We start from the raw sequence: 55,662 nt of genomic DNA on the forward strand, positions 1-55,662 counted from the left end.
CAGCCAGAACAGCCAGAACAGCCAGAACAGCCAGAACAGCCAGAACAGCCAGAACTAAAGAGTGAAGCTGATTCTGAAGAGCTGCCAGAGCAGGGCGATTCAACTCCAGAGGCTGTAGCTGAAGCTGCAGAAGACGGCCGCAAGCAAGACTGATCGAGAGGGATTGGCTTTGGATCGACACCGTACAGGTAGAATCAGCAACCTGTTAGCGATAATTGCCAGCGCGTTTTTTGCCGCGGTCGGTGTCGCAGGTTACGGGCGCACTGAAGATCTCCGTCAGCTTATGCTGTTTTTGGGGTTGGCGGTTTTGGCTTTTGGTATCGTCAAGCTTGCGTTTTACGGTATCAATCGCTTGCTTGACAGCATCGATGAACGCTAAGCGACGCGTGTCGCGGAGGAGTATATGAGCAGTACCGCAGTGGTAACTGTACTCGGAGGTGGTAGCTTCGGTACGGTAATCGCCAATATGGTTGCCGAGAAAGGGCATCGTGTCCGGTTGTGGGTGCGCGATGCTCAGGCTGCGGAAACGATTAACCGGGAGCATGAAAATAAGCGCTATGTGCCGGGTTATCGATTGGCTCCAGAGCTTGTCGCAACCGCCGATATGCAGTACGCGCTTGAAGGCGCTGAGATCGTGTTCGTGTCCGTTCCATCCAGTGCTGTTCGGGATGTGATTAAGCAAGCTCGCCCATGGCTTGGTTCCGGGCAGATGCTTGTCAGTACAACGAAAGGGATTGAGGCCGGTACGTTTTTCCTGATGAGCGAGGTTATCTCTCAAGAGCTTCCTGATGCGCGTATCGGAGTGCTTAGCGGGCCTAATCTGGCAAAAGAAGTGGCGCGTCGTGAGCTCACCGGTACAGTCATCGCGTCGAGTGATGAGGGTCTGCGTGACGCCATTCAGGGTTTGCTTCACAGTGCCTATTTTCGTGTGTACGCCAGCACAGACACCTTCGGTGTCGAATTGGGTGGTACGTTGAAAAATATCTATGCCATCGCCGCGGGCATGAGTGCTGCGTTCGGCATGGGCGAAAATACCAAGAGCATGTTACTCACGCGAAGTCTTGCTGAGATGAGCCGTTTTGCAGTGAGCATGGGCGCTAACCCGCTTACCTTCCTGGGGCTTGCGGGTGTTGGGGATTTGATTGTTACCTGTATGTCTCCACTGAGTCGAAACTATCGAGTCGGGTATGCGCTGGGGCAGGGTAAAACGTTGCAGGAAGCCGTTGAAGCGTTAGGTGAAGTCGCTGAGGGGGTCAACACCCTGCGTCAGGTGCGCGCCAAGGCGGCAGAGAAAGATGTCTATATGCCGCTTGTCGATGGGCTCTATCAGGTTGTGTTCAACGGTGCCCCTGTTCAGGAAGTGGCCAAGCGCATGATGCTGAACCAGCAGGCCAGCGATGTTGAGTTCGTGTTGCCGCGGAGCTAGCGCATGCGCTTGCTTCTGATGCGGCATTGTGAGGCTGAACCCGGAGCCGATAGTGACCCTGATCGGGGGCTGCTACCACGTGCGATAGAGCGGCTTAACGCGAATATCAACGTTGAACGACCGTTGCTGGATGACGTTGAGTATGTGTTTGCAAGCCCTTGGCTCAGGGCGCGAGAAACCGCTCAAGTGTTGGTCGACGGCATCGGACCTGCGTTCACCCCCGAAACTCTTCTCAGCGAAGCACTCCTGCCCACTGCGCCGGTCGAGGGCGTTTTGGAGATCCTGGAGCGCTGTGCTGCTATGGATCCTCAAGCGATGCTGGTGGTGGGGCACCAGCCGCTAATCGGGCGGCTGACCTCCTACTTGTGCGAAGGTTCATGCGAGGCTGCATTCAGCCCCGCTCCGGGTGAAATGGCTGTTATTGAGCTTGACTGGCCTGCAGCGGGGCTAGGTTCGCTGCGCCGCTGGTGCCAATTCTGAAGTTTCCGCTTTTTATATCTGTTGCTAGTTTGCTCATGCGTGTGTCATCTGGATAGATGGCCCGCGCGTGAGCCAGCGTTTTCAGTGCATCGTTTATATTGCCAAGGTGGAAGTACGCGATCGCAAGATCGTAGTAAACCTGCTTGTCGGGAATCTGCTGGGTGTAGCGGTTGCCCCAGTCGATAAATTGATCGGTGTGCTCGGTCAGGTTATTGCGTAGATCTCTGTAAAGCAGTGTACGCATCCAGAAGTACCCCCCCAACTCCCTGAAGTAGAAATCGTCCAGCGCAGGGATCAGGTGCTTGGGTTGTGTGCCTTTGCTGCGCATAAACTGGACAATGCCGGCGTTGGCCAGTAACGCGTGTGTAAGAAAAGCCACTAACAGCGGTGCGCATATGAGTGTGGTGATGGAGGTTGCATTCTTGGCAGGTGTGCTGAGTCGAAGTTGAGAGACGCGACGGCCGCTCTGAAAACAGATGAATAGCAGGATCAGCAGTATGATCCAGTGGATGTTCGAGATGTAGAAGGGCAGCTCCACCTGAGTGTGCAGTGCAATAGGGGCGAGCAGTGCAGCCATGGCACCGCCACGTTGCCATCCAAGTTGCGCAAGTTGCCAGACTACTGCTAGAGCGGCTGCCGCTATCGAGAGCAGGGCGAGTGCTCCGCCCTCAATCATCCAAAACAGCAGTTCGTTATGCGGGTGGCTAAAGCGTTTGTCATCGAGTTTGTAGTTAGGCACTTTTTCGTAGTATTGCGGCCTGTTCTCCTGAAAAACGTGCTGAAAACTGCCTATTCCGTGGCCGATTAGCGGAGCCTGCAAAAACGTCTGCCAGGCCAGTCGGTATATGTGCGGGCGGGAATCTCCGCTGACGCCCTCGTTGGCGGTCAGGCGTTCGATCTTGGTTATCGCTTTTATGGTTCCGGTTTTGCTCGACTTGAGGCCTAGCGAGACGCCTCCAATCATCGCGCTAATAAGCAAAAGGGTGATGATTTTGCGTCTTGCCAGTAGGCGGATACGGGAAATAACAATCAGCCCAACAGCGATCGCCACGCCAAGTAGTCCGACGCGAGAGCCGATGGTGACAAGGTTGGCCGATGCCAGCAGAAGGGTCATCAGTACCAGGCCTTTGAATGGCCAGCGCAAGCGGATAAATGCCGGGGTTGTTGCCTGATACAGTGCGAGTGCTATACCGGTGGCCATCATGGAGGCGTGGAGATTTGGCTGTTGGTAGATGCCGGCGGGTACTTTGCCGGATACCCAGGGAATCCAGCTTCTGAATGGGTTGTCGGGCAGAACCTGGCCAAGCCCGATAAGGCCCTGAATTGTGATGCTGGCCAATACCAGATAGGCGGCTGTGTCGACTTGCCGTCTTGTTAGCCGGAACTGGAAAAGTGAGAGCCAGAACAGCATGCCTCCTACGATGACGCCAAGTCGGATAAGCCATTCGGAAGGGCGCTCGATGCCCGTCAGGAAGCCGCCAAGCACCAAACCTGCCGGAAACAGCATCAGCAGCCCGATGTGGCGGGGTTTGACCCAGGTTTCCCGCTTGAGCATGGCAAGCAGTCCAGCACTCATCGTAAGAAGCACAGCTGCCCAAGTGCTTGCATTGTAAGGGAGCATCATCCCTTCACCGCCGAGGTTCGGTTGATAATAAAACGGAGCTATCAACACCAGTAGGGTGAAGGTTATGAAAAAGACTCGCTGCTCCCGCGTCAGGGCGGTCTGCTCCAGTAGAGGCATTCGTGGCTCCTTGCTTCAGTCTGTGTGAGATCGTAACGAATCGGTTATGCTTGTGAAAGGAAAAGCGGTGCAGGAACCTATGCATATCAAAGAGCTGAGTATCGATATTGGCGGGCGACATCTGGCCGCTGTGGATTTTGGCGGCAGGTCTGACGATCGAATTGTACTAGCCGTACATGGCTGGATGGACAATGCGGCCAGTTTCATGGAGTTGGCGCCGCGTCTGGCGAGGTGTCGCGTGATTGCGCTGGATCTTGCAGGACACGGGCGTTCTGACTGGCGCGATGAAAGCAGTTGGTATGCGATATGGGATTACGTCATGGATCTGCACTCGGTTGTTCAGGCTCTTGGGGTCGAGGAGATCCACCTGCTCGGGCACTCCTTGGGTGCGGGTGTTCTGTCGTTGTTGGCCGCGGTCTTGCCTGAGCAGGTCAGGAGTCTTGTGATGCTCGAAGGCTTGGGGCCATTGGTGATCGAACCGGAGGATGCCCCCGAGCAAATGATCAAGGGGCTTGCCTGGAATCGTGGTGACCGATCGGTTCCTGTTGTGTACACGGACAGGGAAAGAATGGTCTTAGCCAGAATACGAGGGCGTTTTCCTGTCAGTCGGGAAGCTGCACAGCACTTGCTGTCGCGCTCGATCAAGTCGGTGGCCGGCGGATACGGTTGGACGCATGATCCCAAATTGATGGCGCCGTCGTTGATAAGGCTATCCAGTGCGCAGGTTGAGGCTTTCTTTTCTCGCATAAGGGTGCCTGTTCTGGCTTGTTTAACCGATGGGGGGATTGCGACAGCAGACTCTCGGCGTCGGCTTTCACGGATTGAGGGGGTGCAGGTTGTCAATCTGAGGGGGGGGCACCACCCGCATTTGGAGTCTGAAAGTATAGGGCCAGTGGCTGAAGCGATTAACGCATTCTACCGCAGGGTTGACCAAAAACGGCTTTCGAGGGAGGTATTGGTTTGATGCTGCGGATCGCTTTTACTGCATGTTTGATGGTTTGGGGAGTACTGGGTTCCGGATACTCATTAGCGGGGACACCCGGTTTTCTTGAACCATTTCCGAGAAGTCGAGAGATCCAGAACCGTACCTTGGATGCTCAGGATTACCGGGTGATGCTTGGCCGAGTTTTGAAGATCAATGGTCTTATCAGGACCGACAGGGAGCTACGTCTAGCGGGAGCGCTATCGAGAATAACGTGGCAGATCCCGGTTGGGCATACACCGGAGGATGGTTTTCGTTATTTTCGTGATCAATTAAAGGATGCGGAGGCTGAGTTTCTTTTTGAGTGCAGTGGTCGGCAGTGTGGAGCCAGCAGTATTTGGGCGAATGATCTGTTCGATACCTCTCGACTTTACGGTGTTGATGAGAGTCAGCACTATTTGGTGGCGCGCAAGGGGGCCGGTTATTTCGTGTTGTATGCAATACGCAGGGGCAATGGACGAGTTTTCCTGCATTTGGACTGGGTTGTCGATACATCGGACGGCAGTCAGGATTGGGTGCAGGTGTTGTTAGAGCAAGGGTATGCCGTATTGCCGGACTGGCCTGAATCGCCGGAAACTGCTGTTCGATCAGTCGTGGCATTGCTAAATGACTATGAGAACAAGCATGTGGTAATTGTGTTGCACCAGCAGGGGCGGGATATCGAGTTGAGCATCCGGCAGTCACGTGAGTTGGCGCTTCGACTGCGTGACCAGGTCATCGCGGAGGGTATCTCTCAAAATAGAATTGAAGCCTACGGAGCAGGGGCGCTCTCGCCAAGTGTGCTTGGAGGGCGTCGACAATTGGCTGTGGTGATACTGACAGATCAGGAGTAGATATGACAAAAGTCTCTCTGGTTCTGGGGACCGGTGGTGCAAGGGGATACGCCCATATCGGCGTTATCGAAGAGCTTGAGTCTCGTGGGTACGAAATTGTCAGCATAGCAGGCAGTTCAATGGGGGCGCTGGTGGGGGGCTTATACGCCGCAGGCGCTCTGGCAGAGTATCGCCGGTGGGTTGAGGCGTTGGGGTGGATCGATGTGGTGCGCTTGCTTGACCTTAACTTTCGCAACACGCTGTTCAGTGGCGATAAGGTGTTCACGCGCCTGAGGGAGCTGATAGGCGACCCGGATATCGAAAGTCTTCCTATAGCCTATACCGCCGTTGCGACCGACCTGACCAATAACAAGGAGGTCTGGTTCCAGAGGGGGAGCCTGCTCAAGGCGATGAGGGCTTCTATCGCGATCCCCGGAATTGTGGCTCCCGTTATTCAGGGCGGGCGGGTATTGGTCGATGGTGGTGTGCTAAATCCGTTGCCGATCGTTGCGACAGTGGCTGCACATGCAGACCTCATTATTGCGGTGGATGTCAACGCGTCCCGCGACTCGGTTGCCATGCATCTGGCGCCGGGGGAGTTGGAGTTTCATGATGTGGCTTCAGCCGGGCGGATGGGGCGATTGTCTCTGTTGTTGAGTTCGACCGAGGTTATGCAGGGCGCGTTGACGCGCTATAAGATTGCGGGCTACAGCCCGGATCTTGTTATCAGGGTGCCAAAGGAAGCGGGTAGTTTTCACGAGTTTCATCGCGCGAAGGCGTTGATCGAGATAGGGCGGAAATTGGCTTGCCGCCAGCTCGATGTATTTGAAGGGCTAGCGGCAGGGAGTGAGAACGTCGCGCCTGCTGGCGGCGACGTTTCGGAGGATAGTCTCTTAGTTGACGAGTGACAGAAATTCGGCTCGGGTGGCCGGATTGGACCGGAATGTGCCGAGCATCATGGATGTCTTCATCTCAGCATTTTGCTTCTCGACACCGCGCATCATCATGCACATGTGCTGTGCCTCGATCACCACGCCAACGCCCAGTGCCCCCGTGACCTGTTGAATCGCTTCTGCAATCTCTTTGGTCATGTTTTCCTGAATCTGAAGTCGGCGGGCGTACATGTCGACGATGCGCGCAATTTTGGACAAACCGACAACCTGGCCATTGGGTATGTAGGCAACATGAGCCTTGCCAATAAAGGGCAGCAGGTGGTGTTCGCACATGGAGTAGAGCTCTATGTTTTTAACCAGCACCATTTCGCTGTTATCAGAAGGGAAAAGTGCGCCGTTGACGACCTCTTCAAGTGATTGCTCGTAGCCCCGGGTTAGAAATTTCATCGCCTTGGCCGCGCGTTTCGGCGTATCTTTCAAACCCTCGCGTTGCAGATCTTCACCGAGCGATTCGATGATTTGGGCGTAGGATTTTTCCATCTGTGGCTCCATCAGAGAGGTACATGTCCCGATTGGGTCTGAAAAAGGGACGTAAGTTACGCCATCGGTCGTGTCAGGTAAAGACAACCGACACTACCGCGACGCTTTTTGTTTAAGTAGCACATAAACGGCTCCAGTGCCGCCATCGGCTGGTTGGGCCGAGCAAAAAGCCAATACGGGCGGCAGTTGCCTTAGCCAGTCATTCACATGTGACTTTATCAGTGCCGGTTGGCCTGGTTGCGAGTATGACTTGCCGTGTATGACCAGCACGCAGCGCAGGCCGTTGGCCTCGCTGTCCCGAATAAAGCGAGAAAGCTCCTCGCGAGCCTGCTCCAGCGTATAGCCATGCAGATCAAGCCCCGCCTGCCATGGGATGTGGCCGCGACGAAGTCTCTTCATTTGTCTTATCTGTATGCCCTGACTTACGAATAGAAGGTCCTGCTCGGATTCGATGATTTCGACGGCCGTGGTGGAGAGTCCGTCTACAAAGGCTTCGCTTTCCTGTTCGGCGGCCTGTCGACGGTAGTGCTGCGCCTCGCTAACAGAGGGCTTGTGCGAACGACGCCTCTGGATCCTGTCTGTTTTCAGGGGGCTTACGTCGGCGACCGCGGTCTGAAAGTCGGACAGATCGCTTTGCGGGTCATCAGTCATGGCGTTTACTGTATGTTTTCTTTAACATGTGCGGCCTGTAAAGCCTCCCATTATCGGACCTGCGATGAATCTGGATCAAGCATCTCTGCTCGAAGAGTTGGAAACTCTGCGCGATTTCGTGCGATTTAGCCTGAGTGCCTTTCATGAGAATGGACTCTACTTCGGCCACGGGACTGACAATGCCTGGGATGAGGCTGTTCAGCTGGTGCTCAATGCGGTTCATCTGCCGTGGGATACGCGTCCCGAGGTGCTTGATGCGAAACTGACGCGCAGTGAGAAACGACGCGTGCTTGAGTATCTTCGTCAACGTGTGGAAGAGCGCAAGCCGCTGCCCTACATCACCGGCGAAGCCTGGTTTATGGGGCTGGCGTTTAATGTTGATGAGCGGGTGTTGATACCGCGCTCTCCCATAGCCGAGTTGATTGAAAACGAATATGAGCCATGGTTGCGCCCTGGGCCTGTCTCGCGCGTGCTTGACCTGTGTACTGGTAGTGGATGCATCGGTATTGCGACTGCGCTGGTGTTTCGGGAGGCGTGCGTCGACTTGGTCGATATATCCGAAGAAGCGTTGGCGGTGGCGGGTAGCAATATAAAGCGTCACCAACTGGCTGATCGCGTTGAGGCTGTAGAAAGCGACCTTTTCGAGGCTTTGGATCCGTCCCGGCCGTACGATCTGATCGTGAGTAATCCGCCCTATGTGGATGCTCAGGATCTCGCCAGTATGCCGCAAGAGTACCGGCATGAGCCTGATTTGGCTCTGGGCTCCGGCGCCGACGGCTTGGATATTACCCGACGTATCCTGCGGGAAGCCGGGCGCTATTTGACAGATGATGGACTGTTGGTTGTCGAGGTCGGTAACTCCGAAGTGCATTTGATGGAACAGTATCCCGATCTGCCGCTCGTATGGGTCGAGCTGGAGATGGGGGGCAACGGTGTGTTTTGTATAACGGCGCAGGAGTTGCGCCAGTATGCTGATAAAATTTGATTGTGCCCGATTGGCCGCAGTAAGGCAGGATTGACGCTATGTCCGGAAACAGTATTGGCAAACTCTTTACCCTGACTACCTTCGGTGAGAGCCATGGTCCAGCGCTTGGCTGTATTATCGATGGCTGTCCCCCAGGGATAGAGATAAACGAAGCGGAGATTCAGGTTGAACTGGATCGTCGCAAGCCAGGAACGTCGCGACATACGACTCAACGTCGTGAGGCTGACGAGGTGCGCATTCTTTCCGGTGTATTCGAAGGACGCACGACCGGTACTTCGATCGGAATGCTGATTGAGAATACTGATCAGAGGTCAAAGGATTACAGCGATATCAAGGACACCTTCCGTCCGGCTCACGCAGATTACACCTATAGCCAGAAGTACGGCATCCGGGACTACCGGGGAGGTGGTCGCTCCTCTGCCCGGGAAACGGCGATGCGTGTTGCGGCTGGGGCAGTTGCGAAAAAGGTCTTGGCCAAATTTGGTGTTCAGGTTCGAGGGTATCTGTCACAGTTGGGGCCAGTTAAAATCGAGCCTTCCCGTTTCGACTGGAATCAGGTCAATCAAAATCCCTTCTTCTCCCCGGATGTTCAGGCGGTAACCGAGATGGAGGCCTATATGGATGCCCTTCGTAAAGAGGGTAACTCCATTGGTGCACGTATCAACGTGGTGGCCTCAGGTGTCCCTGTGGGGCTGGGCGAGCCGATCTTTGATCGCCTCGATGCTGAGCTGGCTCACGCCCTTATGAGTATCAATGCGGTCAAAGGGGTCGAGATCGGCGATGGTTTCGCTGTTATTGAGCAGAAAGGCACTGAACATCGTGATGAAATGACGCCGCAGGGCTTTTTGTCGAACCATGCTGGCGGCATTCTGGGTGGAATATCCAGCGGTCAGGATATCGTCGCCAGCATCGCGCTCAAGCCGACATCCAGTTTGCGACTGCCTGGGCGTAGCATCAATAGCCAGGGGGAGGAGATCGAGGTTGTAACCAAAGGCCGGCATGATCCTTGTGTAGGTATACGCGCAACCCCGATCGCTGAAGCGATGGTGGCGATCGTTCTGCTGGACCATCTGCTGCGCGATCGCGCCCAGAATGCGGATGTCGAAGATAGAATACCGGTTCTGCGCTAAGGCTTGATGCTTGGCCTGCCGAGCGAACTGTGTTGAAAACCCCGGAGCAACGAGAATGGATGATCTGACAGACAAGCCCGATCAGCCGCTATCGAACGGTGATGGCGACTGGCCTGGATACGCCCGGGGTGATGACAGTGCGCGTAAGGACTATTTCATCGAGCGGGCCGGATATCGCTTTGCCGGTACGCACCTGATCATCGACCTTTTGGGTGCGTCCAACCTTGATGAACTCGAAAGGATGGAACATGCCTTGCGGGACTCGGTCCGTGCTGCTGGCGCTACATTACTTCACCTTCATCTACACCACTTCACGCCCAATGGCGGAATATCCGGTGTTGCAGTGCTTGCCGAGTCGCATATCAGTGTTCATACCTGGCCAGAGCGTGACTTTGCTGCGTTTGATGTGTTCATGTGTGGCAAAGCTAAGCCGGAACAGACAATCGCGGTGCTTGAGGCAGCGTTCGAGCCTCGCGAGACGCGAGTTCAGGAGATTCTTCGGGGACGGATAGCGATAGATGACGACGACCACCTTCGTTGAAAAGCTACATGATGGCTATGGGCAGAGTTTCAGTGTCGATGAGATGCTGTTCGAGCACCGGACCGAGCATCAGGAGCTGCTGATTTTTCGCAATGCCACCTTTGGGCGCGTTATGGCGCTTGACGGGATAGTTCAGACCACTGAGCGCGACGAATTCATCTATCACGAAATGATGACTCATGTGCCGCTGTTGGCCCATGGTCATGTCAAAAGTGTTTTGATTATCGGCGGTGGTGATGGCGGGATGCTTCGGGAGGTTCTTCGGCATCCGGGTGTAGAGTCGGTCACTCAGGTGGAGATCGATGGCGCGGTAATCGACATGTGTCGGCGATATCTTCCCGGTCACTCCGATGGCGCCTTCGATGACCCGCGCGCCAAGATTGTCATAGCCGATGGCGTCGATTATGTGCGTGACTGTGATCAGCAGTATGACCTGATCATCTCCGACTGCACCGACCCTGTTGGGCCGGGAGAGGTGTTGTTTACCAGCGCGTTTTACGAAGGCTGCAAGCGTTGTCTAAATGCAGGAGGTGTTTTTGTCGCCCAAAATGGCGTTGCATTTCTGCAGCTCGCAGAAGTGGTTACGACGCGTCAAAGGCTATCTCCTTTGTTCGCCGATCAGTCTTTTTACTGTGCAGCTGTTCCCACCTACGCCGGTGGTTTGATGACCTTCGCCTGGGCGAGTGACGACCCGTCTCTGCGCCAGATCAGCGTGGATGAGGTAATGCGGCGTTACGAGGCATCAGGCATTCGCACCCGGTATTACAACCCGCAGATTCACGCAGGGTGTTTTGCGCTGCCGCAGTATATTCTCGATGCTCTCTCTGATATCTGAGTGAGTATGTGACCGATGTGTTCGTCGGCAGTGATTCCCAAAATCCGGTTGTCCGGATTTTATCTTTTCTACTTTGCCTTTCTGGGTGCGCTGGTGCCTTACTGGAGTCTGTACCTCCAGTCGTTCGGCTTTGGGCCCGAGATGATCGGCATCCTGATGGGAATGCTGCATGCGACGCGTATTGTTGCGCCGTCACTCTGGGGCTGGTTGGCCGATCTGAGCGGTCGCAGAATGGCAATTGTACGCTTTGGGTCACTATCGGCCTGGTTGATGTTTACGCTGGTCTTCTGGGCTGACAAAGCCCTCTACATTGGTTTGGTAACGCTGGGCTTCAGCTTTTTCTGGAATGCGATTCTGCCTCAATTTGAGGTCATAACCCTGCGGTATTTGGGTGAAAATAAGCATGACTACAGCCAGATACGTGTTTGGGGCTCGGTCGGTTTTATAGCCTCAGTAGCCGGTACAGGGTATCTGATGGACCTGCTGCCAATTCGCATGCTTCCTTGGGTTTTGTTGGTTCTACTGGTCTTGATCTGGTTAAACACCCTGACGGTATCACAGAATAGGTCAACTGAAGATGGCGGTGTCAGGGAGGATGACGTGTCTTTTCTGCCGCTTGTGAGGCGCCCTCAGGTTGTGGCCTTTTTCGTGGTCTGCTTCTTGATTCAGTTTGGCCATGGTCCTTATTACAGCTTCTTCAGCCCGATGCTTGAGCAATTGGATTACAGCCGTGGCGTGATCGGTATGTTGTGGGCATTGGGTGTGTTGGCTGAAGTCGTCTTGTTTGTCTTCATGCGAAAGGTGCTTGAGAACTGGTCTTTGCGACATATCATGCTGGTCAGCCTATGGCTTAGCGTGTTGCGTTGGGTTGTGACTGCGTTATTCCCCGCCTATCTTGTGCCGCTTGCGTTGGCTCAGTTGCTGCACGCTGCCAGTTTTGGGGCGCTGCACATCGTAGGTATTGCGCTGGTGCAGCACTATTTTCCGCCCAGTACCCAGGGGCGCGGCCAGGCGCTTTTTTCGAGCCTGGGTTTTGGTGCGGGGGGGCTGATTGGGTCGGTTGTTGCGGGTTGGATATGGCAGCAGGGTGGTGGATTGCCGGCTTTCGCGACATCGGCACTGGCCTGTATTGTCGCTATAGTGTTGGCAACGATATGGATACACCCGGAAAATGTGCAGCAAAATTACGCTTGACGCTGTAAGCTGCCAAGGGTCTTATACTATTATTCAAATAGTTAGCTGATCAGTCTGTATTGGCTTCGGGTAAAGCGGAGTTTGGTATGAAATTCACGATCAATATCGACATGACCCCGGAGGAGTTGCGCAGAGCGTTGGGCCTGCCCGATGTTGCGGCTCTGCAGGATGAGATGATCAGCCGCATTCGTGAGCAGATGGATGCCGGTGCGGAAGGGTATGATCCACTGACGTTGCTAAAGCCTTACCTGAGCCAGAGTGTCGGTTCGATGGAGGCGTTTCAGAAAATGTTATTCACTATGATGAGTCAGTACGGTCGCAATGATGATCGCAAAGGCTGATCCAGTTTGAGGTAGAAAGCGAGCCAATGAAGGAGACAGACGTGCGTATCCTTAGGAAGTATACCAACCGCCGGCTGTATGATACCTCTCGCAGCTGTTACGTAACGCTTGAGGATGTTAAACAACTTGTCCTCAATGGTGAGCAGTTCCAGGTTCAGGACTCGAAAACCGGAAACGATCTAACCCGAAATATCCTGTTGCAGATTATCAGTGAGCAGGAAGCGGAAGGTCATGGCACGCTTCTGACCAATCAGGTGTTGCAGCAACTGATCCGTTTTTATGGTGACAGCATGCAGGGCATGATGAGCCAGTATCTCGAACAGAGCATCGCGGCTTTTCTGGAGCACCAGGATCGCATCCGCGAGCAGATGCAGACCATGATCGGGGCCGCCAATCCGCTGACGATGATGAACCGCATCGCTGATCAGAACATGGCGGTATGGAATATGTTCTCGCCGCGCGCAGAAGAATCCAAGGGTGAGTCGGATAAGGGCGATGATGTGTCGGGTGACGAGACTAAAAAGGGTTGAGGGCTAGTCGCGGGCTTTCAGCCAGTTAGCGATGCCGCTCGGTACCTGTTTCAAGCCTTTGCTGCTCACAAACACGCCTATATGGCCGGCCTGAACGCAAAGCTCTCTATAGTCTGGGCTCGTGGTTGCTTTTGCCAGAGCCCGTGACGAAGAGGGGGGGACCAAGTGGTCATGCGCGCCTATTATGTTCAGTATTGGCTGATTAATCGCTTTTAAATCAACGCGTTTTTCGCCAATCATTACGTCGCCCTTGAGCAATAGATTGCGCTGGAAAAATTGCTGGATGAAGTTGCGGAACGCCTCGCCGGCCTGATCTGGCCCATCATTGATCCACTGTTCCATTCTCAGAAAATTGAGCGCTTTGTCTCGATCGCTCAATTGAGCGGCCAGGCCAAGATTTTTCTGAACACCCAGGCGCATGGGCATTAGGGAATTGTATGTGTCGTTGAGCAGTTCGCCCGGTATGTTGCCATAGGTGCGTACTGCCAGGTCCGCATCCACCTTCATTGCAAGGTGGCTAAGTGTGAAATCCTGGGTGTGAAAGTCGACCGGCGTGACCATCGTTATTAGGTTGCGAATGCGTTCCGGATGCAGCGCCGTATAGCAGAGACTGAACGTTCCGCCCTGGCAGATTCCCAGCAGGTTAACGTGTTCGCTCCCCGCATGTTGGCTGCAGGCACTTACGCAGCTATCGATGTAGTCCTCGATGTAATCGTCAAGATCGAGATAACGATCGCCTTCGTCCGGATAGCCCCAGTCGATAAGGTAAACCGGAACGCCTTCCCGGGTGAGTGACGCAATAAGTGACCTGTCCGGTTGCAGGTCCGCTATATAGGGGCGGTTCACCAGAGCGTAGCAAATCAGTAATGGCGTTTTGAGCGGCTGCTCGGATTGCGGGGCATAATAGAAAAGCCGGGTTTTATCGTTTCTGAATATCTCTGTACGTGGGGTTACGCCCACCTCGACATCGCCAATGGTTTTCAGCGTTTCATAGCTTTGCTGCAGGTGCTCGTTAAAGCGTGCTACTTCTTCCCGGATCTGCGTCGGTTCCAGTTTCAAGCCTTTCATGCGCCGCCTTTTCGTCTGGTTTGCCGCGGTGCTCTCGCCGTCTTGAGTTGAGCGACCTCTTCGCGAAGTGCATTCAAGGCGCTTAGGTCTCGGCGCAGCTGCTTTATCTCGCGTCGTTGTTCGTTAAGGCGCTGGTAAATCAAATCCAGCTGCGAAGCATTGGGAATGCCAAATTGCTGCAGTTGGGTGTTGCGGAGATTCTGCAGGAAAAGCCTCAGTGCCATCACCGCATTACTGATGCGACCATGTGCGTTGCGGTATTCGTCAGTCGCTATCTGTTCGCCATAACTGCTTTCGTAGGCGTCCACCCAGAGATCGTGTAGTTGGCCGAGCGACGACACTGGCGGGTTTGACAGTTCGATCTGCTTGAGAAAGGCAGATGTTGCGCCTGAGTTGATCTCGGCATAATGCGCCGAATAGTCCCGCAACGCCTGTTCGTACTCGATCAGCATGTCGACGCCGTCCTTAAGCTGGCGCTGTAAGCTGTGCTGAAGCCCGAGCTGAGAGGGTGTGTTTAACAGGCTCTTCAGCCCGTGAATAAACGGGTTATCGAGTAGAAGATCATCCTGAAAACTGTGTGTGCGAAACAGTGCGCCAAGCTGTTCCGGCAGTTGCCAGCGTTTTAGCACCCACTCTTGTGTAAGCTGGCGCAGATGGCTTTGGAATTGATTCATCAATGCGCTGGCCTCGGTGTGAGAGCCGTTCTGTTCCATCTGGGCGATGAGTTGCTCGCCAAAGCGTGCGAACTCCAGCGATTGCTGGGTGAGCAGGGCCAGCAGCTCCGCGTGTTGCGGCGGGAGCTGGGTATCCGTCGGCGTATTCTCCTGCAGGAATGGCCACCAGGGCGGGTAGGGGGCGTTGTCTGAGGTCGTGCCGGTGCTGTTCTCCAGATGCGCAATCCACTGCTGCATCATCTTCAGCAGATCATCTGCCACAACCGTCTCCGTGTGCTGGGGTTTTATGTGGCGATATTAACGTGCCGTGCATGACGAATGCCAGCACGAAGCCACCAGGTTACTCTGTTGCGGTGGGCAATCAGGCGTGTTTTGGTCCTGTGTCGCGGCTTTTTCTCAGCATCGTCACCAGCTCGCGCGCGGCATTGGTCAGCGTGCGGTCCCGGTGATAAATCAAACCCAGTGGCCGGTGGATTGGATCGTTGGATATCGGCAGGCAGGTCAGTCCGCTGTCGATCATGGTCTCCGGAAGCAGGCTCCAGCCAAGTCCAATCTGCACCATCATTCGGATCGTATCGAGGTAGTTGGTGCTCATGCCGAGATTGAGTTCCAGTCCCTGTTTTGCAAGCTGTTCACGTACCAGTTGGTGGGTGAAGGTGTTGGGCGCCGGCAGAAGTGCAGGGTAGCGGCTCAGTGCATTCAAATCGGGCGCTGTCAGCTGGGCCAGGGGGTGATCGCAGGCAACCACGTATTGCAGGGAATCCACCCAGAGCGTCTCGCTGTGTATGCGTGAATCAGCCTCGGGAGCCAGTGTTATCAGCGCTAATTCGAGATCACCCTTGAGTACGCTGTCATATGCAATCTCCGATTCATCGAAGCGCAGGTCAAACTCTACCTGAGGGTAGCGCTGAGCATACAGGCGCAGTATCGGGGGAAGACGGTGAAGGCTTATATGATGACTGGCGGCCACCGAGAGTTTGCCGCTGACATTACCTTCGAGATTTTGCAGCGAACGCGCCGCATCTTCGAGGGCGTGGAGAATATTCCGCGCCTGAGGCAGCAGCGTGCGTCCCGCTTCGGTTGGTGTGATCTGGCGTCCAATGCGGTCGAACAGCCGGGTATCCAGTTGCATTTCAAGCTGTGCTACCCGCTTACTGATTGCCGACTGGGTTAGGTATAGCTGCTCTGCCGCCTGTGAGAAGGAACCGGTTTCCGATACGCGGACAAAGGCCAGCAGGCTGGCGGTATCCATTTGGGGGTGAATCATCTTTTGGGTCGTCCATGTATTCTTATATGGAATGCATTTTAGGAAAATAATGAATTTGTGTCTTTCGAGCAACTGCTCTAGGATCGCTTCATCCAACAGGTACTTAATACAAGCACGGGGACACGCTGATGGCTGGTAAAACCCTCTACGACAAACTCTGGGAAGCCCATTTGGTGCGCCAGAATGAAGATGGCAGTTCGCTGATCTACATCGATCGTCAGATTCTGCATGAAGTCACGTCGCCGCAGGCGTTTGAGGGGCTGCGTCTGGCGGGCCGAAAACCGTGGCGTATTGATGCCAACCTGGCGACTCCCGATCATAACGTGCCCACAACCGAGCGTGCCGGCGGTGTCGATGAGATCGTTGATCCGGTTTCCCGTATTCAGGTCAAGACACTCGATTCGAATTGCGATGACTTCGGCATTGTCGAGTTCAAAATGAACGACAACCGTCAGGGGATCGTTCACGTTGTGGGGCCGGAGCAGGGCATGACCTTGCCGGGCTCAACAGTGGTCTGCGGTGACTCTCATACATCCACTCACGGAGCCTTTGGTGCGCTGGCGCATGGTATCGGCACCTCGGAAGTTGAGCATGTGCTTGCCACCCAGTGTCTGATTGCAAAGAAAATGAAGAACATGCTCGTGAGTGTTGATGGCGAGCTGGGGGCCGGTGTGACCGCGAAAGACGTGGTGCTGCACATTATCGGTGTAATAGGCACCGCTGGCGGTACTGGTTGCGCGATCGAATTTGGCGGTTCCGCCATTCGCAGCCTCTCTGTCGAAGGTCGTATGACGATCTGCAACATGGCGATTGAAGCCGGTGCGCGAGTGGGGCTGGTCGCGGTTGATGACAAAACGATCGAATACTTCAAGGGGCGTCCGTTCTCGCCTCAGGGAGAGCTGTTCGACAAGGCCGCTCAGGCGTGGAAAGAGCTGGTTTCAGATGCTGACGCCCAGTTTGATCGCGTAGTCGAGATTCGTGCCGAAGATATCAAGCCTCAGGTCACTTGGGGAACGTCGCCGGAGATGGTGGTTGCAGTCGACGGTACTGTGCCGAATCCGGAAAAAGAGTCCGACGCGGTAAAGGCGGATGGTATCCGTCGTGCGCTGAAGTACATGGGCTTGAATGCAGATCAGAAGATCACCGATATCAAGCTAGATCGCGTGTTCATCGGTTCCTGCACCAACTCGCGTATCGAAGATCTGCGTGCTGCTGCTGAGGTGGTCAAGGGTCGCAAGGTGGCTTCTACCCTGAAGCAGGCGTTGGTCGTGCCGGGTTCTGGTTTGGTCAAGGCCCAGGCTGAGGCTGAGGGGCTTGATAAAATCTTTACTGAGGCGGGGCTTGAGTGGCGTGAGCCAGGTTGCTCCATGTGCCTGGCAATGAATCCTGACAAGCTTGGCCCAGGCGAACATTGTGCATCCACCTCTAACCGAAACTTTGAGGGGCGTCAGGGCTTCGGTGGGCGTACTCATCTGGTCAGCCCGGCGATGGCAGCCGCGGCGGCAATCGCCGGCCACTTTGTCGATGTGCGCGATATGATGAGCCAGTAACGAGGAGCAGAAGATGAAAAAGTTTACCCAGCATACCGGTATTGCTGCGCCTCTGGATCGCGCGAACGTCGATACTGACATGATTATCCCGAAACAGTTTTTGAAATCGATCAAGCGTGCCGGTTTTGGTCCCAACTTGTTTGATGAATTGCGCTATATGGATGAGGGACAGCCTGATCAAGATTGTGCAGGCCGTCCGCTAAATCCCGATTTTGTGCTCAATCAATCTCGCTATGCAGGTGCCAGCGTACTGTTGGCTCGAGAAAACTTCGGTTGCGGCTCAAGCCGTGAGCATGCGCCTTGGGCGCTGGATGACTATGGTTTCCGCGCCATCATCGCGCCAAGTTTTGCCGATATCTTTTACAACAACTGTTTCAAAAACGGCCTGCTGCCGATCATCCTGAGTGAAGAGCAGGTCGATCAGCTGTTTAAAGAGGTTGAGGCCTCTGAGGGTTATCAGATTGTCGTCGATCTTGAGCGTCAGGTTGTGATCACGCCAGCCGGCGATGAGTTCGCGTTCGAGGTGGATGCATTTCGCAAGCACTGTCTGCTGAACGGGCTCGATGATATTGGGCTGACGCTGCAACATGCCGACGATATCAAAGCATACGAGAGCCGTCGCCGTCATGAGGCTCCCTGGCTGTTTGACGCTATCCATAATTGATTGATACAGGATTCAGGACAACACAATGAGCAAGAACATACTGCTTCTACCCGGTGACGGTATCGGTCCAGAGATTGTTGCCGAAACGCGTAAGGTGCTTGAGGTCGTTAATGAAAAATACGACCTGGGCCTTGAGTTAAACGAGGCGCTTGTCGGTGGCTCTGCTATCGACGCGACCGGTAAGCCGCTGCCGGATGAGACGCTCGCGGCTGCGAAGGCCGCCGATGCCATTCTGCTGGGGGCCGTAGGCGGCCCGAAATGGGATACCAACCCGGATTTCCAGATCCGTCCGGAAAAAGGGTTGCTTGGGCTGCGCACGGAATTGGAGCTGTTTGGAAACCTGCGTCCGGCGATCCTCTATCCCCAGCTTGCACATGCCTCTACGTTGAAGGAGGAGGTCGTCTCAGGCCTCGATATTCTGATCGTGCGTGAGCTTACCGGCGGTATCTACTTCGGTAAGCCACGTGGCATCCGTGAAAAAGAGGGGGGCGTTCGCGAGGGTTACAATACCTATGTTTACGATGAAAACGAGATTCGCCGCATCGGCCGCGTCGCATTCGAAGCGGCACGGGCGCGCAATAAGAAACTCTGCTCTGTCGACAAGGCCAACGTTCTTGAAGTGACGGTGCTTTGGCGGGAGATCATGGAAGAGCTCAAGACCGAATACCCGGATGTCGAATTGAGCCACATGTATGTCGATAATGCGGCTATGCAGTTGGTTCGTGCGCCCAAGCAGTTCGACGTTATCGTAACCGGTAATATGTTCGGGGATATCCTCTCTGATGCGGCGGCAATGCTGACAGGTTCAATCGGTATGCTGCCGTCAGCGTCTCTGGATAAAAACGGCAAGGGTATGTACGAACCTTGCCACGGTTCTGCGCCGGATATTGCAGGTCAGGGCAAGGCGAACCCGTTGGCAACCATTCTCTCAGCAGCTATGATGTTGCGTTACTCGCTTGATCAGGGCCAAGCGGCCGATGCGATCGAAGCGGCTGTCAGCAAAGTGCTGGATCAGGGCCTGAGAACACCCGACATCCTCTCCGAGGGGATGCGTCAGGTGTCCACCGCCGAGATGGGCGATGCAGTTGTCGCGGCACTGAACAGTTGATCTGATATACTTGGCAGGTCACAGGCGGGATGAGCGGAAGCTCGTCCCGTTCGCGTATCTGTCGGTAACTCTGTTTAGAGCGAGTGAGTTTAAAAGAAATCCATATAGTGGGGGCACGAATGAAGCGTGTAGGTTTTGTAGGCTGGCGAGGAATGGTCGGATCTGTCCTGATGCAGCGTATGCTGGAAGAGAAGGACTTTGATCACATTGCTGAGCCGGTGTTTTTCACCACTTCTCAGGTAGGCGCTGCTGGACCTGCGATTGGCAAGGATATCCCGACACTGAAGGATGCTCGTAATATTGACGAGCTGAAACAGATGGACGCGATTATTTCCTGCCAGGGTGGTGACTACACGACCGAGGTTTTTGGCAAGTTGCGTGCCGCCGGCTGGGACGGCTACTGGATCGATGCCGCGTCTACCCTGCGTATGGCAGATGACAGCATCATCGTGCTTGATCCCGTTAACCTGAATGTGATCAAAGATGGCCTTAGCAAGGGCGTCAAGAACTACGTCGGTGGCAACTGCACAGTTTCCCTGATGCTGATGGGTCTTGGTGGTCTGTTTAAGGCGGGGCTGGTTGAGTGGATCAGCTCCATGACCTACCAGGCGGCTTCCGGCGCCGGTGCCCAGAACATGCGTGAATTGATCAAGCAGATGGGGCAGATCCATGCAGGGTCTGAAGCGCTGCTGGCAAACCCGTCTTCCGCGATACTGGATATCGATCGTCAGGTGGCCGAAACGATGCGTTCGGGTGAGTTTGCGACCGATCATTTCGGTGTGCCGCTGGCAGGTTCACTGATTCCCTGGATCGACAAGGCTGTTGAAGACGGTCAGAGCAAAGAAGAGTGGAAAGGCTTCGTTGAAACCAACAAAATTCTGGGGCTTTCCGACTCGCCGGTTCCGATCGATGGCACCTGTGTGCGTATCGGTGCGATGCGCTGTCACAGCCAGGCGTTTACCGTAAAACTGACCAAAGACGCGCCGCTGGATGAGATCGAGGCGATGATCGCCGAGGCAAACGATTGGGTTAGCGTCGTTCCGAACGAACGTGAGATTACTATGCGTGATCTCTCGCCGGCGAAGGTGACAGGGACTCTTGGTATCCCGGTTGGCCGTCTGCGTAAAATGAAAATGGGGCCTGATTACCTGAACGCCTTCAGCGTCGGCGATCAGTTGCTCTGGGGGGCAGCAGAACCGCTGCGCCGCATGCTGCGGATCCTGCTCGAAGGTTGATTGTAGGCCAAGGCCTTATCCAGCCCGGACCGGTTGTAAACTGGCCGGGCTGTTTTGTTTCTATCCACTGAAAGGTGTTGTTTAGCGTGAATGTAGCGATTTTTGGGCCCAGTACACTGACCGGTGAAAACCTTTTTGAATTGCTGGACGGGCATGATCTCAAGGTTGATAGGCTTAGCCTGTACGATCGGGAGGACGAGGCGGGTCGGGCGCTGATGTTTCGCGGCAGTTCAACGCGCGTCAGGCCCCAAGAGACGGCTGAACTTGGATCCGATCTTGATCTCGTCTTTCTGTGCGATGCCGAAATGGACAAAGATCAGCTTGAGCGTATCAATAATTGTGGCGCATTGGTAATCGACCTCTTTCCTGCGCGTCAGAGTGAACCTGTTCTTATTGTGCCGGAGGTCAATGGTGACAAATTGGCGACCGTCAAACGTGGTGACGTGGTCGGGTGCCCTGATGCATCCAGTATTGCAGCGGCTATGGCACTGGCGCCTATGCAAAAAGAGTATCAGTTGTTGCGCCTGAATGTGGTTGCACTCCAGTCGGCAGCTGCGCTGGGCCACCAGGGCGTTGAGGCACTGGCGTCAGAAACGGCGCGTTTGCTGAATGGTCGTGACGCGGAGGCTTCTCTATTTGACTCGCAATATGCGTTCAACTTGATACCCCAGGTTGGCAAGACTGATGCACAAGGCTTCACGGTACTTGAGCACCGTTTTGTGTCTGAGGTGAAAGAACTATTGAATGATGACGAGATGGAGATCGTCGTCAATGTTTTGCAACTGCCTATCTTTTATGGTGTTGCAGTAATGATGCAGGCGGAAACTGCGCACCCGGTGGATCTGGCAGCAGCTTCGAGCGCGCTGGAGAAGTTCTCTGGCATTGAGCTGAATCGCGGTAACAAACCCGTGACGCCTGTGGGTACTGCAGCAGGACATGATCAGGTGTATGTTGATCGCCTGCGCCTTGAGCCAGGTGTCGAAAATGCTTTTGGAATGTGTGCAGTGACCGATAACCTCAGGAAGGGTGGCGCACTGAACGCAATCCAAATCGCCCAAAGCTGGCAAAAACAGGTCGGATGATCGTTCTGCGGCGGACGCTGAATGTGGAGAAGGCAGTATGCAAACATCCGTTTGGGTACTGTCTTGACCCGTGCGGGGTTAATCAATAATACTTGGCGGTGACGCTGGAAACGCAACTCTCTGATTTTGGTGGCATATTCATCGGAGGGCGCGAGTCATATAAGAGGGAATCAAATCGATGCTGCGCAAACTTGCCTTAAGCCTCGCGGTCGCCGGGGCGCTGAGTGCCACCCAGGCCAATGCTCTTGGATTGGGTGAAATCCGGGTTAACTCCGCGCTTAACGAACCACTCAATGCCGAAATCAAGCTGTTGCAAGTGCGCGATCTGTCGCCGCTTCAGATTCAGCCAAGAATGGCGGATATCGACGAGTTTTCACTTGCCGGTATCAGCAAGTCCCGGTTTTTATCGGATGTAAGCTTTGATGTCAGGGTCATGCCCGATGGCACCGGGGTCATCCGTTTGAAATCCAGTGCGCCGATCAAGGAGCCGTTCCTCAACTTCCTGGTAGAGGTGAACTGGCCTGCGGGACGGTTGGTGCGAGAGTACACTTTGCTGCTGGATCCACCCGTGTTCGATCCGACACCGGTGCCTGGTGTTACTCAAGTGCAACAGGCGGAATCCACAGCCGCACGCATGCCGAGTCCCACGCAGGCACAGACCGTACCTTCTGCAGCCCCCGCCCGCTCCCAAAACGTCTCCAACATCAAAACGCGCATGAACCCCAATGACGAGGTTTATGTCGATGTGCACGATACGCTGTGGGATCTGGCGCTAAAGCATCGTCCCAATAGCCAGGTAACACCTGAGCAGATGATGTTGGCGCTGGTGCGTAAAAACCCCGAGTCATTCCCTTCAGGCAATATTAACGTCATGAAGGCCGGGACTGTCATGCGCCTCCCGACGCTTGATGAAATCAACAGCCTGACGCCCGCTCAAGCCCGGGCCGAAGCTGCCCGACAGACTCAAGTTTGGCGACAGGGCCGTGCTTCCACAAAGCAGACGGTAAAACCTGCCGACAAAAAAACTGCTGGAGGTGCTGACGAGTCGGGAAAGCCCGCGGAGCCGGCTAAGCCAGAGCAGATGGCTGCGCCGGTCGATAAAGCTCCGGCTGAGGAAGCAGCCAGTCAGCTGAAGGTTGTAACTCCTGAAGGAGGCGTTGCGTCCGCAGCTCAATCGGCTACCGCTGACGATACGTCTGCGTCTGATAACGGGCAGGATCAGGTTGAAGCGACTGCGGCCGATCAATCCGGGCTGCCTGCTGAAGCGCAAGCGCTTGTGCAGCGTAATGAAGAGCTCGAAAACCGCTTGCTCGTCACACAAGAATCCATTTCGGTAATCGAGCGTGAAAATACCGAACTGAACGATAAGATCGATGCTATCGCCTCCCAGATGGATAAGCTCCAGCGATTGATCGAGCTTAAAGATCGTGAATTGGCGGCGATGCAGCAACAGCTGAATCAAAAAGAAGCCGCGGCTGAGTCGGGAGGTGGCTTCATCGACAAGCTGATGCAGAGTCCCGCCTATCTTGCAGGTCTCGGTGCGGCAGGTGTGGCTGTGCTGTTGGGTCTGTTGCTCGCCATGCGCAGAAAGAAATCGAATGAACCTGAGCAGGCAGACGAAACTGTAGGAAAAACTGAGAAGGCTGTTGAGTCAGAGTCAGATGCAATGCCGGAGCTTGCAGCTGCTGCAGTGGCGACGGGTGTTGTGGCTGAAGCGGTTAGCGATTCGAAGGTCGAGAAAGAGCCTGAGGAGCCGGTGTCCGAGGCAGTTGAACAGGCGATAGTAGAGTCTGAGGGTCAGGATGACATTGATGATCTTGACCTTGATCTCGATATGGATATGGAGCTGGATCTGGACGAGAGCGCCTCTCCGGAACCTGCAAGCCAAGCGGATACGATCGCTGACGAAGAGTTTGATCTCGGTATCGACGAGCTTGACGAGACTGTTGCTCAGGATGAAGAGTCTCTCGATTCTGCATTGGACGATATTCTGGCTGGTGGTGAGGAGTCGGAGCCTGATGATATCGATACCGGCTTGGATGACTTGCTTGCCGAGAATGCTGCGGTCGAAGAGCTGGATGACGACCTGCCGGGTCCGCTTGACCTCTCGGATGAACAGGACAGTACGTCTGCTGAAGCGGGTGTGGATGAAGACAGCATCGATGAGCTCGATTTCTCAATTGATACTGTTGCGATGGCTGATGATAGTGATGATGAGTTGCTGGATCTGCCTGACGATCTGGAATTCGATCTCGCCAAGGCTCAGCCGGAGGCTGATGACGTAGCAGAGGCTGCATCGGTCAAGCAGGAAGAGGTGGATGCCGATGACGAGTTGACCGGTCTCGATTTCTCTGTCGATACGCCGAAAGAGTCTCATGAAGAAACCGTTGAAGACGATTTCCTGGACGACTTCTTCGCCGAGGATGCAGCCGATAAGAAAGAGGGGCTCGGTTCCCTGCCGGAAACGTCAGAGGCCGATGTTGAACCCCTGACAGATGAACCGGTCGAATTCGATTTGGAGGATCCGTCGGTTGGGCTTGGAACGGTAGACGTCACGCCTGAGGAGGAAAACTTCGAAGTGGATGACGATCTCGAAGAGATGTTGCAGTCATCCGGTTTTGAAGAAGAGGAAGAGGCTGAGGCTGAAAAATCTGCGGCTCCGGCGAACGACTTTGATGATCTGGACGCAATGCTCGCCTCATTCGAGCCTGAGGAAGAAGAGCCGGTAGAGCGTAAGCCAAGCCAGAGCGAGATGGTTGAGGAAGAGCTCACCGCCAATATCGCTCACGATCTTGAGATGGACCTGGATGCTGAGCTCGACAGTCTGCTTTCATCTACTGATGATGAGATAGCGCTGGAAGAGGACAGTGCAGAGGAGTCGGCAGACGAGCCTGATCTACTTGATTCGATGAATCTTCTGGACGGCGCCGACGAGATCGAAACCAAGCTGGATCTGGCGCGCGCATACATCGAAATGGATGATTCGGAAGGCGCCCGGGATATCCTCAGCGAGATATTGAATGAGGGTAACAATGATCAGCGCCGGGAAGCGGAGCGATTGCTGGGGACCCTGAGCTAACCTGATGAGTACACAGGAACACAACCAGGGGGCGACGGAAGTCGCCCTCTTTCGTTACGCAGCAGCCGTCGAGTATGCCGGCTCACACTATAACGGCTGGCAGGCACAAAGCGGTGAGAACGTCAGGTGCGTTCAACTGGAAGTGGAGCGGGCGCTATCGCGCGTTGCGAACCATCCATTGAGTGTTGTGTGCGCTGGCCGCACTGATGCCGGAGTGAGCGCGAGTTATCAGGTCATCCATTTTGACGCCCATGTTGAACGCCCGGTGCGTGCCTGGGTGATGGGGGCTAATACCTATCTGCCTGATGATATTGCCATTCTGTGGGTTCGACCCGTTGATCAGGAATTTCATGCACGCTTTTCTGCGCAACAAAGGCGATATCGTTACCTGATCTACAGCGCGCCCGTTAAGCCGGCTCTGCTGGCTCGTGGTGTGACCTGGACCTATAAGAAACTCGATGTTGCCAGAATGTTGGAAGGTGCGCGCCATCTTGTGGGTGAGCACGATTTCACCTCCTACAGGGCAGTGGCGTGTCAGGCCCATAGTCCGGTGCGTGAAGTAAAGGCTCTGGAGGTTTATCGGAGTGGAGAGCTGATTGTAATCGATATCTGCGCAAACGCATTTCTGCATCACATGGTGCGTAATATCGCTGGCGTGCTGATGAAGATCGGGTGTGGCGATGCGGAACCGATTTGGGCGAAACAGGTATTGGATGCCCGTGATCGTCGAGAGGGTGGGGTGACAGCACCGCCTTGGGGGCTTTACTTCGTCGATGTGAAGTATCCGGAGGTATTTGATATACCAGCGTCCACCCTGGGTCCCTATTTTTTATCCGACGCCTGTCCTGACGCACAGGGAAGGCTCTGATAGAATTCGTCCCTTGAAGCTAGAGTGGGAGAGACTGGTGACGCGGGTTAAGATCTGCGGCATAACGCGGCTGGAAGATGCCTTGTGTGCGATTGAAGCGGGAGCAAACGCTCTGGGTTTCGTCTTTTACGACCGAAGCCCGCGGTCGATCAGTGTTGAGGACGCAGCGCGGATTGTGAGCGAATTGCCGCCGTTCGTGACGACGACTGCGCTTTTTGTCGATCCTGAACCTGCGCTTGTCGAGCGTGTCATTACTCAGGTGCAGGTTGATCTGCTTCAGTTTCACGGCAATGAGCCTCCGGATTTCTGTGCCGGGTTTGCGCGGCCTTGGATCAAGGCGCTGCGCATGAAGCCGGATCTGGATGTCATAAAGCAGGCAGAGGGTTACAAGGCGGGCAGGGGTATATTACTCGATGCTTACAGGCCCGGAGTGCCCGGCGGTACCGGCGATACCTTCGATTGGGAGAGAATTCCACTCGAGCTGGCACCCAGGATTATTTTGGCCGGGGGGCTGAATCAGGATAACGTGGCTGACGCGGTGCGCCGTGTCAGGCCTTTCGCCGTTGATGTCAGTGGAGGGGTGGAGGATCGCCCCGGTGTCAAAAGCGGCAACAAAATTGCAGCGTTTATAGATCAGGTTAAATGTGCCGATCAGCGTCGATAGGGCGTCGTCGGTCAGCGGTGTTTGATAAGATTCTAACCAGTGTTTGCAGCGTCGGGACCCCCGAGCCTCAGACAGTGATCAGAGAAAAATCAGGAAAGGATAGAGATGAGCAACTGGCTTGAAAAGATCGTTCCGTCCCTCGTACGCAGCGAGAAGAAACGCAGCATTCCTGAGGGTCTTTGGGACAAGTGCCCCAAGTGTGAAGCGGTGCTGTATCGCCCTGAGCTGGAAAAAAACCTCAATGTCTGTCCCAAGTGCGATCATCATATGCGTTTGGCCGCACGCCGTCGTCTTGAGCTTTTTCTTGACGAGGGATCGGCTGTTGAGATCGCGGCCGATGTCGAGCCGGTTGATCGACTGAAGTTTCGTGACTCCAAAAAATACAAGGATCGATTGGTAGCCGCTCAGCGTGATACCGGCGAAAAAGATGCGCTGATAGCGATGCGCGGCGAGCTTGAGGGCATCCCTGTTGCGGCGGTTGCGTTTGAATTCAGGTTCATGGGCGGCTCTATGGGGGCTGTGGTCGGAGAGCGTTTCGTTCGCGCGGCGACACTGGCCCTTGAAGAGCGCATGCCGCTGATCTGCTTTTCCGCTTCTGGCGGTGCGCGTATGCAGGAGGCGCTGATCTCCTTGATGCAGATGGCGAAAACCAGTGCAGCGCTCGAGCGCATGCGCAAGGCGGGCGTGCCGTTTATCTCCGTTTTGACCGATCCTGTTTATGGCGGGGTATCGGCAAGCCTGGCAATGTTGGGTGACTTGAATGTTGCTGAGCCTCGCGCGCTTGTTGGTTTCGCAGGTCCGCGTGTAATTGAGCAGACAGTGCGGGAGAAGTTGCCCGAAGGCTTCCAGCGCAGTGAATTCCTGCTTGAGCATGGCCAGGTCGATATGATCATCGAACGTCGCGAGATGCGCTCACGTTTGGCCTCGATTCTGCGCAAGTTGCTTCATCTGCCTGCAGCCTGATTGGTTTTGATCCGTCGCGACCGCCGTTTGGCGGTCGTTTCCGTTTCGGAGTAACGATGCAAACACACCTCCCTTCTACTCTCGATGCGTGGCTAGCCCGCATTGAAGCCTGTCACCCCGCTGAAATTGAACTTGGTCTTGAACGCATAAAGTGTGTGGCCGACAGGTTGGGTATCGATCTGAGCACCAGTCGCAAAGTGTTGATTGGTGGTACCAACGGCAAAGGCTCGACGGTCACGATGCTGGATTTTGTGCTCAGGGTGGGAGGCTATACAACGGGCGTTTATACCTCTCCTCATTTTCTCCGCTATAACGAGCGTGTCTGTATAAACGGTGAGGAAGTACAGGACAGCGTTCTGTGTGAGCAGTTCGAGAAGATCGAACAGGCTCGTGGTGAGATTGAACTGACCTATTTCGAGTACGGCACGCTCGCTGCGTTGCTCTGCTTTGCCGATGCGAAGCCCGATGTATTGTTGCTTGAAATAGGGCTCGGGGGACGGTTGGATGCTGTCAATATCGTTGATTGCGATATTGCTGTCATCACCAGTGTCGCATTGGATCATACGGATTGGTTGGGCAATGACCGTGAGCAGATAGGTCGGGAGAAGGCGGGCATAGCGCGCTCTGGCAAGCCAGTAGTCTGTGGCGATGCTGAACCACCTTTGAGCGTAATTGAGCTTTGCGAGGACATAGGTGCGCCCTTGTGGGTCCGAGGTCGTGACTATCAGCTTAACGATGAAGGTGGCAGTTGGGGCTGGACAGGGCGGAACATGGACCAGACGCCAGTGTCATATGCGTCGTTGAGCAAGCCCACGCTGCCGCTCGTGAACGCAGCTACCGTCGTACAGGTGATCGAGTTACTTGAACTCGGAATTGATCGGTCACAGATTTGTAAAGGGCTCGAAACGGCCAGAATGACCGGACGTATGCAGCGGCTTGCGCTGCCGGAAGGTGGCTGCATTTTGGATGTGGCGCATAATCCGGAAGCGGCAAGCTACATGGCGAATTGGCTGTCGCAAAATTCTGTAGCCGGTCGTACGTTGATGGTTGTTGGGATGCTCGCGGACAAAGATATAGAAGCGGTGATAGAACAACTCAGTCGGGCTGTGGACAGGTGGTATCCGGCGAGCCTCGGCGGCGCGCGAGGTGCCAGCGCCAAGCGGCTGGCCAACTCGATCAGAACCTTGAAAGGCGAGGTAGCCGATGAGTATGGGGCGGTATCAGCGGCCCTGAAAGCTGCTCGGGCTGAGATGGGGCCGAACGACAGATTGGTGGTGGCCGGCTCGTTTGTGACCGTCAGCGAGGTCTTGGCTGAGCTGGATCAATCAGGCCGATAGCATATACATATACGGACATCGGGGCGATGAACAGAGAACGGAAAAAGCGGATCCTGGGGCTGTGTGCTATTGCGATTATAGGTGCCGCCGTATTACCGCTGGTGCTTGATGGGGCTGGCTACCGAGAGCGACATCTGGACAATCGTATACCACCTGCGCCGCAGCCTGCAGAGCTCGTTGAAGTCGAGCCAGTCATGGAAGAACTCCCAAGTACGGCGCAACCGGCGTTACCCGCTGAGCCGCCGGTTGTGAGCGTGCCAATTGAGCCCGTGCAGCAAGCCATCGAGACGGTTGAGCCGAGCATTGATCCGACGGAAGCCACTCCGGGGCTTGATCAGGAGGGCGTGCCTGTCGCCTGGACGCTCCAGCTAGCAAGCTTTCGTGATGAATCCAACGCCCGAGCACTGCGTTCTGAGTTGCTCAAGGGCGGGTACAAAGTGTATATCCGGCACATGGCGGGTTTGGTTAAGGTGTTTGTGGGTCCAGAGCTCCAGCGCTCCCGGCTTGAGAAGCTTCAGGCGCAGCTGAAACAGGAGTATGCCCTGGACGGTATCGTCGTGCGCTTTACAACACAGTGATCGGTCGTTGGGTTCAATGGCTTGCTCTGTTAGAATGCGCGCTGTTTTCTGGGGTGTTAAACAATGAACTGGGCTGACTGGGTCATACTCGCGATTGTTGCGATATCAAGCTTGCTGAGTTTGCGGCGTGGCTTCATGCGTGAAGCGGTCTCGCTTGTGTCGTGGGTTGTTGCATTCATTGTCGCTCGGCTTTTTGCTACCTCTTTGGCGGTCGTGTTGCAGGACTACATTGCAACACCCTCTCTTCGTATGCTGGCCGCCTTTGCTATCCTTTTTATCATTACGCTTATTGTTGGTGCACTGGTCGGTTTGTTGATCAGTGCACTGGTATCGGCTTCTGGACTCAGTGCTACGGACCGTGTACTGGGTATAGGGTTCGGTGCTGTCCGCGGAGCGCTGGTCGTCGTGGTCATTGTCGCTTTGCTGGGTATGACACCGGCAGTCCAGGATTCATGGTGGCTGGAGTCCAGCCTGATTCCTCATTTTGTGTTGATGGAGGGGTGGACCCGTGCCGTGGCATCTGATGTTGGTCAGATGATATGGAATGTCGGGCGCTGATCCTTCCTCTCAAACTACACCTACTTATGTTCCTTCTGAGGTGAACTGAATGTGCGGTATCGTCGGCATTGTTGCCAAATCCTATGTTAATCAGACCATCTTCGATGCGTTGACAGTGCTGCAGCACCGTGGCCAGGATGCGGCCGGTATGGTGACCTGTGAAGGTAACCGTTTTTTTCTGCGCAAGGATAATGGGCTGGTCAACGAGGTGTTTCGTACCCGGCACATGAAACGCCTGGAAGGCAATATGGGGATCGGGCACGTGCGCTACCCGACGGCTGGAAGCTCAAGCTCCGCAGAAGCGCAGCCGTTTTATGTCAACTCACCTTATGGTATCGCGCTGGCACACAACGGTAACCTGACTAACACCGAACAGTTGGCGGATGAGATCTTTCGCTCTGACCTGCGCCATATCAACACCACTTCGGACTCCGAGGTGCTGCTCAATATTTTTGCACATGAGCTTCAGGCTCTTGGTAAGCTTCGCCCTTCTGCTGAAGATATCTTCAAGGCGGTAAAACGCGTTCACGAGCGTTGCCAGGGTGGCTATGCTGTCGTTGCAATAATCACCGGATACGGCATTGTCGCGTTCCGTGACCCCTGTGGTATTCGCCCCTTGGTTTACGGCAAGCGTGAAACAAGTGTTGGTGTCGAATACATGGTTGCTTCGGAAAGCGTCGCCCTGGATACCTCTGGCTTTGTTTTAGAGCGGGATATCGAACCAGGCGAAGCGATCTTTATCGATACTCACGGTCAGGTATTCACCCAGCAGTGTGCTCACGACACCAAGTTGGCTCCCTGTCTCTTCGAGTACGTCTACCTCGCACGCCCGGATTCGATTATCGATGGAATCTCCGTTCATCAGGCGCGTATGGAGATGGGGGTAAAGTTGGCCGAGAAGGTTAAGCGTGTAATGCCGGAACACGATATCGACGTGATTATTCCGATTCCGGATACCAGTCGCACGGCTGCGCTTGAAATGGCCAACAGCCTCGGCGTCAAGTTCCGTGAGGGCTTCATCAAGAACCGCTACATCGGTCGCACATTTATCATGCCCGGCCAGACTCAGCGAAAGAAATCGGTGCGCCAGAAATTGAACCCGATACAGGCGGAGTTCAAAGATAAGGTGGTCATGCTGGTGGATGACTCCATTGTGCGTGGCACCACCTCGAAGCAGATTGTCCAGATGGCACGTGAAGCGGGTGCACGTAAGGTCTATTTTGCCTCGGCGGCGCCGGAAGTGCGCTACCCCAACGTTTACGGTATCGATATGCCCGCTGCCAGTGAGTTGGTTGCACACGGCCGTACTGCGGAGGAGATCGGCAAATACATCGGTTGCGACTGGATGCTGTATCAGGACCTGGATGATCTGAAAGCGTCCGTTAGTACCTACAATCCCGCAATTACCGAGTTCGATACCTGTGTGTTTGATGGTCTCTATGTGACCGGTACAGTGTCGCCGAGTTACCTGCGTCGTCTTGAAGAGCGTCGAAACGATGGTGCCAAGGCGGCTGGCGATGATGCCCAGGTTGACGATAACGAGTCGGCTGATCTGCTGAGTCGCATCGAGTAAATGGGTCGATCCATGCTTATGTGGCGGAGATGCGGAAAGTGATTTGACGCATCCCGCTATGTATTAGCGTGGTGTGCTTCTAATTGGCAGCGTTGTAGAGTCGGATGACCTGATGGATCGGGGCATTTCCGTTATTGAGGATGCTGTTTTTGAGGGCAAATTGGTCGACGACCATCTCGATTGGCTCTGGCAGTAGTTCAGCGTCGAGCTGGGCGATCGTGTGTTCGGCTAACGGTTCTTTGTTGTAGGCCAGTGTTATGTGTGGCTGATAGGGTCTGGGGTCGAGGGTGATGTTCAGTAGTTTCAGTGCCTCTCGAATCTTGCTGCGCAGTTCTACGAGTGGATCACAGGGCTCGCACCCGATCCAAAGAGTACCATGACTGAAGGTGCCTACACGATTCAGCTCAAGTTCGAACGGCTGAAATGCTATGTCACTGAGTGCCGTATCGAGAGGTTGCATCTGCTCTTCCTTCAGTTCACCGATAAACGCGAGTGTAAGATGCAGGCGCTCTGGGGCGACCCACCGTATATCGCGTAATTCCGGTAGGCGGCGTGCAACGAGTGTCTGAATCGCTTCGCTCAGGTCGATAGCGATAAATAGCCTGTTGGCTGGCTTATTCTCTTCCATACATCCAGCCTAGTACCGTTTGTGTCAGGGTAAAGTCCATGCGAATCATTTTGGCCCCTATGGAGGGCGTCGTCGACTATACGATGCGCGAACTTTTAACCGCAGTCGGTGGTATCGATCAGTGCGTGACTGAGTTCATTCGGGTATCGGACAGGCTGCTGCCTCCCGCCGTATTCCGTCGCTTGGCGCCCGAGTTGGGGCAGCAGGGTATTACGCAGGCGGGTACGGTTGTTCTCTTGCAGTTGCTCGGCAGTGATCCTCAGGTTGTGGCCGAGAATGCAGCGCGGGCGGTGGAGTTGGGCGCGCCTGGAATAGATCTTAACTTTGGCTGTCCGGCGAAAACGGTCAACAAAAGCCGTGGCGGCGCCATCCTGCTGGATGAGCCGGAATTGGTCGGCGATATTGTTGCGGCCGTCAGGCGTTCAGTCCCGAGTGAGATCCCGGTAAGCGCCAAGATGAGGTTGGGGTATAGAGATAAGTCGCGTGCGTTGGAGAATGCGCACGCGATTGAATCGGCCGGTGCGCAATCGCTCGCTGTGCATGCGCGCACGAAGGAGGAGGGCTATAAGCCGCCGGCGCATTGGGAGTGGATTGCGAGAATTCGGGAGGCGGTTTCAGTTCCTGTTGTTGCCAACGGTGAAGTTTGGACGCCCGGGGACTTCGAGCGTTGCCGTGTAATCAGTGGTTGTGATGACATTATGATCGGGCGCGGGCTTGTCGCGAATCCGTTCCTGGCGCTTGCCATTAAAGGGCAGCCGTTATCTATGGACGATGCCTGGGGGGCGGCACTTGTGCTTTTGGAGCGTTTTCATCGTCAGGTGATGGAAAATCTATCTGTACGTCATGTGCATGGGCGACTTAAACAATGGGTGCAGATGCTGGGCTGGCATTTCCCTCAGGCCAGGAATTTGTTTGTCTCGCTTAGAACTGAGCGCGATCCCGAGCGTCTACTGACGCTTCTTGCCGAAGCGCACAAGCGCCATGTCGCGGTATATGGGGAGTCGAGTCTGTTCAAGGAGCGTTTCGAGGCACGGATAGCGTAATAGGCTCCCGCCGGGCACCCCAGTCGCCTGGGTGGCTTTCAAATCGCCCGGGTATCGGGGCGCTGCAGTTTTGACATCGGCCCTTGGCATCGAGCCCCCAGGTGCCTAGTCGATACCAGTCTCGCTCAATCAGCAGAGTGCCGCAGTTGGGGCACCAGGTTGAGCCACCTTCCGGGTCGTGAACGTTACCTGTGTATACATAGTGTAATCCCGCAGCCAAGGCTATTTTTCGTGCACGACTCAGCGTTCTGGCCGGTGTTGGAGGCTTGTCGAGCATCTTCCAGTCGGGGTGAAACGCGCTGAAGTGAAGTGGTGTCTCAGGGCCAAGGTGTTCGTGAATCCATCTCGATAGATTTGCGATCTCATTATCCGAGTCGTTCTCGCCTGGTATGAGTAGCGTAGTGAGCTCTAGCCAGACATCGGTTTCGTTTCGCAGGTACTCCAGAGTGTCCAAAACAGGTGCGAGATGACCGCCGCATATCCTGTGGTAGAAGTGTTCAGTGAACGCCTTCAGGTCTATATTGGCGGCGTCCATATACTTGTAAAACTCCTTCCTTGGTCCTGGGCATACGTAGCCGGCCGATACGGCAACGCTATTAATACCGAGCTCCCGCGCGGCGATTGCGCAGTCGATTGCATACTCATGGAAAATAACCGGGTCGTTATATGTGAAGGCTATGCTGCGGCAGCGATGTTGTTGAGCCGAGTGGGCGATCATCTCTGGCGTGGCCTGCTGTGTGAGCGTGTCCATTTCGCGCGATTTGCTCATATCCCAGTTCTGGCAAAATCGGCATGCCAAATTGCAGCCGGCTGTACCGAACGACAGCACGGGCGTTCCCGGGAAAAAATGGTTCAAAGGCTTCTTCTCGATGGGGTCAATACAAAAGCCGCTCGAGCGCCCATAGCTGAACAGCCTGACTGCCCCATCCTCTACGCCGCGCACGAAGCAGAGCCCCCGCTGCCCTTCGCTTAGGTGACAAAAACGGGGGCAGAGGTCACATTGAATTTTTGATTCGGATATGCGGTGCCACCAGTGGGTGGGAACGCTATCGTTATCGGATGGAAGTTTGTTCATGCTCGCTCCGTGTGGATGCTGGCTGACTATAATTTTAGGTCAGTAACTCAAGAGGATCCTCTTATGAACCACATTCGTCCTGCGGCTGTCGCGGGCCTGTTTTACCCAGGGCAGGCTGACTCACTGCGCAGAATGGTTTTGCAGCTGTTGACGGATAACCCTGTTGAAGAGAGGCCCGCAGGGAGAGTGCGCGCTTTGGTTGTTCCTCATGCTGGATTGATCTACTCGGGGCCTGTTGCCGCTCGCGCATACAACTTGATTAGAAGTGCCGGAAGCGGCGGTCGACAATGGCGGACAGTATTGATGCTGGGGCCTAATCATCGTGTTCCGCTACGCGGGATAGCCGCGCCTGATGTTGAAATGTTTGATACGCCGGTGGGGTCTGTTTCGGTCGATACACAAGCACTTTTAACATTAGAGAGGCGCTTTGATATTCAGATTCGCCCGGATGTACACGAGAACGAGCATTGCCTGGAAGTTCAGCTGCCGTTTCTACGGGAGTTGTTGCCCGGTGCCAGAGTGTTGCCGCTCGTCGTCGGGCAGGTGGGCGCAGAACGCGTGGCAGATCTGATTGAATGGGCGTGGCAACAGCCGGATATGCTGGTCGTGGTCAGTAGCGACCTCAGTCATTATCACGGCTATGCCGATGCGAAACGGATCGATGGCGAGACTGACGCCGAGCTATTGGCGTTTCACCATGAGATACGACCAGAACAGGCGTGTGGTGCTTACGCATTGAATGGGCTGATGCTCGCGGCTGAACGCAAAGGGCTACAGATAGACCGGCTGGATCTTCGGAACTCCGGTGACACGGCTGGTGGGCGTGACCAGGTGGTAGGTTATGGCAGTTACGTCCTTTACTGAGCCAGATCTTCAGCAGATGCTGGAGCTGGCCAGTCGCAGTCTGCTCAGTGCGTTTGGTCTGGTTGAGCCTCCGTCTGTGCCTGCGTTGCTGGAATCGCCCGGGGCTTGTTTCGTGACATTGACCAAGGGTGGTGAGTTAAGAGGCTGTATCGGCAGCCTTGAGCCTAGACGTTCGCTCGGGCTTGATCTAATCGAAAATGCGCGACATGCCGCTTTTTCAGATCCACGCTTCCCTCCAGTCCGAAAGGAGGAGCTGGATCGGCTTGAGCTAGAGGTGTCGGTGCTGACGCCCTCGCGAGAGATGAAGGTTTTAACTGAGCAGGAGTTGATGGCCGAACTTAGGCCGGGTATTGACGGCGTGATAGTCGAGGGAGAGGGTTATAGGGCAACGTTTCTGCCCTCTGTGTGGGAGCAGCTGGACTCACCTGAGGCGTTTGTCGCGGCGCTAAAGCGAAAGGCAGGAATGGCGCCGAATTTTTGGTCTGATGGGTTGCGCTGGTTCCGCTACGAAACGCTGCGTGTCAAAGGTTTTTTGCTGCCTAAACAATAACGGCTGCCCGAAGGCAGCCGTTATTAAATCTGATCAGTTTTCGATCTCGATTCTTCGGCTCTTCATCGCTTCTGGAATTTCGCGAATAAGGTCGACGTGCAGTAGGCCGTGTTCCATCGATGCCTTGACAACTCGGACGTGATCGGCGAGCTGGAAACGGCGCTCGAAGTTTCGCGCCGCTATACCCTGGTAAAGGTACTGGTGTTCCTGTTCGTCAGCCTCTTTGCGACCGGTAATCGTCAGGTTGCCATTTTCAGTCTGGATATCGATTTCGCTGTTGTTGAAACCGGCAACGGCCATGGTGATGCGGTACTCGTTTTCGCCCCGTAATTCGATGTTGTAGGGCGGGTAACTCGGTTGCTGCTCGTTGCTTCGATTTGCAGCATCAAGCATCGAAGCCAGACGATCAAAGCCGATGGCGGAACGGTAGAGCGGCGAAAGGTCGAAATTGCGCATGTGCATATCCTCATCAAGCAATATGTAAGTCATGGCCATCCCCTTGGGGCCTGGCTGTGACGCCAGCCTCACTTGAGCACCGGCGCCTGATTACTTAGATAGGGATTGCGTGATGGGATTTCAAGGGCGTTTTTAGTGCGGATCAACTGCCTTCGCGTGGGCCCTTGAACGCATCGATATCGTTGGTGATTTCCACTTCGACTCGGGGTGCCGGTATTTTGAAGTCGTAGACTCTTTCCCAGCCGCTGGACTCCGGCGCACGTTCCCAGACGGTGCCCGCGTTGTAGGTAACCAACTCGGTGAGTGAAGGGTCGAGCTGGGTCATGCGTTCAACCGGCATTGGTGTCATGTTGATCTGCTCGTTTTCGAGAAACTCTTCAGTTTCGTAGCCGGTAAACATTCTCCACCCGGTATCGTTAAGGTGTTCCGGGACAGTCTTGTACATGAAGCGGACAGGCAGCTTTTCATCGAAAACCAGGCGCGAAACAAGAGCCAGGAAACCATTTTTGGTTTGATTGGTTTCATCATCTGGGGTAAGTGGCTGGTCGGCTTCAGGCCTGCGCATATCGAGCTCCTCGTGTGGATGGGTGTTGCAGTGGGTATTGTACCCGCAAACAAGGTTGCATCGAAGGTTGCGTAGAAACGAAAAAGCCCCGGGGATGCCGGGGCTTTTTTATGCCGATCGCCTGCCGAGGCAGGCGCGGTATCAGGCCTCTACGGTCGGAATGACGCTGGACGCCTTGGACACGTAGTTTTCGATCTGATCGAAGTTCAGGTAGCGATAGATATCGCCTGCCATGCTGTCGATCTTGTTCGCGTAAGCCATGTACTCCTCAACGGTTGGCAACTTGCCTTCCAGTGCCGCAACCGCAGCCAGTTCGGCAGATGCCAGGAAAACATTGGCACCGTCACCGAGACGGTTCGGGAAGTTACGGGTTGAGGTGGAAACAACCGTGGACTTGGCAGCTACGCGTGCCTGGTTACCCATGCACAAAGAGCAGCCTGGCATTTCCATACGTGCACCGGCCTTACCGAAGATGCTGTAGTAACCTTCGTCAGACAGCTGAGCCTGGTCCATCTTGGTTGGCGGTGCAATCCACATACGGGTCGGGATCGATTGACCGGATGCTTCCAGCAGCTTACCGGCAGCACGGAAGTGGCCGATGTTGGTCATGCAGGAACCGATGAATACTTCATCGATCTTGTTGCCGGCCACATCAGACAGCAGGCGAGCGTCGTCCGGATCGTTCGGAGCGCACAGGATCGGCTCCTTGATCTCGGACATGTCGATCTCGATCACTTCAGCGTACTCGGCGTCGGCGTCGGCACGCATCAGGCTCGGGTTGGCCAGCCACTCTTCCATGCCCTTGATGCGACGCTCGATGGTGCGCACATCGCCATAGCCTTCAGCGATCATCCACTTCAGCATGACAATGTTGGAGCGCAGGTATTCAGCGACGGAGTCTTCGGACAGGGTGATTGTACAACCGGCGGCAGAACGCTCGGCAGAGGCGTCAGACAGTTCGAAAGCCTGCTCGACGGTCAGCTCTTCCAGGCCTTCGATCTCAAGGACGCGGCCAGAGAACGCGTTCTTCTTGCCGGCCTTCTCAACGGTCAGCAAGCCCTGCTTGATGCCGTAGTAGGGGATGGCATGAACGAGGTCGCGCAGGGTGATGCCAGGGTTACGCTTGCCCTTGAAGCGAACCAGAACCGATTCCGGCATATCCAGCGGCATAACGCCGGTGGCAGCAGCAAAGGCAACCAGACCAGAGCCGGCCGGGAAGGAGATGCCCAGCGGGAAACGGGTATGAGAGTCACCACCGGTACCTACAGTATCCGGCAGCAGCATACGGTTCAGCCAAGAGTGGATAACGCCGTCACCCGGACGCAGGGAGACACCGCCGCGGTTCATGATGAAGTCCGGCAGGGTGTGGTGGGTATTGACGTCGACCGGTTTCGGATAAGCGGCAGTGTGGCAGAATGACTGCATGACCAGATCGGCTGAGAAGCCCAGGCACGCCAGGTCTTTCAGCTCGTCACGGGTCATCGGGCCGGTGGTGTCCTGAGAACCAACGGTTGTCATCTTCGGCTCGCAGTACATGCCGGGACGTACGCCCTCAAGGCCACAGGCCTTGCCGACCATCTTCTGAGCCAGGGTGTAACCCTTGCCAGTGTCAGCCGGCTGCTCGGGCTTGCGGAACAGATCGGAATGACCGAGACCCAGCGCTTCGCGAGCTTTTTCCGTCAGGCCGCGACCGATGATCAGCGGGATACGGCCGCCGGCGCGTACTTCGTCGAGCAGTACCTGAGTTTTCAGCTCAAAGGTGCTGATCACTTCGTCGGTGCCGTGCTTGCACACTTTGCCTTCGTACGGGTAGACATCAATGACGTCACCCATCTCCATCTTGTCGACCGGCATCTCGATTGGCAGGGCGCCTGCATCTTCCATGGTGTTATAGAAGATCGGAGCGATCTTGCCGCCGAAGCAGTAGCCGCCAGCACGCTTGTTCGGTACGTGCGGAATATCGTCACCGAAGAACCACAGTACGGAGTTGGTGGCGGACTTGCGGGAAGAGCCTGTGCCGACCACGTCACCGACGTAGGCGACCGGGAAGCCTTTGGCTTTCACTTCTTCGATCTGTGCCAGGGGACCTTTTACACCCGGCTGTTCCGGATTAATCCCTTCGCGTTCCATCTTCAGCATGGCGTTTGCGTGAAGCGGGATGTCCGGACGTGACCATGCATCCGGAGCCGGAGACAGGTCATCGGTATTGGTCTCACCGGGAACCTTGAATACGGTTACGGTGATCTTGTCTTCCAACTTGGGCTTGCTGGTGAACCATTCACCGTTGGCCCAGGACTCTACTACCTGTTTGGCATAGGCATTACCCGCGTCCATCTTCTCCTTCACGTCGTGGAAGGCATCGAACATCAGCAGGGTGTGAGACAGCGCCTTGGCGGCAGTCGGAGCCAGGGACTCGTCATCCAGTGATTCAACCAGTGGCGCAATGTTGTATCCGCCCAGCATGGTGCCCAGCAGCTCAACGGCCTTTACCTTGTCGACGAGCGGTGAAGAAGCTTCTCCCTTCGCGATGGCGGCCAGGAAACCGGCCTTAACATAAGCCGCCTGGTCTACGCCGGCAGGAACTCGGTTGGTGAGCAGCTCCAGCAGGAACTCTTCTTCGCCGGCAGGGGGATTTTTCAGCAGCTCAACCAGTGATGCAGTCTGTTCCGGATCCAGGGGTTTCGGCGGCACGCCTTCTGCAGCGCGTTCTTCTACATGTTTACGATAAGCTTCAAGCACGACATGGCCCTCATCTGTTGTAATCGCCGGCGGCGCTTTGAAAACCCTCACCCACCTATCCGGCGACTTATCGACTAGGTATCGATTTTGTGTTTGGCGACGCGGATTTTAGCTGAAGGGGGGCTTAAAGTTAAGTTTGTCGACAATCTAGAGCCTTAGACTTTGGGTCTAGCATCCCTTTGTTTGTGCTCTTTGACGCGTATCAACTAAAGTTACGCGAAGGTTGCTTGTAGCCTGCGACCAACGTATAACCCACCATACACCTGTTTGGAACATGGAGGATTGTCCATGAATTTGCCTATAGTCGACCCGTCGGATACTCCGCTTGGGGGAGGCGCTTTGCAATTCCAGATCAATCGTCAGCTCGAACTGTTCCGGATTCAGGAAGATAGTCATCTTATCTACCGTGGCGATCAGAACGTGATCGTTTTGCGATACCTGCAGCGCAGAGTGGCAGCGCGGCCCAAACAGTTGCGCAATCATATTCGTCGAGTCTACTTGGCGATCAAAAGCCGGGACTCCGAACATCTGACAGGTGCGCTTATCGATCTGATTCTAGTTCTCCACGGTCGAGGACGCTATTTGATTAACCGGATGTTGGATCAGTCAAAGCCGCTGTTACAGCCAGCGCATTTAAGACTGATGCGACAGGTGACAGATTCTGGAAACATCGAGCGGCTGCGTACCCTGTCTCAGGGTGAGTCAGTGCTAAGTAATGGCGGAATGCCTCTGGCGGTTGCCCTGTAATGAGTTTAAACGGACTTTCTATTGGCTTGCTCGGTTTCTCCGGGCGAGAGCTGAATATGCTCGAAGTGTTCTTCGGGAGCTCAAATAACCCAGGATTGACATTGGCCGCACCGGAAAAATCGGCATCACTTCTGGTCAATCTCGGCTCCGAGTCGGACGCCAAGCAGTTTCTTCACTGGTACAAGACGCGTGATACGTGTCCGGTCATCGTAGTTGTCGATGATCTCAAAGCACCCAAGGGAATGCTCGAACTGCAAAGGCCGCTGGAGATTCCCAATCTCCGCTCGGCACTTAAGCGTGTCCTCGACGAGCTGCGTAAAGGTGTTTCCGGTGCGAACCGATCTGCTTTGAATGAAACGCCGCAAAAGGCCGCGTCGCTGAAGATGGATCCGTCTGAGCTAAAGGCGCTGATTGCCGAGGCAGGAGTGTCCGCACCGAAGCCGGCGCCAAAACCGAAAGCGCTCAATACGGTGCGCGACGCCTCCAAATCGCGTTTGGTGTTGCGATGGAGTGATGCAGAACGGGATATGCTAATGCGCCGTGCGTGCGGCTCTTTGCCTGATCTTGATCCTGAGTTGCCGGGCTGGAAAAAGCGGATCCTATTTTCAGTGGCCGGGCGTTTCATCGATCAGGTCACCAAGATGGTCTCACTTGCACAGGAGCAGGAAACGCCCATGCAGGTGACCGGAATCCCCGGAGACTTCATCTACTATCCCGATAGGGATCTGTTCAGTTATGACCTTGATCCTGATCTATTGGTGCAGATGGCCAGCAGTCGATTTGGTATCGGTGAGCTTGGGTGTGAGCCTGTCGATGTGACCACGCCCATTGATCCCATCGTCAAGCGCGATCAGATGCTTTGGGTGCTTGCGCTGTTCACCGCTGCCGGGCGTGTGCCCGACCATCTCGATCCGGCAGCTAAGTACCGCATTTCAGATACGACTAATCTTAAGCGCTTCATGTTGACGCCTCAGGCAGAAAACATTGCCAAGGCCTGGGCGGCAGACAGCCGAAGTGCACTTGATATAGTGCAGCTGCTTAAACTTCCCCAACGGTATGTATTTTCGTTTATGGCCGCGGCTGATGCGGCCGGATTATTCGAGCGTAGATAAGGAGATGACGCATGAGCGCTCAATCCATCAAGCCACTCAGTGATAGCGACGAAACGCTTTATTTTCAGGTGCTTCCTGCAGGAGCTTACTATGCCACTTTTAGTGGCGAGCCGGATAATATGCGTGCGTTGCTTTTGCAATTACTGAGTTCCGATACCCCCGTTCCCTACATTCCGGCGTTGCTGGAGCGGCTGACGGGACTTGGCGCTGATGATGCACAACAGCTCTTGGTTGATATGCATTCACGCAACTTTATTGAGCTGATGGCCAACCCGCATGAAATCGTTAATGGCTCACTGGAAAGGATACTGCCGGACCTGATTGCTCCTCTGGGCGAGGGAAAGGTGCTGCTCTCCGATGAGCAGGGTTTTTCATTGGCCCAGAAAGGGTTCGAACCTGCTGACGAAGAAGCCGTGGCGGGGCTCGCGGCCGATATCATGATGCTTAGCGAACGTCATACCAGTCTGATCAACAACCACCTTGGCCTTTACGGTTGTTCGTGGGCACTGGTTAACGCGGTCGGTCAGAGTGACCTGGGTTTCTGGGTACTGACCATCGGTCGTGAAAAATTTTTGTTAATTATCGAGGGTATGCCGTATCTGAACCGGCAGCCATTCGTAGATCTGACCTCAGTGTTGATCCGGCGCTATCTGGATCATTAAGAACTAGCAGTGGAAAAGGAGATTTTCATGCGCGCGGAAATGTTGAACACGATTTTGCGTGATTTGAACGGTACCTCGACCGAAATCGAGGCATGTGCCGTAATTTCAACCGATGGCTTGGTAATCGACTCACTGCTGCCGGCAGGTATGGACGAAGACAGGGTGGGTGCAATGAGCGCCGCTATCCTCTCTTTGGGTGAGCGTACCGCACGCGAGCTGGCGCGAGGTGAGCTCGAGCAGGTGCTTGTCAAAGGGGATCAGGGCTACATCCTGATGACACATGCCAATGCCGAATCGGTGCTGACGGTGGTGGCAAAGCCAAATGCTCGCCTGGGCTTGATCTTTCTCGACGTAAAGCGTGCAGCGGAAGCGATTGGTAAGGTTCTCTGAGGCAAGAGAGGCGTGCAGGCTTGTGTTAAAGGAGTCGCAATATGTCTGAAAAGGATACGGGGTCAGTCCGAGAAGAGCTGATCAAATACTTCGATGGTAGCGAGCGAGTAGCCGAGATCGTTGATGAAGAGGTCCCGTTCCCTGACGGTAAGCTGATCGTTTCGCGGACGAATACCAAGGGCATTATTACCCATGTGAATCAGGCATTTGTCGATATGTCTGCTTATAGCCGTGATGAATTGATCGGCGCTAATCACAATATCCTGCGTCACCCGGATATGCCCGCAGTCGCGTTCAAGGGGCTGTGGGATACGATCGAGGGCGGCGAGAAGTGGCAGGGATATGTGAAAAACCTGCGCAAGGATGGGCGGTATTACTGGGTTAAAGCAACCGTCATCCCCAATGTGAGGGAAGGTAAGCTGGTTGGCTATACCTCGGTAAGGCGCAAGCCCTCTCGCAGCAAGATCGCCGAGAGTGAGGCGCTCTACGTCACGTTGAAATAGGGGAACGGATATGCCTTTTAATTTTACGGTGAGTCCTGATTTTGCACCGGACCACATGTCGGGCTGGTTTTATTTCAATACTTGGCTGCAGCGAAACCTCGGTACTGACATTCATCTTGAGTTGTTCGACAGTTTCGACGAGCAGCGTGAGCAGATCAGGGCCGGAAAAATCGACCTGATATACGCCAACCCTTACGACGCGTCGATGCTGGTACGGGAGCAGGGGTTCAAGGCGGTCGCTCGGCCGGCAGGGACCAGGGATGAGGCGGTAGTCGTTGTTCCCGCAAACAGCAGTGTTGAATCTGTTGAAGATCTTATGGCGGGGTCTCGTCTGGCAACAACGGCAGATCCTGATGTACATACTATCGGTATGATAATGCTTGAGCCCGCGGATCTCGATTCAAGCAATATCAGCCAGCGTGAATACGATACGTATATTCTCGTGGCGAAGGCGTTGCTGCGTGGCGAGGCTGACGTCGGCTTCTTCCTTAAGCAGGGCTTTGACGAGTTGTCCGATCTGATCAAGGGGCAAATGCGCGTTTTGGTCAGCAGTCAGATCAGCGTTGTGCATCATGCTTTGCTTGTAGGTCCGAGCCTGCAGGACCGATTTGACGACCTTAGCCGAATGCTTGTCGATATGCATACCGACGAGAAAGGGGCGGGTGTGTTGGAAAGTATGGGGCTTTCGCGCTGGGAGGCGATGAGCGTCGAACAGACCGAGTTCATGATTGATCTAATCGATACATTGACGATTTGATTTTTCAAGCCGCTCTTGGCGAGCGGGGATGACGCAAGAAGCGGACGTCAGCAGCGCATGATGTCCGCTTTTTAGTTTAGTAGGGTTTGAAACGATCGCAGTCCGGGTGACGGCCGTTGTTAATAGCCTCTCGCCAAACGGGAAGGTAGGTGTCAGCCTGCGCGCTTAACTGCTGTATGCGGGTTGCTGGAGCCGGGTGCGTCGACAGAAACTCAGGCGGTGTTGCACCTCCCTGCTTTGACATCTCCTGCCAAAGTGCCGCGGCTTCCCGGGGATCGAAGCCGGCCTTTGCCATCAACTCCTGGCCCAGTTGGTCTGCCTCGCTCTCGTGTCGTCGGCTATAGGGAAGCAGAATGCCGTATTGGGCGCCCAGTCCCACTGCATTGAGGGCTGCCTGTCGGGTAGTGGAGTCCACCGTTTCCCCTAAAATAAGCGAGGTGGTGGCCAGGCCCAGCTGGGTAAGCTGTTGCTGACTCAGCCGGGCATTGCTGTGCTGGGCCAGAACATGTGCCACCTCGTGGCCGATTACCGATGCCAGCTGGTGGTGGTTCTTTGCCAGCTTGATCATGCCGGTATACACGCCAATTTTTGCCCCGGGTAGTGCAAAGGCGTTTTTATCATCGCTCTTGAATACCACCAGTTCCCACTGGCTTGGTTGATAGCCGTACTCTCTGGGCACCTGCGCGACGATGGCATTCGCTATGCAAGCGACGTACTTGTTGGTTTTGGCATCCTGCTCGATGGGCTTTTGCTTTTTCATCTCTTCGAAGGATTGGGATCCAATCGAATTCATTTGCGCGGAAGAGTTCAGTAGCAGCGTCTTCTCCCCGGTGGGAGAGACAGCACAGCCGGTAGCGGCGAGGCTGAGGAGGGCGGTCGTCAATATCCGTTTCATCGACTTGGGCATGGTGTCCTTCGTACCTTGGGTTTCTAATAGATCGAGCACTAGTATCGCGCGGCGGATGTCGAGCCGCAATTGGGATATCCCACAGGGATAGCATGGCGAATAATGGCGAATAACGGTCTCACTCTGATAAAATTCACGCCTGTAGGTTAAGCGTAAGCCGCTCCCGTTTAGCAGACTTTTCAATTCGATTTCAATCAATCAGCGGCGGTTAAAGATGGTCTAATGGACGCGCTCAACGAGATACTTGCCTTTCTGGCTTGCCCCACCCCCAAGAGTTGGATAGAGAAAGCCGCGAACCCCGAGTCGTTGCCGATATTGTTGATCGATCATGCGCATTGCGAAAAGAAAGCAGCGTCGACGGCGATGAACCTGATGTTTCGCTATGTTGATCGCAGCGATCTGCTCAATAAGATGTCCCGGCTTGCGCGTGAAGAGCTGATACATTTCGAGCAGTGCTTGGCATTGATGGAGGCGCGTGGTATTCAATATGGCCACATGTCGCCATCCCGTTATGCCGCTGGGCTCCGGCAGTCGGTTAGAACCAGTGAACCCGGGCGTTTGATTGATCTGTTGATCATCGGGGCGTTTATTGAGGCGCGCTCATGCGAACGATTCGCGGCACTGGCGCCTTACCTGGATGATGAGCTGGCCAAGTTCTACAGGTCTCTGCTCAAGTCAGAGGGGCGGCATTACCAGGATTACCTCTCGTTGGCCGAGGCGTATGCGGGTGAGCCTATCGACGATCGAATCGCTCATTTCAGGGCGTTGGAAAAACAGCTGGTGGAAGAGCCTGATGAGGAGTTCCGTTTTCATAGCGGCGCCCCTGCCCAGGAAGATGTTGCGGCTTAATCTTTGTCAGGGGTGAAGGTCACAAGCCTTCGCCCGCCGTTGTCTACCAACAAATACCATCCGCTTTCGGACCAGTCGCCAAGTACGATCCGTTCGCCGCGCCCTTGTGATATCTGGTCTTGATGTATTTTTGGCCGGTGGGTGTGGCCGTGGATGAGCAGCTCGACTCCGTGCCGTGTCATGGTTTCGCAGACCGCTTCAGGGTTAACGTCCATGATCGATTCTGCTTTCATACCGCCTTGTTGCTGACTTTGCTGGCGCATTTGGCGTGCAATCGCTTCTCGTTGTTCAGGAGATTGTGCCAGGAATGTGCTCTGCCAGTCGGAGTTTCTCACCAGTGTTCTAAATTCCTGATATGCGATGTCATCGGTGCATAGCTGGTCGCCGTGCATAATGAGAGCAGGGCCCTGTGGCAGTGCAATGACTGTTTCTTCGGGCAGTAACTTGCCTCCAATCCTGTTCATCAGTGCCTGGCCGACCAGAAAATCTCGGTTCCCATGCTGGAAATAGATGCTGCTCCCGCCTGAACTGAGGGTGTTCAGTTGATCAAACAGGGGGGATAGGCCGGGCAATGGCGCGTCGTCGCCGATCCAGTATTCGAAGATATCGCCAAGCAGATAGAGTGTATCGCCCGCTTTGGCAATGTGGTCGAGGAAATAACGAAACGCCCGGAATATCTCCGGGCGTTCGGGTTGCAGATGAAGATCCGCGACAAACAGATGGCGCATACTTAGCCTTCGTCGTCCTCTGTCTCGATCACGGCGCGCTCAATGATGACATCTTCAACAGGCACATCCTGGTGACCTGCGCGCATCGTGGTGCGTACGGACTTAATCTTGTTGATGACATCCATTCCTTCTTTTATTTCACCAAACACGGCGTAGCCCCAGCCTTCTGTGGTCTTGGCGGTGTGGTCGAGGAATAGGTTATCCGATACGTTGATGAAAAATTGTGCCGAGGCTGAATGCGGGTCCATGGTGCGTGCCATGGCGAGCGTGCCGGTTTTGTTGGAGAGCCCGTTGTCCGCTTCGTTTTCGATAGGGTCGCGGGTTTTTTTGCTTACCATGCCAGGTTCAAACCCGCCGCCCTGGATCATGAATCCATCGATCACACGATGGAAGATCACACCGTCGTAGAAGCCTTCACGCACATATTGCTCGAAATTGGCCGCGGTTTTCGGGGCTTTCTCGTAGTTCAGCTCAAGCTTGATATCGCCATGATTGGTGTGCAGGGTGATCATGTAGGCTGGTCCCGTTCCGTTATTTAGTTATTAGACAGGCCATTATACTCAAGTCGTAATTGTATGAGTCAATATGGCAACACATATCGAGGCGCTGGCGGCAGTGCTTTGACAATGAATCTACGGTTATAATGGCGCGCCAGGGTTTCAGCCGCCGTTTGACCGAGTGCGGCTGCGTCAACACAGTATCGACAAGACGCGGATATGACCAAAAACGACACTACCAAGCCGACCAACTTTATTCATCAGATTATCGAAGAGGATCTCAAAAACGGAGCGAACGACGGTAAGGTTGTTACCCGTTTTCCGCCGGAGCCTAATGGTTATCTGCATATCGGGCATGCCAAATCGATTTGCCTCAACTTCGGTACCGCGCTGAAGTATGGCGGTCAGTGCAATCTTCGGTTCGACGATACCAATCCGGAGAAGGAGAGTCAGGAGTATATTGACTCAATTGTATCTGACGTTCGTTGGCTTGGCTTTGAGTGGTCTGGCGATATCCGCTACACGTCGGATTACTTCGATACGCTGTATGAGTGGGCCGTGCACCTGATCAAAGAGGGCAAGGCATATGTTGACAGCCTCAGCGCCCATGAGATGCGCGAGTATCGCGGCACGCTGACGGAGCCTGGCAAAAACAGCCCGTACCGTGAACGTAGTGTTGAAGAGAACCTCGACCTGTTTGCCAAGATGCGTGATGGCGCCTTTGATGAGGGCGAATGCGTTCTGCGTGCCAAGATCGACATGGCGGCGGCGAACATAAACCTGCGCGATCCGGTGATTTATCGCGTGCGCAAGGCGCACCATCACCAGAGCGGTGACAAGTGGTGCATCTACCCCTCCTATGATTTTGCACATGGGCAATCGGATGCGTTGGAGGGTGTTACGCACTCTATCTGTACGCTGGAGTTCGAAGATCACCGCCCATTGTATGACTGGTTCGTCGCCAATCTGCCTGTGCCGGTTACACCTCGGCAGTATGAATTCGCGCGACTTAACCTCAACTACACCGTAACCAGCAAGCGCAAATTGAAGCTGCTTGTTGACGAAAACAAGGTGAACGGTTGGAACGATCCGCGCATGCCCACCATCTCCGGCCTGCGCCGCAGAGGGTATACCCCGGCATCGATCCGGAATTTCTGCGACATGATCGGCGTGACGCGCTCCAATGGCATCGTCGATATGGGCATGCTGGAAGCGGCGGTCAGAGAAGATCTTGATACGAATGCGCCGCGTGCAATGTGCGTGCTGGACCCCATCAAGCTGACTATCATCAATCAGCCGGAGGGTGAGCAGGAGTGGTTCGAACTGCCCGCGCACCCGAAGGATGAGTCCATGGGCGTGCGCAAGGTGCCTTTCACGCGCAATCTTCTGATTGAGCGCGAAGACTTTGCTCAGGAACCGCCAAAAAAGTGGAAGCGTCTGGCGCCTGGTCAGGCCGTACGTTTGCGCGGGGCCTATGTTGTTCGTTGCGAAGAGGTCATTCGGGATGCGAACGGCGAGGTGGTAGAGCTCAAGGCGAGTTTCGATCCGGAAACCAAAGGCGCCAATCCGACCGACTATAAGCCCAACGGCGTTATTCACTGGGTATCGGCGGATAACTCGGTTCCCTGTGAAGTGCGTGCATACGATCGCCTGTTTACTGAAGCTAACCCGGATGGCGATAAAGAGCGTGATTTCCACGAGTTTATCAATCCCGAGTCACTGGTGGTGTATCCGCGTGCTCACGTGGAGATTGGGCTCAAGCACGCTGCCGTTGAGAGTCGCTATCAGTTCGAGCGTCAGGGGTACTTCTGCGTTGATCCCGATACGACTGAAAGCCGGATGGTGTTTAACCGAACGGTTGGTCTGAGGGATTCCTGGGCGAAGATCCAGGCGAAGTAATATGGTGTACCGCTCTCTGGCTGTCAGTGCGATCTTATTGTTGACGGGATGCGCAGCACTGCCGGGGGCCGGACATGAGGGGTATCTTTCAGTTGAGACACTGGGGTTCCTTGGGGAGCCGATTGTCGAAACCTCGGGGCTTGCGCTGGATGGCGAATCGATCTGGACGCTGAACGATAGTGGCAACGGGCCTTGGGTTTATAAGCTGAGTCCGACGGGCAATCTGGAAAAACGTGTGAGGCTGGAAGGGGGCGTCAACATCGACTGGGAGTCGATGGCGGCGGACGAATCCAGCCTTTTCGTTGCCGATTGCGGCAATAACAGCGGTCGGCGAGAGTGGCTGGAGCTCTACACTGTTTCCTGGGATGCGCTCAGGCGAGCGGCTGGCGAAAGCGAAGTGCCGGCATCGCGCATCGAGTTCAGGCTGTCAGATGCAGCCCCGGTGTTGGGAGCGCATGCTCATGACAACGATTGCGAAGCGATTGCGGCGGTCGACGGGAAAATATGGATGCTGACCAAGGGTTGGCAGAGTTCGACATCCCGACTGTACACAATCGTGCCTGATATGGATGGTCAGTCTGTTGTCTCGCAGGAGACATGGCCTGTAGAAGGTTTGACCACCGGCATGGATTACAGCCCGCGTCGTAACGAACTGGTTGTATTGGGCTATACCTATGGTCGCCTGAATAGCGATACATTCATTTGGCGGGTACCTGTTTCTCAGGGGCGACCGAAGTGGGTAGAAGCCAGGCGATACATGTTGTGGCCCTCTGGACAGTGGGAGGCAATTGCATGGCGCGGGGATGATCTGCTGCTGACGCGAGAGAGCAGTCTGCTCGGTGAGGCCCGGCTTGGCTTGGTCAGGCTCCAGTGATACACACGAATTCTGAATACTTTATGTAATTGGCGAAATTTAATGCTGCAAATCCACAATACACTGACAAAAACCAAATCTCCCTTTACGCCGCTGGAAAAGGGGCGGATACGGATGTATGTCTGTGGCATCACCGTGTACGACTACTGCCATATTGGCCATGCAAGGGTGATGGTGTGTTTCGATCTGATCACGCGGTATCTGCGCTACCGGGGTTGGGATGTTACCTATGTACGTAACATCACCGACGTTGACGACAAGATCATCAAGCGGGCTGCGGAAAATGGTGAGTCGGTTGATGCGTTGACCGAGCGTATGATCGCAGCCATGCATGAGGATGAAGACCGTCTCAGTGTGCTCCGCCCTGATATGGAGCCGCGTGCGACGGCCCACATTGACGATATTATCGAGCTGGTTCAGACGCTGATCGACAAGGGGTACGCTTACGCCGCTGACAACGGAGATGTTTACTACCGTGTCGAAAAGTTTGAGCACTATGGCCGCCTGACTAATAAGGTCATTGATGAGCTGCGTTCCGGTGCGCGAGTCGAGGTCGGGGAGTCGAAGGAAAGCCCGCTGGACTTCGTACTGTGGAAGGCGGCAAAGCCCGGTGAGGTCAGCTGGGAGTCGCCCTGGGGAGCAGGCCGTCCCGGCTGGCATATCGAATGCTCTGCCATGTCAAAATGCTGCTTGGGTGAAACCTTCGATATACACGGTGGCGGACCCGACTTGCCGTTTCCTCATCACGAGAATGAGATCGCGCAGTCAGAAGCGGCAAACGGTTGCACCTATGTGAATTACTGGATGCATGCGGGGCCGGTGAGGGTTAATCAGGAGAAGATGTCCAAGTCCTTGGGTAATTTCTTCACGATTCGCGATGTGCTTGAAAAATATAATGCAGAAGTGGTGCGCTACTTCCTGTCCTCTGTTCACTACCGCAGCTTCATCGATTACTCGGAAGAGAGCTTGCGGGAGGCCCGGCAGGCGCTGGAGCGCTTCTACCAGGCGCTTCGAGATGCACCCGAAGGCGATGAGCGTGAACTCGATACCGATTTCGAGGCGCGTTTCCAGGAGGCGATGGATGACGACTTCAATACGCCGCGCGCAATGGCAGTCTTGTTCGATCTCGTGACCGAACTTAACAAGGCCGTGCGGGAGAATAAAGCAAACGCGGGTGGTCTCTCGGCGCAGCTCAAGCGCTTGGGTGGAGTGTTGGGGCTGCTGCAGCAGAACCCAGAAAGCTTCCTGCAGGGAGAAGATCGCGCCGGCGAGATTTCGGCAGCCGAAATCGAAGAGCAGATTTTGGCCCGCAAGGAGGCGCGCAAAAACAAGGATTTCGCCGAGTCGGACCGCATTCGGGATGCGCTTGCAGAGCAAGGGGTAATCCTTAAGGACAGTCGAGAAGGTACCAGTTGGTATCGAGAAGGCTAAGTCGTATGGCGAAACCCCCTGAGTAATCAGGGGGTTGTGCATAAATCGCACAGATCATTGTTTCTGTTAAAAAAATTGCATCTCGCTATTGACGGCCACGGTCGCCTCCCTTAGGATACGCACCACTTCGCGACGGGGCCTATTCGGTTGGTTGTGAAGGCTGGACTGCAAGAGGCGCCCGTAGCTCAATTGGATAGAGCAACGGCCTTCTAAGCCGTAGGTTGCAGGTTCGAGCCCTGCCGGGCGCGCCACTTGCACGGCAAATACGGGGTCCAGTAGTGCAGTAGGTTATGGTGGATGTAGCTCAGTTGGCAGAGCTCCGGATTGTGATTCCGGCGGTCGTGGGTTCAAGCCCCATCATCCACCCCATTCCTCAGCACTTTTCATGGCGTACACAGTGCGTTCATATGCGGAAGTGGTGAAATTGGTATACACGCCGGATTTAGGTTCCGGTGCCGCAAGGCGTGAGAGTTCGAGTCTCTCCTTCCGCACCATTTCCATACAGTGGTGGATGTAGCTCAGTTGGCAGAGCTCCGGATTGTGATTCCGGCGGTCGTGGGTTCAAGCCCCATCATCCACCCCATCCCTTTCTCAGTGCAAAGCAACCCCAATCTCTTTTATAACGCCGTAAGGCGGTTTTTGCGTGTGTGTCAGTTGTCCGCTTGGGTCTGGGGTCAGGCTGCCGCGGAGCAGGGCTATCGCTTGACTAATACCCTTGATTGCCGGACAATTTTGCGCTTTACGATTTCAGGCTCTGTGAGTCGGATGTCTGGTTTCGCCAAGATCGGATACGCATCAATGTGTGTCGAAACAGGGGAATCGCAGGCGCGATCGCAGGTCGCTATAAACGCTGCAATGTATTTGTGAGGAATTTCATGCAAGTTTCTGTCGAAACGACTTCCGGCCTTGAGCGTCAGATGACCATTACGGTCCCCGCCGAGCGAATTGATCAGGACGTGGATAAACAGGTTATGCAGCAGGCCCGGACTCGCCGCATGGATGGTTTCCGCCCGGGTAAAGTGCCGCCGAAAGTTATCAAGCGTATGTACGGTGATGCTATCCGCTATGACGTCCTGAACCGCGTTGTTCAGGAAAGCTTCTACAAAGCGGTTCAGCAGGAAGAGCTCAAGCCGGCTGGCGGCCCGAGCATCGACCTCAAAAACGATAAAGAAGGCGAAGATCTGCAGTTTGTTGCGACCTTTGAAGTGTATCCGCAGATCGAACTGGCAGACTTCTCGTCTGCTGAGATCACCAAGCAGTCTGCCGAGATCAAAGACGAAGACGTCGATCAGATGATCGAGACTCTGCGCAAGCAACAGGCTAACTGGGTTGAGGTTGAGCGTGCGGCTGAAGACGGTGATCGTCTGCGCATCGATTTCGAAGGCTTCATCGATGGCGAAGCGTTCGATGGTGGCAAGGCTGAGGGTATGGACCTGGTTCTGGGCTCCAACTCTATGATCCCGGGCTTTGAAGCTGGCTTGATCGGTGCAACAGCAGGTGCGGACGTCGAGCTGAACGTGACTTTCCCGGAGGACTACCACGCCGAGAACCTGAAGGGTAAGCCGGCGGTATTCAAAGTGAAGGTGCAGAGTGTTTCCGGTTCTGAACTGCCGGAACTTAATACTGAATTCTTTGCCAAGTTCGGTATCGAAGCGACCGAGGCGGATGCGTTCCGCGCGGAAGTACGCAAGAACATGGAGCGTGAACTCAAGCACGCGCTGAAAACCAAGCTGAAAGAGCAGGTGTTCAACAAGCTGGTTGAACTGAACGGTATCGATGTGCCGGCCGCTCTGATCGATGAAGAGATCGACAACCTGCGTCGCCAGGCTGTTCAGCAGTTCGGTGGCCCGAACTCTCAGATCGATCCGAATACTCTGCCCAAAGAGATGTTTGAAGCTCAGGCTAAGCGTCGTGTAACCGTTGGCCTGCTGGTTCAGGAAGTCGTGAAGGCGAGCGAAGTTAAGGTTGACGACGAGCGTGTTCAGCAGACCATCGCCGAGATGGCTGAAACTTATCAGGAGCCGCAGCAGGTTATCGAATGGTACAACGGTAACGAGCAGATCCTGAATCAGATCAAAAGCATGGTTCTCGAAGATCAGGTAGTTGATCAGCTGGTCGCATCTGCTAAAGTCTCCGAGACAGAAGTCAGCTACGAAGAGGCGATCAAGCCAGCACAGCAGGCAGCAGAGACTGCCGACGCTGAAGCGGGCGAGTAAGCCATCGCGACATAAGCGCTCAAACGTCCACCCCGGTGGGGCGCCGAAATCTCGAAAACGACAGTTGGCGGCGGCTAACTGTCGTTTTTGCTTTCAAAGGCTCTAAGGAGAAGTGAATATGACGGACATCTTGAATGGGCGTTCCAGTGGCATTACCAACAGCGGCTTGGTGCCGATGGTGGTTGAACAAAGTTCACGAGGTGAGCGCGCATACGATATATACTCCCGTCTGCTTAAAGAGCGGGTAATTTTCATGGTGGGCCAGGTCGAAGACCATATGGCTAACCTAATCGTTGCGCAGTTGTTGTTCCTGGAGGCTGAAAATCCTGACAAGGATATTCATCTCTACATCAACTCACCTGGTGGCTCGGTAACGGCGGGACTCGCAATCTACGATACGATGCAGTTCATCAAGCCGGATGTAAGCACCATGTGTATCGGTCAAGCGGCTTCCATGGGCGCGTTGCTGCTCGCGGGCGGTGCCGCAGGCAAGCGCTTTGCGCTGCCTAATTCGCGCATGATGATTCACCAGCCGCTGGGTGGCTATCAGGGGCAGGCTACGGATATTGAGATACATACGCGTGAAATTCTCACCATCCGTAATAAACTGAATAACATACTGGCTCATCACACCGGTCAGGATGTTGAGGCCATTTCCCGCGACACGGATCGTGACAATTTCATGGATCCGGGTGCTGCCGTGGAGTACGGTCTGATTGACTCGGTGCTTGAGCGCCGAACAATCGCAGAGTAAGGATTGCTCTGCTTTCCCCTTGCCCACCTTGAAAAACGGGCGAGGGGACGCATATCGAAAATGGAGATCAAAGGTTTTTGAGGTATCAGAATGTCGGATGAGATCAGCGGTAAAGGCGGAAGCGGCAGCAAGCTGTTCTGCTCTTTCTGTGGCAAAAGCCAGGATGAAGTGAAAAAGCTGATCGCAGGCCCGTCTGTCTTTATCTGCGATGAGTGTGTCGATCTCTGTAATGATATTATCAGTGAAGAGATTCAGGATAACGAAGACCAGGCGCCTAGCGAGAAGTTGCCGACGCCGGCCGAGATCAAGCAAACGCTTGACGACTACGTAATCGGTCAGGAGCGGGCCAAGAAGGTGCTCGCGGTTGCCGTTTACAACCATTACAAGCGTCTGCGTTTCCAGGGCAAGGGCAAGGGCGACGTTGAGCTTGGCAAGAGCAATATTTTGCTGATCGGGCCGACCGGCAGCGGTAAAACCTTGCTTGCTCAGACTCTCGCACGTTTGTTGAATGTTCCGTTCACAATCGCAGATGCAACAACGCTCACGGAAGCTGGCTATGTCGGTGAAGATGTTGAGAACATCATCCAGAAGCTGTTGCAGAAGTGCGATTATGATGTTGAAAAAGCTCAGCTCGGTATTGTCTATATCGACGAAATCGACAAGGTGTCTCGTAAGTCTGATAACCCGTCTATAACACGCGATGTATCGGGTGAGGGTGTTCAGCAGGCGCTGCTGAAGCTGATTGAAGGCACCGTGGCCTCTGTTCCGCCGCAAGGGGGGCGCAAGCATCCGCAGCAGGAGTTCCTGCAGGTTGATACGTCCAATATCCTGTTTATCTGTGGCGGCGCTTTTGCTGGCCTCGAGAAAATCATTCGCGGTCGCAGTGAGCGCAGCTCTATCGGTTTTAACGCGACCGTCAAGAGCAAGGATGAGAGCCGACTGGCCGAGGTGTTGCACGACGTGGAGGCCGAGGATCTGGTGAAGTATGGCCTGATTCCTGAGTTCGTTGGACGTTTGCCAATGGTGGCGACGCTCTCAGAGCTTGATGAAGAAGCGCTGATCCAGATTCTGACCGAGCCCAAGCATAGTCTCGTTCGTCAGTATCAGGCGTTGTTCGATATGGAAGGCGTCGAAGTCGATTTCCGTGCGGATGCGCTTAAAGCGGTTGCTCGTCATGCGTTGGAGCGTCGTACCGGCGCCCGTGGCCTTCGTTCTATTCTGGAGGCGACGCTGCTGGAAACCATGTACCAGCTCCCATCTATGGACGGAGTGGGCAAGGTTGTGATCGATGAGGGTGTAATTGAAGGTACATCCGAACCAATTCTGATCTATGAGCAGCAGGAGCAGTCCAAGGCTGCGCCTCAGGACTGAGTTCCAAGCAAAAGAAAAAGCGACCCCTGGGGTCGCTTTTTTGTGTTCGTTTATCGAGGTTATTCGAACATCGCCTGCATCGACTCTTTGGCCCAGTTCAGACTGTTGCGATAGGCGCTTTCGAATAGAGTGACGTTGAAATCGGCAGGCAACTTTTCCCAGTCGCCGTTTTCGTACGCCGTTGCCAGCTCCAGTACACGCCCCATGTCCCCTTCGTGCTGGGCGATGGCCGCCTTAATGTCATCTCCCAGCGGGACCTGCTCGAGCATCGTCTGTTGGTCGATATCGAGCATTACGTGAAGCCCTGACATCATACCGGTCATGAAGTAGGAGCCCGGGTTAGGCTTTTTCTCGCCCTCGGCTATCAGTTCGCACATGCGCCCACGAATAAGCAGTGCGCGTGACAGTTCTTCAGGCTTGTTGTCCTGGTTCGTCATGGCAATCAGTGTTGCCCACTTGCGCACCTGATCCATGCCCAGGAGTACGACAGCTTCTGCTATAGACTCGACTTTGCGGACAAGTGAATAGGCGGCAGAGTTGACGATACGCAGCAACTTGAAGGTGAGTACCGGGTCGCGAATGATCAATTCTTCCAGTACTTCAGGTTTGGTGCTGGGTTTTTGCAGTTCCTGAATAAGCTGCATGAGCGCGACCTGGTTTGCACTGACGCGCCGCCCTTTGATCACCTTGGGGCGA

57 protein-coding genes and 4 tRNA genes (1 of these 61 only partly in view) are annotated in these 55,662 nt (G+C 54.8%); 46 read left to right on the forward strand and 15 right to left on the reverse strand.

Annotation, left to right across the window (positions count from 1 at the left end):
- Window positions 1–169 precede the first annotated feature (169 nt).
- From ADIMK_RS09705 to ADIMK_RS21680, 3 genes are read left to right on the forward strand one after another with little or no spacing between them, the layout of a single operon-like run.
- Window positions 170–379, forward strand: a complete 210-nt coding sequence (locus ADIMK_RS09705) for a hypothetical protein (RefSeq protein WP_036187038.1) — start codon at window positions 170–172, stop codon at window positions 377–379.
- A gap of 24 nt (window positions 380–403) precedes the next feature.
- A complete protein-coding gene (locus ADIMK_RS09710) occupies window positions 404–1,426 on the forward strand; it encodes an NAD(P)H-dependent glycerol-3-phosphate dehydrogenase (RefSeq protein WP_036187040.1) in 1,023 nt (340 codons plus the stop codon).
- Between the two features lie 3 nt (window positions 1,427–1,429).
- The gene (locus ADIMK_RS21680; protein WP_081849739.1) at window positions 1,430–1,906 is read left to right on the forward strand and encodes a SixA phosphatase family protein; all 477 of its coding nucleotides are present in this window, start codon (window positions 1,430–1,432) and stop codon (window positions 1,904–1,906) included.
- Here ADIMK_RS21680 and ADIMK_RS09720 read toward each other — a convergent pair.
- Complete coding sequence (locus ADIMK_RS09720; protein ID WP_036187045.1) at window positions 1,845–3,647, reverse strand: PglL family O-oligosaccharyltransferase; 1,803 nt, start codon at window positions 3,645–3,647, stop codon at window positions 1,845–1,847. The genes ADIMK_RS21680 and ADIMK_RS09720 overlap by 62 nt on opposite strands.
- 67 nt (window positions 3,648–3,714) lie before the next feature.
- Between ADIMK_RS09720 and ADIMK_RS09725 the strand changes: the two genes are divergently transcribed.
- From ADIMK_RS09725 to ADIMK_RS09735, 3 genes are read left to right on the forward strand one after another with little or no spacing between them, the layout of a single operon-like run.
- Entirely contained in the window at window positions 3,715–4,611 is an 897-nt protein-coding gene (locus tag ADIMK_RS09725; protein WP_197027513.1) for an alpha/beta hydrolase, read from the forward strand.
- 29 nt (window positions 4,612–4,640) lie between these two features.
- A complete protein-coding gene (locus ADIMK_RS21340; RefSeq protein WP_255344273.1) occupies window positions 4,641–5,462 on the forward strand; it encodes a DUF4892 domain-containing protein in 822 nt (273 codons plus the stop codon).
- Between the two features lie 2 nt (window positions 5,463–5,464).
- Complete coding sequence (locus ADIMK_RS09735; RefSeq protein WP_036187047.1) at window positions 5,465–6,349, forward strand: patatin-like phospholipase family protein; 885 nt, start codon at window positions 5,465–5,467, stop codon at window positions 6,347–6,349.
- Here the strand turns inward: ADIMK_RS09735 and folE are convergent.
- On the reverse strand, window positions 6,335–6,874 hold the full coding sequence (gene folE / locus ADIMK_RS09740) for a GTP cyclohydrolase I FolE (RefSeq protein ID WP_036187049.1): 540 nt from the start codon (window positions 6,872–6,874) through the stop codon (window positions 6,335–6,337). The genes ADIMK_RS09735 and folE overlap by 15 nt on opposite strands.
- A gap of 93 nt (window positions 6,875–6,967) precedes the next feature.
- A complete protein-coding gene (locus tag ADIMK_RS09745) occupies window positions 6,968–7,525 on the reverse strand; it encodes a Smr/MutS family protein (protein WP_036187051.1) in 558 nt (185 codons plus the stop codon).
- Between the two features lie 64 nt (window positions 7,526–7,589).
- Here ADIMK_RS09745 and prmB point away from each other — a divergent pair, with 64 nt between their 5' ends.
- The 7 genes from prmB to phaR all read left to right on the forward strand — a co-directional run bounded on the left by prmB (window position 7,590) and on the right by phaR (window position 13,081).
- Window positions 7,590–8,510 (forward strand): 50S ribosomal protein L3 N(5)-glutamine methyltransferase, encoded by a 921-nt coding sequence (gene prmB / locus ADIMK_RS09750; protein ID WP_036187053.1) that lies wholly within the window; start codon window positions 7,590–7,592, stop codon window positions 8,508–8,510.
- 38 nt (window positions 8,511–8,548) lie between these two features.
- A complete protein-coding gene (gene aroC / locus ADIMK_RS09755; RefSeq protein ID WP_036187055.1) occupies window positions 8,549–9,640 on the forward strand; it encodes a chorismate synthase in 1,092 nt (363 codons plus the stop codon).
- A 55-nt stretch (window positions 9,641–9,695) separates the two neighbouring features.
- On the forward strand, window positions 9,696–10,181 hold the full coding sequence (speD, locus tag ADIMK_RS09760; RefSeq protein ID WP_036187056.1) for an adenosylmethionine decarboxylase: 486 nt from the start codon (window positions 9,696–9,698) through the stop codon (window positions 10,179–10,181).
- A complete protein-coding gene (gene speE, locus ADIMK_RS09765) occupies window positions 10,159–11,016 on the forward strand; it encodes a polyamine aminopropyltransferase (protein WP_036187059.1) in 858 nt (285 codons plus the stop codon). The genes speD and speE overlap by 23 nt, the downstream gene beginning before the upstream one ends.
- 15 nt (window positions 11,017–11,031) lie before the next feature.
- Window positions 11,032–12,210: an MFS transporter gene (locus ADIMK_RS09770; RefSeq protein ID WP_051692822.1), complete on the forward strand. Its 1,179-nt coding sequence runs from the start codon at window positions 11,032–11,034 to the stop codon at window positions 12,208–12,210.
- Window positions 12,211–12,296: 86 nt separating this feature from the next.
- Window positions 12,297–12,551 carry a DUF6489 family protein gene (locus ADIMK_RS09775; protein ID WP_036187061.1) on the forward strand — a complete coding sequence of 85 codons (255 nt, stop codon included), beginning with the start codon at window positions 12,297–12,299 and terminating at the stop codon, window positions 12,549–12,551.
- Between the two features lie 41 nt (window positions 12,552–12,592).
- A complete protein-coding gene (gene phaR / locus ADIMK_RS09780; protein ID WP_051692824.1) occupies window positions 12,593–13,081 on the forward strand; it encodes a polyhydroxyalkanoate synthesis repressor PhaR in 489 nt (162 codons plus the stop codon).
- Window positions 13,082–13,084: 3 nt separating this feature from the next.
- Here the strand turns inward: phaR and phaC are convergent, their stop codons facing one another.
- From phaC to ADIMK_RS09795, 3 genes are all read right to left on the reverse strand, one after another.
- Window positions 13,085–14,149 (reverse strand): class III poly(R)-hydroxyalkanoic acid synthase subunit PhaC, encoded by a 1,065-nt coding sequence (phaC, locus tag ADIMK_RS09785; RefSeq protein WP_036187064.1) that lies wholly within the window; start codon window positions 14,147–14,149, stop codon window positions 13,085–13,087.
- Entirely contained in the window at window positions 14,146–15,084 is a 939-nt protein-coding gene (locus ADIMK_RS09790; protein WP_036187066.1) for a poly(R)-hydroxyalkanoic acid synthase subunit PhaE, read from the reverse strand. The genes phaC and ADIMK_RS09790 overlap by 4 nt, the downstream gene beginning before the upstream one ends.
- Window positions 15,085–15,184: 100 nt before the next feature.
- Entirely contained in the window at window positions 15,185–16,090 is a 906-nt protein-coding gene (locus ADIMK_RS09795) for a LysR family transcriptional regulator (protein WP_368085830.1), read from the reverse strand.
- A 128-nt stretch (window positions 16,091–16,218) separates the two neighbouring features.
- Between ADIMK_RS09795 and leuC the strand changes: the two genes are divergently transcribed.
- From leuC to purF, 13 genes are all read left to right on the forward strand, one after another.
- Window positions 16,219–17,640 (forward strand): 3-isopropylmalate dehydratase large subunit, encoded by a 1,422-nt coding sequence (gene leuC / locus ADIMK_RS09800; protein ID WP_036187071.1) that lies wholly within the window; start codon window positions 16,219–16,221, stop codon window positions 17,638–17,640.
- Between the two features lie 13 nt (window positions 17,641–17,653).
- Window positions 17,654–18,304, forward strand: a complete 651-nt coding sequence (gene leuD, locus ADIMK_RS09805; protein WP_036187074.1) for a 3-isopropylmalate dehydratase small subunit — start codon at window positions 17,654–17,656, stop codon at window positions 18,302–18,304.
- A gap of 25 nt (window positions 18,305–18,329) precedes the next feature.
- Entirely contained in the window at window positions 18,330–19,412 is a 1,083-nt protein-coding gene (gene leuB, locus ADIMK_RS09810; RefSeq protein WP_036187075.1) for a 3-isopropylmalate dehydrogenase, read from the forward strand.
- 119 nt (window positions 19,413–19,531) lie between these two features.
- Window positions 19,532–20,647 (forward strand): aspartate-semialdehyde dehydrogenase, encoded by a 1,116-nt coding sequence (asd, locus tag ADIMK_RS09815; protein ID WP_036187076.1) that lies wholly within the window; start codon window positions 19,532–19,534, stop codon window positions 20,645–20,647.
- An 86-nt stretch (window positions 20,648–20,733) separates the two neighbouring features.
- A complete protein-coding gene (locus ADIMK_RS09820; RefSeq protein ID WP_036187078.1) occupies window positions 20,734–21,729 on the forward strand; it encodes an Asd/ArgC dimerization domain-containing protein in 996 nt (331 codons plus the stop codon).
- A 178-nt stretch (window positions 21,730–21,907) separates the two neighbouring features.
- On the forward strand, window positions 21,908–24,808 hold the full coding sequence (locus ADIMK_RS09825; RefSeq protein ID WP_036187080.1) for a FimV/HubP family polar landmark protein: 2,901 nt from the start codon (window positions 21,908–21,910) through the stop codon (window positions 24,806–24,808).
- A gap of 4 nt (window positions 24,809–24,812) precedes the next feature.
- On the forward strand, window positions 24,813–25,676 hold the full coding sequence (gene truA / locus ADIMK_RS09830) for a tRNA pseudouridine(38-40) synthase TruA (protein WP_036187081.1): 864 nt from the start codon (window positions 24,813–24,815) through the stop codon (window positions 25,674–25,676).
- Between the two features lie 37 nt (window positions 25,677–25,713).
- Window positions 25,714–26,340: a phosphoribosylanthranilate isomerase gene (locus ADIMK_RS09835; RefSeq protein WP_368085831.1), complete on the forward strand. Its 627-nt coding sequence runs from the start codon at window positions 25,714–25,716 to the stop codon at window positions 26,338–26,340.
- A gap of 105 nt (window positions 26,341–26,445) precedes the next feature.
- Entirely contained in the window at window positions 26,446–27,303 is an 858-nt protein-coding gene (accD, locus tag ADIMK_RS09840; protein ID WP_036187083.1) for an acetyl-CoA carboxylase, carboxyltransferase subunit beta, read from the forward strand.
- 56 nt (window positions 27,304–27,359) lie between these two features.
- Complete coding sequence (gene folC, locus ADIMK_RS09845) at window positions 27,360–28,640, forward strand: bifunctional tetrahydrofolate synthase/dihydrofolate synthase (RefSeq protein WP_036187086.1); 1,281 nt, start codon at window positions 27,360–27,362, stop codon at window positions 28,638–28,640.
- Window positions 28,641–28,666: 26 nt separating this feature from the next.
- Complete coding sequence (locus tag ADIMK_RS09850; protein WP_036187089.1) at window positions 28,667–29,218, forward strand: SPOR domain-containing protein; 552 nt, start codon at window positions 28,667–28,669, stop codon at window positions 29,216–29,218.
- A gap of 63 nt (window positions 29,219–29,281) precedes the next feature.
- The gene (locus ADIMK_RS09855; protein WP_036187091.1) at window positions 29,282–29,776 is read left to right on the forward strand and encodes a CvpA family protein; all 495 of its coding nucleotides are present in this window, start codon (window positions 29,282–29,284) and stop codon (window positions 29,774–29,776) included.
- Window positions 29,777–29,825: 49 nt separating this feature from the next.
- Window positions 29,826–31,349, forward strand: coding sequence for an amidophosphoribosyltransferase (gene purF / locus ADIMK_RS09860; protein ID WP_036187094.1), 1,524 nt, complete (start codon window positions 29,826–29,828; stop codon window positions 31,347–31,349).
- A 79-nt stretch (window positions 31,350–31,428) separates the two neighbouring features.
- On the opposite strand, the gene thpR is transcribed toward purF, so the two are convergent.
- Window positions 31,429–31,977: an RNA 2',3'-cyclic phosphodiesterase gene (thpR, locus tag ADIMK_RS09865; protein ID WP_051692826.1), complete on the reverse strand. Its 549-nt coding sequence runs from the start codon at window positions 31,975–31,977 to the stop codon at window positions 31,429–31,431.
- 38 nt (window positions 31,978–32,015) lie between these two features.
- Between thpR and ADIMK_RS09870 the strand changes: the two genes are divergently transcribed.
- Window positions 32,016–33,020, forward strand: a complete 1,005-nt coding sequence (locus ADIMK_RS09870) for a tRNA dihydrouridine synthase (RefSeq protein ID WP_081849741.1) — start codon at window positions 32,016–32,018, stop codon at window positions 33,018–33,020.
- On the opposite strand, the gene amrS is transcribed toward ADIMK_RS09870, so the two are convergent.
- Window positions 32,989–34,095, reverse strand: a complete 1,107-nt coding sequence (amrS, locus tag ADIMK_RS09875; protein ID WP_036187097.1) for an AmmeMemoRadiSam system radical SAM enzyme — start codon at window positions 34,093–34,095, stop codon at window positions 32,989–32,991. The two genes, ADIMK_RS09870 and amrS, sit on opposite strands and share 32 nt — an antisense overlap.
- Before the next feature lie 63 nt (window positions 34,096–34,158).
- Here amrS and amrB point away from each other — a divergent pair, with 63 nt between their 5' ends.
- Both amrB and amrA read left to right on the forward strand, forming a co-directional pair.
- Window positions 34,159–34,959, forward strand: coding sequence for an AmmeMemoRadiSam system protein B (gene amrB / locus ADIMK_RS09880; protein ID WP_036187100.1), 801 nt, complete (start codon window positions 34,159–34,161; stop codon window positions 34,957–34,959).
- Window positions 34,937–35,509 (forward strand): AmmeMemoRadiSam system protein A, encoded by a 573-nt coding sequence (amrA, locus tag ADIMK_RS09885; protein ID WP_036187103.1) that lies wholly within the window; start codon window positions 34,937–34,939, stop codon window positions 35,507–35,509. The genes amrB and amrA overlap by 23 nt, the downstream gene beginning before the upstream one ends.
- 33 nt (window positions 35,510–35,542) lie before the next feature.
- Here amrA and ADIMK_RS09890 read toward each other — a convergent pair whose 3' ends face one another.
- The 3 genes from ADIMK_RS09890 to acnB all read right to left on the reverse strand — a co-directional run bounded on the left by ADIMK_RS09890 (window position 35,543) and on the right by acnB (window position 39,269).
- On the reverse strand, window positions 35,543–35,965 hold the full coding sequence (locus ADIMK_RS09890) for an Hsp20 family protein (protein ID WP_036187294.1): 423 nt from the start codon (window positions 35,963–35,965) through the stop codon (window positions 35,543–35,545).
- 142 nt (window positions 35,966–36,107) lie between these two features.
- A complete protein-coding gene (locus tag ADIMK_RS09895; RefSeq protein ID WP_036187106.1) occupies window positions 36,108–36,530 on the reverse strand; it encodes an immunity protein Imm33 domain-containing protein in 423 nt (140 codons plus the stop codon).
- A 141-nt stretch (window positions 36,531–36,671) separates the two neighbouring features.
- Window positions 36,672–39,269: a bifunctional aconitate hydratase 2/2-methylisocitrate dehydratase gene (gene acnB, locus ADIMK_RS09900; protein WP_036187297.1), complete on the reverse strand. Its 2,598-nt coding sequence runs from the start codon at window positions 39,267–39,269 to the stop codon at window positions 36,672–36,674.
- 288 nt (window positions 39,270–39,557) lie between these two features.
- Here acnB and ADIMK_RS09905 point away from each other — a divergent pair, with 288 nt between their 5' ends.
- From ADIMK_RS09905 to ADIMK_RS09930, 6 genes are read left to right on the forward strand one after another with little or no spacing between them, the layout of a single operon-like run.
- Window positions 39,558–40,016 carry a hypothetical protein gene (locus ADIMK_RS09905; protein WP_036187109.1) on the forward strand — a complete coding sequence of 153 codons (459 nt, stop codon included), beginning with the start codon at window positions 39,558–39,560 and terminating at the stop codon, window positions 40,014–40,016.
- Window positions 40,016–41,128, forward strand: a complete 1,113-nt coding sequence (locus ADIMK_RS09910) for a hypothetical protein (RefSeq protein ID WP_156042874.1) — start codon at window positions 40,016–40,018, stop codon at window positions 41,126–41,128. Before ADIMK_RS09905 ends, ADIMK_RS09910 begins: the two co-directional genes overlap by 1 nt.
- An 11-nt stretch (window positions 41,129–41,139) precedes the next feature.
- Entirely contained in the window at window positions 41,140–41,790 is a 651-nt protein-coding gene (locus tag ADIMK_RS09915; RefSeq protein WP_231517033.1) for a hypothetical protein, read from the forward strand.
- Between the two features lie 27 nt (window positions 41,791–41,817).
- Window positions 41,818–42,180: a roadblock/LC7 domain-containing protein gene (locus tag ADIMK_RS09920; RefSeq protein WP_036187115.1), complete on the forward strand. Its 363-nt coding sequence runs from the start codon at window positions 41,818–41,820 to the stop codon at window positions 42,178–42,180.
- A 41-nt stretch (window positions 42,181–42,221) separates the two neighbouring features.
- On the forward strand, window positions 42,222–42,683 hold the full coding sequence (locus ADIMK_RS09925; protein ID WP_036187118.1) for a PAS domain-containing protein: 462 nt from the start codon (window positions 42,222–42,224) through the stop codon (window positions 42,681–42,683).
- Between the two features lie 10 nt (window positions 42,684–42,693).
- Complete coding sequence (locus ADIMK_RS09930) at window positions 42,694–43,440, forward strand: phosphate/phosphite/phosphonate ABC transporter substrate-binding protein (RefSeq protein WP_036187121.1); 747 nt, start codon at window positions 42,694–42,696, stop codon at window positions 43,438–43,440.
- A gap of 76 nt (window positions 43,441–43,516) precedes the next feature.
- Here the strand turns inward: ADIMK_RS09930 and ADIMK_RS09935 are convergent, their stop codons facing one another.
- Window positions 43,517–44,347 (reverse strand): M48 family metallopeptidase, encoded by an 831-nt coding sequence (locus ADIMK_RS09935; protein ID WP_051692837.1) that lies wholly within the window; start codon window positions 44,345–44,347, stop codon window positions 43,517–43,519.
- 222 nt (window positions 44,348–44,569) lie between these two features.
- On the opposite strand from ADIMK_RS09935, the gene ADIMK_RS09940 reads away from it, so the two are divergent.
- Window positions 44,570–45,196, forward strand: a complete 627-nt coding sequence (locus ADIMK_RS09940) for a MiaE family protein (RefSeq protein ID WP_036187124.1) — start codon at window positions 44,570–44,572, stop codon at window positions 45,194–45,196.
- Here the strand turns inward: ADIMK_RS09940 and ADIMK_RS09945 are convergent.
- Together ADIMK_RS09945 and ADIMK_RS09950 are read right to left on the reverse strand one after the other, a co-directional pair.
- The gene (locus ADIMK_RS09945; protein ID WP_036187127.1) at window positions 45,193–45,924 is read right to left on the reverse strand and encodes a UDP-2,3-diacylglucosamine diphosphatase; all 732 of its coding nucleotides are present in this window, start codon (window positions 45,922–45,924) and stop codon (window positions 45,193–45,195) included. The two genes, ADIMK_RS09940 and ADIMK_RS09945, sit on opposite strands and share 4 nt — an antisense overlap.
- 2 nt (window positions 45,925–45,926) lie before the next feature.
- Complete coding sequence (locus ADIMK_RS09950) at window positions 45,927–46,436, reverse strand: peptidylprolyl isomerase (RefSeq protein WP_036187130.1); 510 nt, start codon at window positions 46,434–46,436, stop codon at window positions 45,927–45,929.
- Window positions 46,437–46,640: 204 nt separating this feature from the next.
- On the opposite strand from ADIMK_RS09950, the gene ADIMK_RS09955 reads away from it, so the two are divergent.
- The 10 genes from ADIMK_RS09955 to clpX all read left to right on the forward strand — a co-directional run bounded on the left by ADIMK_RS09955 (window position 46,641) and on the right by clpX (window position 54,966).
- On the forward strand, window positions 46,641–48,320 hold the full coding sequence (locus ADIMK_RS09955; RefSeq protein WP_036187132.1) for a glutamine--tRNA ligase/YqeY domain fusion protein: 1,680 nt from the start codon (window positions 46,641–46,643) through the stop codon (window positions 48,318–48,320).
- 1 nt (window position 48,321) lies between these two features.
- On the forward strand, window positions 48,322–49,194 hold the full coding sequence (locus ADIMK_RS09960; protein WP_036187135.1) for a hypothetical protein: 873 nt from the start codon (window positions 48,322–48,324) through the stop codon (window positions 49,192–49,194).
- Window positions 49,195–49,236: 42 nt separating this feature from the next.
- Entirely contained in the window at window positions 49,237–50,625 is a 1,389-nt protein-coding gene (cysS, locus tag ADIMK_RS09965; protein ID WP_036187138.1) for a cysteine--tRNA ligase, read from the forward strand.
- A 174-nt stretch (window positions 50,626–50,799) separates the two neighbouring features.
- Window positions 50,800–50,876, forward strand: a tRNA-Arg gene (locus tag ADIMK_RS09970).
- Window positions 50,877–50,918: 42 nt separating this feature from the next.
- Window positions 50,919–50,994: transfer RNA gene (locus ADIMK_RS09975), tRNA-His, on the forward strand.
- 40 nt (window positions 50,995–51,034) lie between these two features.
- Window positions 51,035–51,119 (forward strand) — tRNA-Leu (locus ADIMK_RS09980).
- 13 nt (window positions 51,120–51,132) lie between these two features.
- Window positions 51,133–51,208 (forward strand) — tRNA-His (locus tag ADIMK_RS09985).
- 292 nt (window positions 51,209–51,500) lie between these two features.
- Window positions 51,501–52,841, forward strand: a complete 1,341-nt coding sequence (gene tig / locus ADIMK_RS09990) for a trigger factor (RefSeq protein ID WP_036187141.1) — start codon at window positions 51,501–51,503, stop codon at window positions 52,839–52,841.
- A gap of 118 nt (window positions 52,842–52,959) precedes the next feature.
- On the forward strand, window positions 52,960–53,595 hold the full coding sequence (gene clpP / locus ADIMK_RS09995) for an ATP-dependent Clp endopeptidase proteolytic subunit ClpP (RefSeq protein ID WP_036187144.1): 636 nt from the start codon (window positions 52,960–52,962) through the stop codon (window positions 53,593–53,595).
- A 90-nt stretch (window positions 53,596–53,685) separates the two neighbouring features.
- On the forward strand, window positions 53,686–54,966 hold the full coding sequence (clpX, locus tag ADIMK_RS10000) for an ATP-dependent Clp protease ATP-binding subunit ClpX (protein ID WP_036187147.1): 1,281 nt from the start codon (window positions 53,686–53,688) through the stop codon (window positions 54,964–54,966).
- Between the two features lie 59 nt (window positions 54,967–55,025).
- On the opposite strand, the gene ADIMK_RS10005 is transcribed toward clpX, so the two are convergent.
- On the reverse strand, window positions 55,026–55,662 hold the 3' portion of the coding sequence (locus tag ADIMK_RS10005) for an EAL and HDOD domain-containing protein (protein WP_036187150.1). Its footprint extends 590 nt past the window's final position; the window shows 637 of its 1,227 coding nt (coding positions 591–1,227); its start codon lies off the right edge, out of view; its stop codon occupies window positions 55,026–55,028.

The organism is Marinobacterium lacunae (assembly GCF_000705555.1).
GTDB classification, from domain to species: domain Bacteria; phylum Pseudomonadota; class Gammaproteobacteria; order Pseudomonadales; family Balneatricaceae; genus Marinobacterium_D; species Marinobacterium_D lacunae.

Excerpts from the sequence above, each read along its gene's own strand:
- leuB (WP_036187075.1), top strand. The coding sequence starts at position 18,330 with ATGAGCAAGAACATACTGCTTCTACCCGGTGACGGTATCGGTCCAGAG.
- cysS (WP_036187138.1), top strand. The coding sequence starts at position 49,237 with ATGCTGCAAATCCACAATACACTGACAAAAACCAAATCTCCCTTTACG.
- prmB (WP_036187053.1), top strand. The coding sequence starts at position 7,590 with ATGAATCTGGATCAAGCATCTCTGCTCGAAGAGTTGGAAACTCTGCGC.
- ADIMK_RS09720 (WP_036187045.1), bottom strand. The coding sequence starts at position 3,647 with ATGCCTCTACTGGAGCAGACCGCCCTGACGCGGGAGCAGCGAGTCTTT.
- clpX (WP_036187147.1), top strand. The coding sequence starts at position 53,686 with ATGTCGGATGAGATCAGCGGTAAAGGCGGAAGCGGCAGCAAGCTGTTC.
- ADIMK_RS09915 (WP_231517033.1), top strand. The coding sequence starts at position 41,140 with ATGAGCGCTCAATCCATCAAGCCACTCAGTGATAGCGACGAAACGCTT.
- ADIMK_RS09920 (WP_036187115.1), top strand. The coding sequence starts at position 41,818 with ATGCGCGCGGAAATGTTGAACACGATTTTGCGTGATTTGAACGGTACC.
- asd (WP_036187076.1), top strand. The coding sequence starts at position 19,532 with ATGAAGCGTGTAGGTTTTGTAGGCTGGCGAGGAATGGTCGGATCTGTC.
- ADIMK_RS09960 (WP_036187135.1), top strand. The coding sequence starts at position 48,322 with ATGGTGTACCGCTCTCTGGCTGTCAGTGCGATCTTATTGTTGACGGGA.
- leuD (WP_036187074.1), top strand. The coding sequence starts at position 17,654 with ATGAAAAAGTTTACCCAGCATACCGGTATTGCTGCGCCTCTGGATCGC.
- amrS (WP_036187097.1), bottom strand. The coding sequence starts at position 34,095 with ATGAACAAACTTCCATCCGATAACGATAGCGTTCCCACCCACTGGTGG.
- ADIMK_RS09735 (WP_036187047.1), top strand. The coding sequence starts at position 5,465 with ATGACAAAAGTCTCTCTGGTTCTGGGGACCGGTGGTGCAAGGGGATAC.
- amrB (WP_036187100.1), top strand. The coding sequence starts at position 34,159 with ATGAACCACATTCGTCCTGCGGCTGTCGCGGGCCTGTTTTACCCAGGG.
- thpR (WP_051692826.1), bottom strand. The coding sequence starts at position 31,977 with ATGGAAGAGAATAAGCCAGCCAACAGGCTATTTATCGCTATCGACCTG.
- speE (WP_036187059.1), top strand. The coding sequence starts at position 10,159 with ATGACGACGACCACCTTCGTTGAAAAGCTACATGATGGCTATGGGCAG.
- folC (WP_036187086.1), top strand. The coding sequence starts at position 27,360 with ATGCAAACACACCTCCCTTCTACTCTCGATGCGTGGCTAGCCCGCATT.
- ADIMK_RS09825 (WP_036187080.1), top strand. The coding sequence starts at position 21,908 with ATGCTGCGCAAACTTGCCTTAAGCCTCGCGGTCGCCGGGGCGCTGAGT.
- ADIMK_RS09930 (WP_036187121.1), top strand. The coding sequence starts at position 42,694 with ATGCCTTTTAATTTTACGGTGAGTCCTGATTTTGCACCGGACCACATG.
- ADIMK_RS09935 (WP_051692837.1), bottom strand. The coding sequence starts at position 44,347 with ATGCCCAAGTCGATGAAACGGATATTGACGACCGCCCTCCTCAGCCTC.
- ADIMK_RS09855 (WP_036187091.1), top strand. The coding sequence starts at position 29,282 with ATGAACTGGGCTGACTGGGTCATACTCGCGATTGTTGCGATATCAAGC.
- purF (WP_036187094.1), top strand. The coding sequence starts at position 29,826 with ATGTGCGGTATCGTCGGCATTGTTGCCAAATCCTATGTTAATCAGACC.
- ADIMK_RS09890 (WP_036187294.1), bottom strand. The coding sequence starts at position 35,965 with ATGCGCAATTTCGACCTTTCGCCGCTCTACCGTTCCGCCATCGGCTTT.
- truA (WP_036187081.1), top strand. The coding sequence starts at position 24,813 with ATGAGTACACAGGAACACAACCAGGGGGCGACGGAAGTCGCCCTCTTT.
- ADIMK_RS09905 (WP_036187109.1), top strand. The coding sequence starts at position 39,558 with ATGAATTTGCCTATAGTCGACCCGTCGGATACTCCGCTTGGGGGAGGC.
- ADIMK_RS09770 (WP_051692822.1), top strand. The coding sequence starts at position 11,032 with ATGTGTTCGTCGGCAGTGATTCCCAAAATCCGGTTGTCCGGATTTTAT.
- ADIMK_RS09710 (WP_036187040.1), top strand. The coding sequence starts at position 404 with ATGAGCAGTACCGCAGTGGTAACTGTACTCGGAGGTGGTAGCTTCGGT.
- ADIMK_RS09850 (WP_036187089.1), top strand. The coding sequence starts at position 28,667 with ATGAACAGAGAACGGAAAAAGCGGATCCTGGGGCTGTGTGCTATTGCG.
- aroC (WP_036187055.1), top strand. The coding sequence starts at position 8,549 with ATGTCCGGAAACAGTATTGGCAAACTCTTTACCCTGACTACCTTCGGT.
- ADIMK_RS09940 (WP_036187124.1), top strand. The coding sequence starts at position 44,570 with ATGGACGCGCTCAACGAGATACTTGCCTTTCTGGCTTGCCCCACCCCC.
- ADIMK_RS21680 (WP_081849739.1), top strand. The coding sequence starts at position 1,430 with ATGCGCTTGCTTCTGATGCGGCATTGTGAGGCTGAACCCGGAGCCGAT.
- amrA (WP_036187103.1), top strand. The coding sequence starts at position 34,937 with ATGGCAGTTACGTCCTTTACTGAGCCAGATCTTCAGCAGATGCTGGAG.
- accD (WP_036187083.1), top strand. The coding sequence starts at position 26,446 with ATGAGCAACTGGCTTGAAAAGATCGTTCCGTCCCTCGTACGCAGCGAG.
- ADIMK_RS09950 (WP_036187130.1), bottom strand. The coding sequence starts at position 46,436 with ATGATCACCCTGCACACCAATCATGGCGATATCAAGCTTGAGCTGAAC.
- clpP (WP_036187144.1), top strand. The coding sequence starts at position 52,960 with ATGACGGACATCTTGAATGGGCGTTCCAGTGGCATTACCAACAGCGGC.
- leuC (WP_036187071.1), top strand. The coding sequence starts at position 16,219 with ATGGCTGGTAAAACCCTCTACGACAAACTCTGGGAAGCCCATTTGGTG.
- ADIMK_RS09925 (WP_036187118.1), top strand. The coding sequence starts at position 42,222 with ATGTCTGAAAAGGATACGGGGTCAGTCCGAGAAGAGCTGATCAAATAC.
- tig (WP_036187141.1), top strand. The coding sequence starts at position 51,501 with ATGCAAGTTTCTGTCGAAACGACTTCCGGCCTTGAGCGTCAGATGACC.
- ADIMK_RS09955 (WP_036187132.1), top strand. The coding sequence starts at position 46,641 with ATGACCAAAAACGACACTACCAAGCCGACCAACTTTATTCATCAGATT.
- ADIMK_RS09745 (WP_036187051.1), bottom strand. The coding sequence starts at position 7,525 with ATGACTGATGACCCGCAAAGCGATCTGTCCGACTTTCAGACCGCGGTC.
- ADIMK_RS09775 (WP_036187061.1), top strand. The coding sequence starts at position 12,297 with ATGAAATTCACGATCAATATCGACATGACCCCGGAGGAGTTGCGCAGA.
- ADIMK_RS09910 (WP_156042874.1), top strand. The coding sequence starts at position 40,016 with ATGAGTTTAAACGGACTTTCTATTGGCTTGCTCGGTTTCTCCGGGCGA.
- phaC (WP_036187064.1), bottom strand. The coding sequence starts at position 14,149 with ATGAAAGGCTTGAAACTGGAACCGACGCAGATCCGGGAAGAAGTAGCA.
- speD (WP_036187056.1), top strand. The coding sequence starts at position 9,696 with ATGGATGATCTGACAGACAAGCCCGATCAGCCGCTATCGAACGGTGAT.
- ADIMK_RS09795 (WP_368085830.1), bottom strand. The coding sequence starts at position 16,090 with ATGATTCACCCCCAAATGGATACCGCCAGCCTGCTGGCCTTTGTCCGC.
- ADIMK_RS09870 (WP_081849741.1), top strand. The coding sequence starts at position 32,016 with ATGCGAATCATTTTGGCCCCTATGGAGGGCGTCGTCGACTATACGATG.
- ADIMK_RS21340 (WP_255344273.1), top strand. The coding sequence starts at position 4,641 with ATGGTTTGGGGAGTACTGGGTTCCGGATACTCATTAGCGGGGACACCC.
- folE (WP_036187049.1), bottom strand. The coding sequence starts at position 6,874 with ATGGAAAAATCCTACGCCCAAATCATCGAATCGCTCGGTGAAGATCTG.
- ADIMK_RS09945 (WP_036187127.1), bottom strand. The coding sequence starts at position 45,924 with ATGCGCCATCTGTTTGTCGCGGATCTTCATCTGCAACCCGAACGCCCG.
- ADIMK_RS09895 (WP_036187106.1), bottom strand. The coding sequence starts at position 36,530 with ATGCGCAGGCCTGAAGCCGACCAGCCACTTACCCCAGATGATGAAACC.